This is a genomic window from Acinetobacter sp. WCHA39 (genome assembly GCF_002165385.1).
GTDB lineage: Bacteria > Pseudomonadota > Gammaproteobacteria > Pseudomonadales > Moraxellaceae > Acinetobacter.
Map to the genome: position 1 here is coordinate 1 of NZ_NHRP01000010.1, position 47,000 is coordinate 47,000.

The following is a 47,000-nucleotide window of genomic DNA, read 5'->3' on the forward strand; positions in this document are numbered from 1 at the left end:
TATGACAATTTTATATACTCCATAAACCCTTTAAATTAATTAGGTGGTTTATGTCGCACTTCAAGTTTTACTCTGCCATGATATCTATTTTTAACTTCTGTACTTGATAAAATTTCATCATCCCTTTCATCTATCCATTTATTAATTGATAGCTTTTTAAGGAATGGAAGTTCTCTGCGAATTATATATTGAAAATTTTTAGAGAACTCCAAAAGATCTTCTTTACTGTAATTTAAAGAATTACTATTATTATCCCGTATATATAAAGTGTTACTTTCTCTTTTTATGTAAAAAATACTTCTATTGAATGAAATCTCAAAACTAGCGAACTCATAATTCAATAACTGATCAAACTTTTGATTAATAAAATTATCAATTATTTTTAATATTGTCGATTTACCATAGCCATTTGGTGCCGTTATTATTTTAACATTATTCGATAAATCGCTAAAATCTATACGATAATCAAACTGACCAAATAATTTTTCAATTCTTATATAGTTGAAATCCATAATACCCCCTAGAAATTAAAAAACAAAAATATAACAAAAAATATCACATACAACAATATTCATCTAATTATTTTACTAAGTATAAAGATATTATTTTCTGCACAAAACAGCGTTGAGATTATAAGTGATGATGAAAAAAATACCTGTACTGTGTTTAGCGACTACACTGATCGCATCGTCTTCTCTCTGGGCAGCCGAAAATACAACAGCCACAAATGCAAACACGACAACAGCTGAAAAAACACTTCCTTATGGTGACAATCCTAGTCTCGGTCGAGTATTGCTGTACAAAACAGGTAAAGGGCTACAAAACCTAGGTGATTCAATTCAAGGTGCATCTGAAAATACATCACAAAAAATCAGTGAAAAGTGGAAAACCACCAAAGAATACACTGCTGAACAATCCATCATTGTTCAGGAACAAACCGAAAAAGCCAAACAATATACTGCTAAAAAATGGCAAGACACCAAAGATGCTGTAGTAGGTACAAATAATGGAAATGTGCCAATCGAACGTGCTGAACTGAGCCAACCCTCATCAAATTAATACGATTGAACAAAATTTATAGGAATGAATGAAACAATGACAGTTATGCCTTTTAAAACTATTTTGCTTTGTTTAGTCAGTAGTATTGGCTTTACCGCGTGTTCAACGCTCTCTTCTCAAACCGAGCAGCCTTTACAGCAACTGCAAGTGGTTCAGAACATTGATGCCCTACCCGATACCAAGACCAATGCCGCATCCTTAAATAAATACAAGAATCATTGCATGATCCAGTTTACAGGTTATTTTGATGGTGGGCAGAGTACGGAATCATGGGAATTTAAAGGCAATCAGTTGAGTCGGGCTTTTTCTGAGACCTATCAATATGTGCCGAATCGTTTATTCAATGCCGCCACTGAAAAACCTGTATTAGATCAGAAAACGCGAAAAACCACAGTATTTGACATTCAGAAACCTGAGGTAAAACATAACTTTGACAAGTTAAAAAGCTACTTTAACCAAACCGTTTTGGACCAATGTGGCTAAGTTTGCCATCTCCACAATTTCTATCCAAAGTGTTTTTAAGCTGTAATCTGGTTGTAAAGTTTTGCTGAAATACATACATTTCTGCTTTTTGCCCGTTATGATGCAGTGGCGTTGATGAAGTACCCCAAACGGTACATCGCTTAAGGAAATCGCAATGAAGAAAATGATCAAAACAGCTATCGTGACAACAAGTATTCTCGCTTCTGCCTCTATTTTTGCACAAAATGTTGGGGTCAATGCCAATGGCTCAGCTCAGGTTAATGTCCAGTCTGGTGGCTTGATTAGCGGCGTTGCAGGTGCGGTCAAAAATACTGCTCAGGGCGTAGGTCACGCAGCACATCATGTTGGCCATGCTGCTGTACACACAGGTGTAAATGTGGGTTCACAGGTGGTAGACAAAACCGCGAAAGTGGTTAAAAACACTAAGGATTATGCGGTAGAGAAAGCTGCTGATGGCAAGGAGTTTGCTGCTGAAAAAAGAGCAGAAGCAAAAAAACGTCATCAGCAACATCAGGCTGAGCAAAAGTCGATTGGCCTGAATACCCAAGCCGGGGTTAACGTTGGAAACTCATCCATTCAGGCACAAACGGGCTTGAATGCAGACAGGAAACAGGCTCAGGCAGGTGCAAATGTTGGTGTGAAAGTATTAGGTGTAAATGCGAACGTAAATACCAATGCAAAAGTGGGTACAAACTAATTTTCGAACCCATCGTTAAAAGCCCTTTGCTTAAGCAAAGGGCTTTTGATTATGTGATTTAGTCTATCAATTGTAGTTTGGTCTGCTCATCTGCATGATTTTCAATAAAATGTCCCTGCCCATGATCATCACAACTCAAGGTCAAGTTTTTATAACTGAGTTGATAAAATTCAGGATAGCGTTTAAAAATCAATAAAGACTGATCCAAAGCCAAAGCTTCACCGACTTTAACTAATTTATGAATCCCACGATCATTCATCGTCAAAACATAAGATTCTGCATTTAACTCAAGTTCAACAACGGCATTCATACTGGCTTTCAATGGCAACAGATATTGTTGATTCGCCTGAATTGCTTCAGCGTTATAAGCCTCTAGCTTTAAGCTGACTAAATTAAAAACTAACCATGTATTTTGAATCGTGAGAATGGTCGGCACTGAGCTGTCCATCTGTTGCATAAAATGCGGATGAATACCTAACTTCCGTAAATTTTGCTCAGTACCCTGTTGTAGATTAAATAATTGTTGAACCAATTTTTGCTTAAGAACAGCATCAAAATAACGTTCATCTAATTCAAAATCGTTATTTTGCAAGATTCGTAATAAAGCTTGATGATGGCTGCTCAATAATGCATCTAGTACATGGCGATAGTAGAACTTACTTTGCTTTTTAACCTCTCGAACACGCTTATAAAAATAAGTAATCTCAAAAGGTTGCTCAACAAAATCATTGAGTAATTGCGAACTTGCCAAAACCGAGAGTGCTTCATGTCCTGTAAAAGGCAAATGAATCACATGCATCTTTGGTAATAAGGGCTGTATTTTTAAGAAATGTTCTTTATCTTCTGCATAGTATGGATCATAGACAATGATGTATTCACGAGATGAATCCACTTCATCTGCCTGAATCTGCATATTTTGATGAATAGATGCGTCAAAAAATTCTGCATAACGGCGATCATGAACCACATCAGGGTCTATCGAATATTGTGGTACAAAAGCAACGATTTTATGCATATTCAATAAATTAGAATATTTAATCGCAGCATAACCTCCCATTGATCCACCATAACCCACAATCTGCTCAAACTGTTGTAAGGTCGGCTGAATCTGTCGCTGCATCTCAAGCATGCTGCTTTGAGGAAACCAAGATTTTTGCTTCGGCATAATACCGATGACATTGTATTGATATTTTATGAGTGATTTTTCAGCATTAATTGACATTCCTTTGGCACGACTAATCAAATCGCCAAACGAAACCACTAAAGTGTCACTTGAACCTTTTAAAAAAATAACGCGAATATGTTCATCTTCAAATATTATTTGCTTATCCATGCTCACACTGAAAAATTAATCCTAGGCTTGTCGCAAAAAGCCATCAAATGATGTCTTTGCCAAACCCTATTTGCGGAGTATCTTATTTTATAGAGATAAGACAGATTAAAAAGCGCAAAAAATGACACAATCCTTACATCCTTCCGCTCAAAAAGGCTTTAGTTTAGGGGCTGAACTGTATCAACAAGTTCGCCCCAGTTACCCACCAGAAATCCTCGTTTGGCTGCAAGATCAGCTCAAAGTCGGTGAAAATTCCAGTGTTATTGACCTTGGTTCAGGGACTGGCAAATTCTTACCTTTCCTACTTCAGACACAGGCAAAAGTGATTGCCGTTGAACCTGTGACAGCGATGCGAGAACAACTGGAGCAAAGCTATAGCACAGTCGAATGTCTACAGACTTCAAGCGATCAACTTCTGGTGAAGGATGAATCCATTAACGCCATTATTTGTGCCCAATCTTTTCACTGGTTCTCAAATATCGAAACGCTCAAAGAAATGTATCGGGTATTAATTCCTACGGGGCATCTTGGACTGGTTTGGAATCAACGTGATATTATTGTTGACTGGGTCAAAGCGTTGGCCGATGAAATCGCCCCATTTGAAGCAGATACACCACGTTATCATAGTGAGAAATGGAAACAGGTTTTTGAGCAACAACAGCTCTTTCAATTCAACGGTCTTCAGACCTTTCAACTCAAACATACAGGCACAGTAGAACAAGTGGTGAGCAAACGCTTACTTTCCACAAGTTTTATTGCAGCAATGCCAGAACATCAACAACAGCAACTGAAAGCAAGATTTGAACAAATTGTATTTGATTTTACAGGGCGAACTGCTCAAGATCAGATTGATTTTCCTTATACAACCTTTGCCTACCATTTCCAAAAAATAGCAAAGTAACAATAAATCAGGTGTTTCTATGACCTTTAAATTTAAAACCACGATTGCACTCAGTTGCTTGATCAGCTCTACACTATTACTGAGTGCTTGTAACAAAGATCCTAAAGCACCCTCTCAGCAAGAACAGCAAACTCAAAATTCTAATGATGCCATTGGTCAGCTTAAACAAATCCCGATTAAACAGTTCCCTACAACAGCTGACGATGCTCATGATATTGCGATTTTAGATGACTATGACCGTCGTTTTACCGAAATGAGCGACAGTATGGAAATAGAGCTGGCGAAGATGAAAGAAGCCAATACGCTCACTCCAGCGTTTGAACAGCAACGCCAAACAGATAATGTTCAATCGGCACTGAATATGCTGAAAGAGTTAGAACTTAAAACAGAACAAGGTCGATATATTCAAGGACTTTTATATGAATACTGGGATAATCAAGCCAAAGTACTTGAGCAAAGTACCTTAGCGAGTACCACAGAAAATACTGATACGGCCAAACAAGTTGATCATTTAAATGAATATCTACATGCGCAAAGCCAACTACACCATTGGAAAAGTTCTCAACCAACAGAAACTAAAAAGGCGAGCGAGTGATATAAAAAATTGAGGGTCATACGACCCTCTCTTGTTCAACAAGATTAGATTTTTTGTTTTTCTATCCACTGAATTGAATTAACACGGAATAACTCACAAGCACCATCACCCGTATCCGTAGGTGTTAAAGAAGATCGCCAAACCAAATCTTTATCCCGAATCTCAACCAACTCACCTTTCAACTGCACCAAATCCCCACGCTTCACTTGTTTGATTTGCTGGGCAATTTCAGGATTTGCGGGAATAATATGCATATTAGAAACCATTTGCATGGCTTGATTTGCAGGAACAGGTAGCTTATCTATTTTCCAATTCAAATAGCGGTCATATTGATTTACTGAGATTTTACGTGCGATCTCGGGCTTGGCAAACAAACCCCAACTCACGGCATAATCAATCGGAGAAAATTTTGCTTGTTCGTCATCTTGGTACATTTTAGAACCAAGAATACGGAAGTTGCCATAAAAAGGCTGTAACACCGAAATAGACTGATCCTTTGCGATCGGCGATAAACCATTGGCAATGTTATATTCTATTCCGCTGGTCGATGCATGTGTCTGACCAAGCATAACCACCATGCCTAAACTCATCCATAGACGTTTTTTCATGGCTCATCACCCTCAAAATCTAACTAAATTCTTAGAAAAGCGTATATCTTCATAGTATGCTTAGAAGATGAAAAAAATTACTTTTTTTAGTAACAATCAAACTTACTTTAGTCATATTTTTGTGGCTTTGTTACTGATTTCTCTAATCTGAATCAACGAATGGATCTCTATGATTTATCAATTCTATCAACGTCGAGTTTTCCCACATTTACTCAATCAAGTCATGCAGACTGCAAGTTTGATGGATAAGCGTCGTGAATTATTAGTTCCTATCGAAGGTGAAGTCCTCGAAATAGGTTTTGGTACAGGTTTAAATATTCCTTTCTATGGCAATGTTGACTCACTTTATGCTTTGGAACCCAATCCAGACATTTATCATCTTGCCGTTGAACGAGTTCAGCATGCGCCTTTTTATATTAAGCATGTACAATCCAGCGCAGAGAAACTTCCATTCGCCGATGCAAGTTTAGATCATATTGTTTCCACATGGACTCTCTGTAGTATTCCAAAACTTGATGTCGCCTTAGCAGAAATTTATCGAGTGTTGAAACCTACAGGCACCTTTCATTTAATTGAGCATGTGAAACATCCTGACTCGATCAAATTACAATCCTTACAGACCCTACTCACTCCGCTACAAAAAAGGATTGGAGATGGATGTCATCTCAATCGCGATATTGAACGACACCTTGCACAAGCTAAATTTAAATTTCTTGAAAAAGAATATTTTGATGCAGATGGTATTCCTGCGATTGCACAAAAAATGCTATTGGCTCGCGTGCAGAAGTTATAAATTCAAAGCAATCATTAATTTTCAAAATCAATTCTTAGCGTTTCAAAACGAATACGTCCTTCACGTACTGCTTGAGCAATTGCCTGCTGTCCTTTGCTCAAGCGCGCACCACCACTTTTAATATCAAGTAGAATCACTTCAATATCGTCTGCAGTCCCATCACCATCACGAAAATCGGTATAGCCATCAAAAACCACGTAATCGACAGGATCACCGAGAAATTTTGCATCACTGGGTAAATACTGAAATTCAGGTAAAATCGGTGCAAACTGTTCTGCCATTTTTCCTTTTAACACCGCACGACTGGTATTTACACTACGTTTCTGTGCATCTAGCAAAGCTTGCTTATGTTCTAATTCTAATTCAGCAATATATTTTTCATATTCCGCCTGAATACGACCATTCCGCGTATTGGACAAAATCAGCGTGGTAATCACAACACCAATACAACCACCAATTAACATTGCAAGCCAAACCGACATAAAACTTTCCTTTTTCTGAATCTGCTATTTAACTGCAACATTAAACTTTTGTCATGTGTCACACACTCTACTGAAAAAGATGCTAAGGTATAGTTGAATACAAAACGCTTGTTAAAAAATCTAATTTCATGAAGACAATATTAATTGCAAATCAAAAAGGTGGCTGTGGTAAAACCATGACAGCCATTACGCTTGCCACAGCACTGTCACAAAAGGGCTATAAGGTCGCGTTGGCTGATGCTGATAACCAAAAATCATCATTACAATGGTTAAAACAACGCCCTGAAACTGTTGCTGCCATTCAAAGCCTCGACTGGAGGCATGAGAAATCAATTGGTGATGCACCTAAACATCTCGATTATTTAATCATTGATGCCCCAGGCGCACTGTCAGGTGAGCATGCAGAACAATTGGTCAGCGAAGCCCATGCCATTGTGACCCCTTTACAGCCCTCATTCTTTGATATTGATAGTACGCGTCGGTTCCTAAAACATTTACAAGACATCAAACGCATACGTAAAGGAAAAGTACAAATTCTGTTGATTGCCAATCGCGTGAAAGCGAATAGCTCTAGTTCAAAAGACATTCAAGACTTCTTTAATAAGATTGAACAAGAACCTGTCGCATGGATTTCAGAACGTAGTGCTTATGGCACGTTGGCTATGCAAGGTTTAAGTATTTTTGATAAACCACAGAAAAATTTTGTGAGTATTCAAAGCCAATGGCAACCCGTTCTGAATCAGTTAGTCGATGATCCAAGTGAATGGTTTTAAGCCGCCTTGCTCCATTAGCAGGATGGAACAAGGCATGAGACCATTGATGTAACTGCATTAATAAAACTTATCTTTATTTAGGTTCAATGAAAGGTGCGGGGTTTGGGCTAGGTTGGTCTGTGTCATCACCCTCATCTTTCAGGTTATGTCTCATTTCATCACTATCGAGGTTTTCCATAGCTTTACGGATGGTCTCGTTACCGTGACTGCCATCATTTGACTGGATTGCCTGTTCACGTTCCGCACCTTGCTCCTGTAGTGCATTTTCAGGATTTTTAGGAATATCTTCCCTTTCTATAGCCTGCTGTAATTGATCACTGTCCGTCAGGCCTTCCACTTGCTGATAACTGAGTTTATCACCGTTCAAGAGGGTAGCCACTGCGCTTTCGGCTTGTGTACCATTGCTGTTATTCGGTTGTGAATGATGGTCCTGACCTGTTTTTGCAGAGGTATTGTCCTGATTATTTGAATGTGTCATCGAACTGCTCCTTAAATTCACTTTATGGATGTGTGATGAATTCAATATAACAATACGCTTTGTAACTCTTTGCCAACTCTTGTATTAAACTCGATAGCAAATGTTGCTATGGTAAGTTGCTGTATTGCAGTCTTAAAACTTTCGTAAATGCTGAGATATACATATTGCCGATCACTGGCCACTCCATTGAAAATAATCGGCTGGCTGAAACATGCCAACGGTTTAGCCCCTGATTCCATTTAGAGATTTCAACGTGAAATTACTGAATGAAAATTTTACTGGACGCATTTTTCAGTTAATATGATTTTATTCAACTTTTAGCCCTAGAGACGGAAGCTTGTGCAACAATACGCTCCCACATTACAACGTGTTTTATTGTTTGGACTGTTCTTTGTCTTAATGTATTTGGGATTCAGCATTCTCAAATACTTTATCGTCCCTGTTCTTTGGGCAGCGATTATTGCTTATATGACATGGCCTGTTTATTTATGGGTACAACGTCGCTTTTTCGGTGAAAATCGACCAACGCTAAATGCAACGATCATGATTACGTTGGTCATTTTAGTGATTGGGGTTCCCTTTGTTTGTGCCATTTTCATGCTGCAACTCGAAGGCCGAAATTTATATTTTAATTTACAAAAACAATTATTTTCAGGTCATATTCAAGTCCCCGAGTTTATAAAAACACTTCCGATTGTGGGTAAGGATATCAGTCGTACAGTCAATGAATTAAGTGCCGATCCGAATAGTATTGCGAAGAATGTTGCCGAATGGATACAAGGTCATTTGAGCTATGGCCGTTTTGTACTGAGTGAGATTAGTCGGAATTTAGTTAAACTGACCTTTGCAATCATGACGTTATTCTTTTTCTATCGGGATGGACAGATGATTCTGGCACAGGTCAGCCGCGCTATGGAAATGGTGATTGGCCCACGTGTACACCATTATCTAGAAACCATTTCAGAAACAACACGCGCTGTAGTGTATGGCGTGGGATTAACTGCTGTGGCACAAGCCATTTTAGCAGGTCTCAGTTACTTTGTAGCAGGTGTGCCGAACCCAATGCTACTCACCATGGTAACGTTTATTTTGGCCTTAATTCCATTTGGAACTCCCATCTCCTATTTAGGGGTTGGTTTATGGCTATTTGCTCAAGGCCAAACTGTCGAAGCAATTGGTGTGATTACATGGGGTCTCTTGATTGTAAGTAGTTCAGATAATGTGATTCGACCTTTAGTTATCTCAGGTGCAACTCAAATTCCATTCATTTTAATTATGTTTGGTGTGCTAGGAGGAATCGCAAGTTTTGGTTTAGTGGGCTTATTTATTGGTCCAGTCATCTTAGCTATTTTATTGGCAATCTGGCGTGAATGGCTGCATGAGAATGTTCAGGAGCCAATCGCTGCCATTGAAGCGCCACCTGAAACAAAGTCGTAATCTATTTACACGATTTACCATTTAATCTTACTGACAACTTGCGAGTTATCCCATAGTTTATTTGAATCAAACTAATAAAGCTGATAGATAAGGATAATTTGCAATGATTTCAACGGTACAAAAGTCTTGTGTTCTGACAAGTTTAGTTTTGATGATGAGTGCATGTTCTTCTATTAACTTAGACAGCAATGCATCCAAAATTCAAACACAGCCAACGACAGCAGATCAGAAACAACTCATACAAGTTTACCAAGTCGATGCCAATGGTGTGGGTGCATCCATTGGAACAGTAACATTTAAACAAACAGCAAAAGGTTTATTAATTACCCCCGCGCTTGGAAAACTTTCCCCAGGTGAACATAGTTTCCATATCCATGAAAATGCCTCATGTGAAGCTGCTGAAAAAGAGGGCAAAATGGGAGCCGCCCTCGCTGCGGGCGGGCATCTTAACCCAGAGAAAGTTGCCCATCACGGTACGCCACTGGATGGACATTTAGGTGACCTGCCTGCCCTAACCGTGACTGACAAGGGTTTTGCAACAACGCCTGTGCTTGCCCCACGCCTGAAACTTACCGATATTCAGGGTCGGGCAATCATGATTCACGCAGGTGGCGATAACTATTCAGATTCACCTAAGCCTTTGGGCGGTGGCGGAGATCGGGTTGCCTGTGGTGTGATTAAGTAAAAAGTATTTTAGGCACTGTGGGTATCTAAAAAGATATCCACAGTTTCGTAGATATTTTATGCAGCTACAAATGACTACGCCACTGGTTCAGCATATTATTCACTAATTGATTCCCTCGGCTTTACGTTCTTGCATCACTTGTTTGAGCACAGCTCTTGGTTGCATAAACCAAAAACCGATCAAACTGACACTCGCTAATGCAAAAGCCCATATATGGAAATGCGTATAAAGTACACGCACCAATTCTATAATCACAAAGAAACTCATCATCAATAGCATTGAAACAGCCGCAGCGACTGTCCCTTTGGATACTTCTGAAGACATTAATGCAAAACGATATAAAACTGAAAAACTAATCCCCTCTCCTAAGCTTATTAAGGTCATACCGATCAATAAACACGGCACTAGATAAGTTTGCCAAATCACACCTAAAATTAAAAACAGCGTTCCAATCAACATAATCGGTAAGCCCATCAAAATGGTTTTGCCTAATGGAAAGCGATCAATGATTTTGATCAGGATAATATTCCCTGCAATTAAGCCAAAAAATACAGGAAATTGCGCTAAACCATATTGCACACTACTGAGCTTTAACTCATCGACCAAGATGATGGGTGACAGCGCAATCCACAGCATTAATGGCATCCCAACCAAAGGTAAAGCAATGCTTAACCCTAAGAAACGGCGATTGGTGAATACTTTTTTAAAATCATCAAAAATATAAATAAAAGGTTGTCTCGCTCGACGCTCTGGGGTTGCTGGCATAAATTTATTTAGACCAAACCAACTCAGGAATGAAATGATTGCAATCGCAACAAAACCCCAATGCCAAGAGACATAATCAATCAGAAATGCACCCAGAACAGGCCCAAGTAATGGCGCAAGCAAGGAAATATTGGCCATTAATGCCATCACTTTAATGGCATCACGTTCCTCAAATGTTTCCTGAATTGCAGCATAACCCACTGCCGAAATGACCGTAAGGCCAATTCCCTGTAAGAAACGTAAAGTCAGGAATTGTTGGATATTCTGCGTCAATAAGATCAGCAAACAACAGATGGTAAAGAAAGCCACGCCTGCCAATAATACTTTCTTACGTCCAAGACGGTCTGACAGAGGTCCAAGCAACCAAGCAACACTTGCTCCACCCAATAAATAAAAAGACATGGAAGATGGTGCCCATGTTGCACTAACACCGAATTGTTCTGTAATTGCCAACATTGCTGGCTGAATTAAGTCATTACCAATATAGACTGAAAATTCGAATAGCACTAAAGCTAATGGAAACATGAGCGTTATACGGTTTAACGTCATGCTTTGATTGTTCGTCATCATGTTCTATTCACAAAAATAACCAATTCGCGTGCATCTATTTCCTTGAAAAAAAGAAAATAGATTCCGCACTACGTCATTTTATGGTTCTGATTTAAATTAAATTTTGATTTCCATGCAGTGAGAGCGCATGTAAAAGTGTGAAAACACCGTATTCACAAGGTGTATTAAGAAAACTATTTATTTACGTGAGATTGGTAAAAGTTTACCTATTGGCAAAATGGCCAAGCGTGACTTTAGCACTTTTTAAAAATGCCTGCAATTTAAGCAATAAAAGGAATTGTGTGGATATGTGAATAACCTAAAAGTTATCCACATTTTTGTTTGGTTTTTATTCATCGTCAATTTATCAATGCGATTCAGGAACACAATTCAAACTGGAATTTATTGGTATTGTCCCCTCTCGCACACTGATAGCTTTGTTTTTTATTTACAATCTTCCAGACTTCTTGATCACGCTTTAACTCATATTCGGTACGAATAGCTGCAACAGAATCATCTAATTGGGCTTGTTCAACAGTGATTTCCGCATCTGTTGGGTTTTCAGCACGATTAAACTGCTGATCAATTTTGAGATTAGTTTCATCATGAAATAAATTTGGTTGATCGAGTAAAACCGCATGTATTGCTGTACTTTTTTGTACCGCTGCTTGTTGCTGTGACTGTGCAATCGGCTGATTACATGCGGCTAAAAATAAGCTACACCCTAAAACCATCCAAATTTTATACATTTTGTACCTTTCCTATTTACCACATGCATTTATGCTACTATGCAAAACTGGATTTCAAAGCAACAAAATGTATGTGACTTATGAGAGATTTGTTGTATTTATCAATCATTTGAACATCATCACAAGTCAATAAAAAAACAAATTTTATAACATAAACATCACCACGGATTAGGCATCACCAATGTCAGATTTAGCAAAAAAATTAGCAATTATTTTAGTCGTCAGTAGTACGATTGTCGGCTGTTCGAAAAAAGAAGAAGGTGCTGCAAGCGATGCATCTGTAGCGACAGAAAGTGCGGCGCCCAATAGTGAAACAATTCGAGCAAATGCAGCAAAAAACCCCGAACAGCTGGTAAGCACACAACAAAGTGCTCTCGAACAAAATCGGCAATTAATTAAAAGTGCTGAATTAAAATTTGAAGTGAACGATGTATTAAAAACCACATCTACGCTTGAGCAACAGTTATTGCAATACAATGGCTATATTGAGAATAAGCAAATTGACTATCAAGTGAGTGACCGTTCTCAACATGATCGTATCGATGGAACCGTGGATATTTATGAAAAAATCACGCCCACGGTACAACTGACGGTACGTATTCCAAATGATCAGGTGACAACATTTCTAAATCATTTACTGCCTTTAATGCTGAACTTTAATACACAAAGCTACGAAGCAAAACGTTATGAATTAAAACTCTTAGAAGAGAAACTCAATACAGCGAACCAAAGTAATAGCGCATCTAATGCAGTAAATAATCAATTACAACAGCTCACTGATTTAGAAGTGAAAGATCGCCTAGCGTATAGCACCATTCGTTTAGAATTTTTCCAACAGCCAAAAGTGCGTAAGAGTCATGACCTCAATATTCATCGTATTGCATCACTAGACAGCGATCCATTACTCACCCGAATAGCCGAAGCATTCAAAATTGGACTATCCTATTTTAAAGAAACGCTCATCTGGTTGATCCAATTTTGGGCGTTTTATATAGTGATTATTGCAATTTGGTTAATCCGTAAAGCTTATAAAACACGAAAACAGAACCCATAATTATTGATTTTTAGTCAATAGTATTTTGCTTATTTATACATTTTTACTCATGAATAGATTTTCTAAAATATATCCAAGTTTTAGAAATCTATTTTTGAGTTTAATTCTATGAGCAATATTTTAATTATTAATGGTGCTAAACAATTCGCTCACTCGAATGGTGAATTGAATGACACCCTGACTGACTTTTCCGAATCACATCTAAAAGCTTTAGGTCATACAGTACAAGTGACACGTACCGACAGTGACTATGACATCCAAGCCGAAATTGAAAAATATTTATGGGCAGATGTAGTAATCTATCAAATGCCAGGTTGGTGGATGGGCGCGCCATGGACCATGAAAAAATATATTGATGATATTTTTACGATTGGTCATGGTTCACTCTATGCCAGTGATGGACGTAGCCGTTCTGATGCATCGAAAAAATATGGTTCAGGTGGCTTGCTCCAAGATAAAAAATACATGTTGTCGTTGACATGGAATGCACCAATTGAAGCGTTCACTGATCCAGATCAATTCTTTCACGGCGTTGGCGTTGATGGTGTGTATTTAGCTTTCCATAAAGCCAATCAATTCTTGGGTATGGAATCATTACCTACATTTATCGTGAATGATGTAATCAAAATGCCCGATGTACCAAGCTACATTGAAGCGTACAAAGCCCATTTAGATCAGCTTTTTGCGACTGCCCATTAAGAGAGAAATCCTATGTTGACGATTATTGCAGAAATTCAGACACATGCAGGTGCAGAACATCGCCAAGCAGTTTTAGATGCTTTCCAAAAAATCATTCCAACTGTACTGGCAGAGGATGGTTGTCATGGCTATGCCCCATTGATTGATCACCTGCCAGCGATTGCTATGCAGACGCAAGATGAAAATAGCATTGTGATGTTAGAAAAATGGCAAAGTACTGCTCATCTCGAAGCACATATGCAAACTGCACATATGCAGCAGCATTTTGAAGCGACCAAAGCTCATTTGGCTAATGTCAAAGTGCGTATTTTGGAAAGTGGGATTTAGAACAAAGATTGGTTATTTATCAAATCCTCACAAAATATATGATAGTCGGTAATGTCATCTGCAACCTGCGAGATTTCAAGAAGATGCTGTTTCTGCGATAAATTTTAATTAATGCAAGAAGTGAACAGGTTTTGCAGATGACAATGCCTTTGGTTACTTTGGGCAAAATCAAAGTAACTCCAGCCGAAGGCTAATCTTAAATATGAATGAGAATACTATACGACTCTGTCAAGACAAAAAAATATAAGTAAATGATTTTACTTATAATAATACTGCTTCAAATGCCGACTATACTCCGTTAAATAACTCTCTAAGCCCTCTCGACGATCAGCTTTTTGCATCTCTTTAGTAGCCAACTGTTCAATATTGGTTTCCAGTAAATTCAGAATCGCAGTTTGCTCCATTTCAGGAAGTTGAGCTTTCTCTTTCTGCTGTTTTTTAATTTCTAAATAATCCTCTGCCCAATGACGTAATGGATCATGCTCAGAGACTTGCGCAAATAAATCGGTAATCAGTAATTCAGGCATGACTTCTTGGGTTGCTAACTCTGCCGACATCAAACCACGGATCGAATAAAATACTTTCTTATAGGTAAAATTATCTGCAGTTTGCATCACTTTTATGCCACCTTTCGCAAATGATAAGTAGTGGTGATACAACGCGCTATAATCGATTCGCTCAAGCAATCCATCGCGAAAAGTTTGCCATTCTGGAAAAGCATTAAAATAAACAATATGCGCTCTGACCCATTCCAAAACTGTTGGGTTACTTTTTGCCAGTAATCCAAACATTTTATCGAGATCATAGGACACAAAGTCAAAATCGCCGTCCATGATTTCGATTAGATCACGATACTTTTTATAGTCAAAATATTGATCTTTACTCGGCAAATGGAAGCCACGCACATCATAGTCACTGTCAGGGCTAGCCATACCCCATAGACGACTCCCACTTTCAATATAAAATAGTGGAATATCTTGGCGCTGTTGAAATAGTTTTTCGATTTCATGATGGATGTTCATGTTATTTATTCTGCTTAATAAGAGTTTGGTTAATCACCTTCCATTGATAATTATCATCTTGTTTGACGATATACTTGAATTTATTTGCTGGAAAATTATTTCCTCCATCTTTTCCACCATATTTATCATCAGCATAATTCCATGAAATGATTTCCAAAGTCTTTGGTTGAAGCATTTTCACAGACTCTATAAAGCGAAAGTTTATATTTTCATAAATATCTGTACCTAGAGCATCATCATTTTGTACTAGAAATGGTCTACTTTCAGAAAATCGTGAGACTTCTGAAAGAATCGCTGAATATGTCCCACTACCCCCCTGACACCCTCGATCCCCACCCCATAAGATGAAATAACTAGAGATACCTGAAGATAAATCTCTATCTATTGTAAATACATCTTTCATCGTAGTACGAATTTCTGAATCTTTTTCAAAGGTTGTCATACATGCAGTAACTTCTGAATATTTCTTAATCACATTTAAAACTTGTACTTTTTCCTGATTTTCAGTTAAGGCATAGCTATTCTTCATGGCAATAATATTTAAAATAGAAAATAATAAAATATGAGATATTTTCATTAAAAGTCCTTTTAATATTAAAGTTCGGTTACTTATTAAGTTCTAGGTATAACAAAAAAGCGCATCTTACGATACGCTTTTAACAGAACTTCTTTTATTTAATCAAGTATTAAAGATCAAATAATTTACCTGGATTCATAATCCCATTTGGATCAAATGCCAATTTTAATGCTTTCATATATTCAATTTCTTCAGGCGAACGTGAATATTCTAAATATGGTTTCTTGGTCATCCCTACACCATGCTCGGCAGAGATCGAACCATCATATTTTTTCACAGTATCAAACACGTATTTATTCACTACCTGACACTTCGCAAAAAACTCATCTTTAGTCAGGTTTTCAGGTTTTAAAATATTTAAGTGCAGGTTGCCGTCACCAATATGACCGAACCAGCAGATTTCAAAGTCTGGATAGTTTTGTGAAACGATCGCATCAATTTCTGAGATAAACGCAGGTACATGCGTAATCAACACTGAAATATCATTCTTATAAGGAATATACGGCGCAATTGACTCTGAAATATCTTCACGTAAACGCCATAAGCTTTGAGCTTGCTCTAAGCTTTGGCTCATTACACCATCAATCACCCAACCTTGTTCCATACAATGCTCAAAAATCTGCATTGCTTTGTCCATGATCGGTTCATACGGTGCTTCAAATTCGAGTAATACATAGAATGGGCAAGTTGTTTCAAATGGACGTTGTACATGACCACGATCCAATACTTTTTGCATCGCCATTTCACCAAAGAATTCGAATGCGGTTAAGTCGATTTCTTTTTGGAAAGCATGTAATACAGGCATCACTGCTTCAAAGTCAGGCGTACCCAATACCATGACTTGTAGGTTTTGTGGTTGACGCTCAAGTTTAATTTCAGCTTCAGTGATTAAACCTAATGTACCTTCACCGCCGATAAATAAATGCTGTAAGGCATAGCCTGTCGCATTTTTAATCATGCCTTTGTTTAAACGTAAAATGTCACCTTTGCCCGTCACAACTGTCAAACCAAGTACCCAATTACGCGTCATGCCATATTTAATGACCTTAATACCGCCCGCGTTTGTACCAATGTTTCCACCGATTTGACTTGAACCAGCTGAAGCGAAGTCCACTGGGTAATACATACCTTGTTGTTCAGCATAATTTTGCAGTTGTTCAGTCACAACACCCGCTTGAACGCGAACCATACGATCTGCTGGCAAAAATTCTAAGATTTGATTCATCTTGTCAAAACTAATCACGATTTCGCCATTATTCGCCACCGCACCAGCAGATAAACCTGTACGACCACCTGATGGCGTGATTGCCACTTTAAAACGGTTCGCCAGTTTTACAATCGACTGAACTTGTTCAGTGCTTGATGGAAAAACGATGACTGATGGGTTCGGATCAAAATGTTTAGTATGATCTCGCCCCCAATTTTCTAAACTGTCAGCATCGGTTTTAATACGGTTTTCACCTACAATTGCCGTCAATTGGGTCAATAATTCAGGTGTCAAAGCGACTGAAGCATTCATCGTTTACAGGCCTAGCAAGAAGTAAATATAGGGCTTTTGGATGACAACATAATATCTTTCAAAACCTTACAAACAAAGGTCTGGAAACATCCAAAATATAGAAACGCTAGCGAAAGCATCAAACTTTCAATTGATCAGTTTGATTATCGTATTTCCTTATTTTACATGTAAGCAAGCGAGGGATAAAGCACAGGATGGCAATAGTGTCATAACAAAATGTGTATAAACCCTAAAATTCATTCGAAACTGAAAAAATTCTCAACATTTATGCTGAGCTAATTTTAAACGAAATATCTATATCTCAAAGCTCTATGCTATGATACTGCAACTAAATTTTGGCCTTTGTAGCGGAGCCGTAATGAGCCAACATCTATCACTACCTAAAGACAAAATCCGTTTCCTTTTGTTAGAAGGTGTGCACCAAAATGCCATCGATACATTAAACGCTGCGGGTTATACCAACATCGACTACCACAAAACTGCACTTGAAGGTGAAGCTTTAAAAGAAGCGATCAAAGATGCTCATTTTGTTGGTATTCGTTCGCGTACTCAATTGACTGAAGAAATCTTTGAAGCAGCGAATAAATTGATTGCGGTAGGTTGTTTCTGTATCGGTACCAACCAAGTCGATTTAAAAGCAGCGATGTCTCGTGGTATCCCTGTTTTCAACGCACCATATTCAAATACACGTTCGGTTGCAGAATTGGTTCTTGCTGAAGCAATTTTATTACTTCGTCGTGTACCTGAAAAATCAAAAGATACACATGCAGGCGGTTGGAACAAATCTGCAGTTGGTTCTTTTGAAACGCGTGGCAAGACTCTAGGTATTATTGGCTACGGTTCAATTGGTTCACAACTTTCAGTTTTAGCTGAAAGCTTAGGTATGAAAGTTTGCTATTATGATGCGGTAACTAAATTACCGTTAGGTAATGCACGCCAAGTGGGTTCATTGGATGAGCTTTTAGAAACTGCTGATGTAGTTTCTTTACACGTTCCAGATGTTCCTTCTACACGTAACTTCTTCAAAAAAGAACAGTTCGCAAAAATGAAAGAAGGTTCGATCTTCATTAATGCTGCACGTGGTACATGTGTCATCATTGAAGATTTGGCAGATGCGATTAAATCTGGTCACATCGCTGGTGCAGCGGTCGACGTATTCCCGAAAGAACCAAAAGCAAATGGTGAAGAATTCCAGTCTCCACTTCGTGGCTTAGACAACGTGATTTTAACACCACACGTGGGTGGTTCTACGATGGAAGCACAAGCAAACATCGGTTTAGAAGTTGCTGAAAAATTCGTTGCATATTCAGATAAAGGTATGACACTTTCTGCGGTGAACTTCCCAGAAATTGCATTACCACTTTCTGACGGTCAACACCGTTTACTTCACATCCACAAAAACGTGCCAGGTGTGTTGTCTAAAATCAATACATTATTTGCTGAACAAGGCATCAACATCTCTGGTCAGTCTTTAATGACCAAAGGTGATATTGGTTATCTCGTTATGGATGTTGACGCATCTGCTTCTCAAGAAGCACTTGATACCTTAAGCCAAGTTGAAGGCACAATTCGTGTACGTGTATTGTTCTAAGCTAAATTTAGAATAATCTATAAAAAGCCACAGCAATAGCTGTGGCTTTTTTATTCGCATTTGAATTATTATGTGAATAATATACCAATTGTTCAAATAATAAGTTGCTTCTCTAATGTTAAAAACCCCACTTCATGCCTTATTGTTATTAATGATTGCCATGTTGTGTGTACAAGGAAGCGGTTCTTTAGCCAAAATTCTGTTCCAAAGTTTTCCAGTCCTTACCGTATCAGCCATGCGTCTGTTTTTTGGTGCACTCATTTTAGCGGTAATTTTTAAAATTTGGACCATCAACTTCAAAGTGGTTCGTTGGAAAGCGATTCTCAGCTATGGTTTTGCACTTGCTGGAATGAACGCCCTGTTTTATTTATCACTAGAGCGTTTGCCTTTGGGCTTAGCGGTTGCCTTTGAGTTTATCGGCCCTTTAAGTGTTGCACTATTTCATGCACGACAGCGCTATGATTTTATTTGGGTGGGTTGCGCTATTCTAGGTTTGGTATTGCTATTTCCTCTACAACAAGCACAACAACATCTAGATTTAGTCGGTGTATTTTTCGCTGTGGCTGCAGGTGCATGTTGGGCGCTATACATTATCGCAGGTCAAAAACCATCAGGTATTTCAGGTAATCATACGGTTTGTTTAGGCATGAGTATTGGTATGCTGTGTTTATTACCTTTCGCCATCTTTTCAGGGGCGCTTGATCGTGTCATTGAATTGCCAAATATCTACTATTTTATTGGACTTGCAATCTTAGCAAGTGCATTGCCCTTTACTTTAGAAATGATCGCTTTAAGAAGCCTAACTCCTTTAAGTTTTGGAACACTCATGAGTCTTGAACCTGCCGTAGCTGCATTATCAGGATTTATTTTTCTGGGTGAGACTTTATTGTGGAATCAATGGCTTGCGCTTGGCACGATTATCATCGCATCGATCGGTTGTACATTTACCACTCAACATGCTCGACAGCAAAAAGTGAATAAATAAAATGAAAGCGTTCCATCACGATGTACTGTCTTCATCTTATAATCAAACCACCTATCTTGTAGGTATTTTTTACTTTGCTTTTGTAGATCTTCCATGAAAAATATCCAGTTGGTCGCGGTGCTGTACATGGTTCTTTCCATGGTGTCTTATCAAATCAGCGCTTCATTTGCCAAACAACTTATTGCAACACTTGATCCACTGACCGTCACGATTCTACGACTCTGTTTTGCAACGATTTTGGTTGCGATCATGTTCCGCTCATGGAAAGTATTATCTAAGCTAAAGTATTTAAAATGGCGTGATTTATTACTTTATAGTGCATCCTTAGGTTGTATGAATATTCTGTTTTATACATCTTTAGGCAAACTGCCTCAAGGGATTGCTGTAGGCCTAGAATTCATCGGTCCTTTAGGATTAGCATTACTATCAATCAAACAGCGCAGTGATTATATTTGGGTGGTTTTTGCTATCTTAGGAATCGCATTAATGGTTCCTTGGCACGATGCGAACTCGGAAAATTTTTCCTACTTTGGAGCTGCTTGCGCTTTAAGTGCTGGACTCTTTTGGGCCTTGTATATTTATTTTGGGCATCGCGTAGTACAGCAAAATATTGGGATGCATGCGCTTACTATTGCGATTGGTTTATCTGCCCTGACCTTACTTCCCTTTGGTCTGTGGAGTAATGCACCTGCTCTACTCGACACTCAATATTGGGGTAAAGCTTTAGTCATTGCAATTCTAGCTACAGCTATTCCTTATGCACTCGATCTCATGGCACTAAAACGTTTAAGTAAACTCAGCTATGGTACGCTTTCAAGCCTTGCACCTGCGCTTGCTGCTTTAGCAGGACTCGTGTTACTGCATGAACAAATTAGCCTGATTCAATGGGTGGCATTGGGCTGTATTATGATTGCATCGATTGGAGTGACCTTACGTGGGGAAAAATTTCAAACACAGTAAGAGCACTCCTTTCTGCTCATTTTCGTTATAACGAAAATGAGCTATCTGCATTTTTATATTTCTGATATTCAGTAAGATATTTTTTACCTAGTTTTTCCTTTTCATCATCCTCTAATATTTTTCCAGCCTGTTGGAAAAATTTATGTTCCTCTTCCTTTAAGTGATGATGGACTTTTTCACTTAATTGTTTTGCTGTCGCTAACCAACTCGGATTACTCATATCAGTTTCTTCTAATTTTTCAACCAGTTCATCCATTTCATGATGCTCAGATAAAGCATGGCGGATAATGTCTAAACCCACATCATCAAACATTAGAGGAATATATAAATAACGGTCTTCGGCAACTGAATGCGCATAGAGTTCATTCTTAAGCTGTTTAAATAAATCTTCCCTTTCTTGAGTATGTCCGCTGGTCTGAATTAATCGTTCAGCTAAGTTACGTTGTTGTTCGTGGCTTTCTCTGAGTGCCTCAAATATATTCATTCTTTACCTCTGCGATGGCTAGCATAATCAAGACTTACTTCAATTCTTATCTAGTTGATCTGTTTGGCTGAGCTTTCATATTAAAAAATGATACTTTTTTAAACAGCGATGTTTGCGTAGGTTTTTGTATGGAAAGTTTATTTTTATAGATTAAACTGCAACAAAGATTTGATAAGCCAACCGACAAATTAAAATACTGACCAAAATCAAAAATAAAATACGAATAAAACTACTACCGTATTTCAAAGCCAAACGTACACCCAATAATGAACCTGCAATATTGGCAGCCGCCATCATAAAACCAAGCTGAAAGAAGATATGCCCTGCGGGAATAAAGAAGCTCAGTGCCGCCAGATTCGTCATAAAATTGCCAATCTTGGATAATGCAGAAGCATGTAAAAAATCGACTTGAAGAAAGCGAATAAAAAAGAAGATAAAGAAGCTACCTGTACCAGGACCAAAGATTCCATCATAGAAACCGATCGCTAAACTACCCAATGCGGCAAAAAATAACAATTTTGGTGTGATGTGTTGATCAACATGTACTTGCCCAAATTGCTTTTTCATAAAGGTATAAATCGCAATCACAATCAGCATGACTAAGACAATCGGTCTTAATATATGAGTAGGCACCAATGAAACGCAGGCTGCACCTACATACGCACTGACAAAAGCAAAAATTGCGATCACCCATAATAATGACCACTGCAACTTTACTCGACGTACAAATGAAAGAGCTGCTGAACCCGTTCCAAAAATAGAGGCAAGTTTATTTGTTCCAAATAATGTTGCAGGAGCCGTTTGTGGTAATGCACCCATTAATGCTGGAATCTGAATTAACCCACCACCACCAACTGCCGCATCAATGGTTCCCGCACAGAATGCAAAGAACACCAAACTCAGAATCAGCTCCCATTCCATCAACACTAACTCTATAAATTCAACAAACGTTTTGGCACAAGACGCTTTTTATCTGTAATTTCAGCTAAGCCTAAACAACGCTCACCATCGAATACCAATACTTCAGCAGCAGCTTCGTGCTCAATATTACTTTCTTGACCATTACCAAAATATTTTTCACGCCCTTCGGGTAATTGAACCCGTGGAAAATGCTCAACAGGTGCATAAACAGGCAACAATAATGCATCCCGCTGTTCCTGAGTAAGCCCTTCTAAATATTCGATGGTATAACTTGGATTAATTTCAAAATGACCCGTTTGAGTACGATGTAATTTTGTTAAATGTCCACCGCAGCCCAAAGCTTCACCAATATCTTCACCTAACACTCGGATGTAAGTTCCTTTAGAACACGTCACATCTAAGGTCAAACTGTCTTCGGTAAAACTTAAAAGCTTGAGTTCATAAATAGTGACTGGACGCGCTTCACGCTCAATTTCAATTCCTTGGCGCGCTAACTCATACAAAGGGCGACCTTCTCGTTTCAGTGCCGAATACATCGGTGGCACTTGCTTGATATCACCACGAAACTGTTCTAGAACCTGTTCAATATTAGCTTCAGTTAATGCAGGCACATCTCTTTGTTGAAGAATTTCCCCTTCAACATCACCCGTAGCAGTTGTTTGTCCAAGTTTTACTGTTGTTTGATAACGTTTGGTAGAATCCAATAAATAATGCGAAAACTTGGTTGCCTCCCCTAAGCAAATCGGTAATAAACCTGTTGCAAGCGGATCTAAAGCACCTGTATGTCCTGCTTTCTGTGCATTAAAAAGTCGACGTACTTTTTGCAATGCCGAATTAGAACTTAAACCTAACGGCTTATTTAATAAGAAAACACCACTCAGATGGCGATAAGAACTTTTTTTCATAAATGAAAAGTCAAAGTATAAAACGGTATTTTATCAAAACTATTCATCGGATTTTTAAAAATTAAACGCTCAAAAAAACAACATTTATGATAAATTTATATTCGTTTCCGAAATTAAAAGCAAATGGATTATGCTTAATGAATAAAAATGGAAAAAAAATAGCATTATTATGTAGCTTATTGATCATTTCAGCAGTCACGCTGAGCGTATTGTATTGGTTATATCCAAATCAGTCTCAGCAATCACTTGATTCAACTGATGAATATAGCAACAACAGTAATCCATCACAGCTACATAAGAATCCAAAGAATATCAATCAACTCGATACTTCTTTTAATAGCATCAGCCAAATGGATACTGAGATTGACTGCAATTTACAATTCAATAGCGCTCAGCATTTAATTGTGAATGAACGCACGCGGAATTGTTTTGAGTATTTTATTTCTCAATACGGCGAGCGGAATATTGATGAAATTCGGCATAACTTTCAGCTTTATATCGCTAAAACATTTCAAGCTTCACAACAACAGCAAGTTTTAACCTTATGGTCACGTTATTTAGAATATCGCCAAGAGCTCAGTAAATTACAGACTCAACAACCCACACAGGAAAGCTATCAATATTTCCAGACTGTTTTTAATGCCATGCATGATTTAAAACAACGTTTCTTTTCAAAGCCTGAAATAGAAGGCTTATTTGGCGCTGAGGATATTTATCAGCAATATACGCTCGACCGTATGCAAATTTTAGAAAGTAATGCACTGGATGCTGGAGCAAAAGCGAAACAATTACAACAACGCTTTGAACAACTTCCTCAGGATTGGCAAGACAATCTTAAGGATTTATCCAAACTTGATGATTTGCACTCCTTAACTGCACAAATCAAGGCCAGAAATGGTTCAGCGCAGGAACTTCGGGATATGCGGGTCAATCTGGTTGGAGAGGCAGCCACCCAACGTTTAGAGCAGCTTGATCAACAACGTTCTGACTGGAAGCAACGCGTACAATCCTATCTGGATGAACGTAAAACCATTGTAGATAGCAATATGAGCACTTCAGCCAAAGATCAAGCCATTCAACAGCTCAAACAACAACAGTTCCAGTCTCCACAGGAACAGCAACGTATACAAACATTTGAAACGGTTCATGACCAAGGAGGAACCTTACCTTTTAGCAACTAGGAACACGTAATACAAGACATTGAAATAATGCGATTTAGCAAGGATGCAATGTCAGTTCGCAAGAACATCAAGACCCTGATGAAAACAAAAATCGAGAGAAATATCATGCAAAAACTAATCCGCTGTCTTGCACTATCTATGATAGCAATGAGCGTATCAACAAGCTACGCATCAAACGCAACACAAGTTACAGGTACGGCCTCCTCTACTTATGCAAAAACCAAATATCCGATGGTCTTTGTACATGGTGTCGCAGGTTTTTCACGTGTAGGAAGTGATCCTCTAGGCGTTGATTACTGGCATCAAATCCTACCTGACCTTGCTCGTAATGGTGCAAATGTCTGGGCGACACGACTTTCCCCTTTTAACTCACATGAAATTCGTGGTGAACAACTCGCGCAGCAAGTTGAAGAAATTATTGCGATTACTGGACAACCTAAAGTTAATTTAATCGGTCATAGCCAAGGTGGTCCAACGATCCGTTACGTGGCTGGCATTATGCCGAATAAAGTTGCCTCATTAACCAGTGTAAGCGGAACCCATAAAGGCTCACCTGTCGCTAGTTTAATTATGAATGTAGATGGTACTGTCTTAGGTACAGCTGGCTCTGCCGTCGTGAACTTTTTCTCAGGCGCAATTACATGGGCACAAGGACTTAATCCAAAAAGCTATCCTCACGATGCTTTAGCCGCTGGACGTAGTATTTCAGTAGAAGGTTCAACCAAATTCAATACACGATTCCCAATGGGCGTACCAACTACAACATGTGGCGAAGGTAATTATCAAGAGAAAGGAATATATATGTATTCATTCTCAGGGACTCAAGCAGTCACAAACATTCTTGACCCTCTTGATCCACTATTTGCAGGTACGAGCCTAATTGTCGATATTAAAGGAGATAATGATGGTATGGTAAGCCGTTGTAGCGCTAAGTTTGGACGTACGATCAGAGATAATCTCCCTTGGAATCATGCAGATGAAGTGAATCAGGTTTTAGGTTTGAAATCACTGTTTGCACCTGATCCAATTGATATTTATCGTCAACATGCCAATCGACTAAAATTACAAGGACTATAGAATAGCCATAAAAAAATGCGCCAAAGGCGCATTTTTTTGCTTTACAACAAAGTTAAAATTAACCTTGTTTACGAGCTGGTAACTTTTCACGAATACGTGCAGCTTTACCAGACAACTCGCGTAGGTAGTAAAGTTTAGCACGACGAACGTCACCACGACGTTTCACTTCGATTTTAGCAACGATTGGAGAGTGAGTTTGGAAAACACGCTCAACACCAACACCGCTAGAGATTTTACGAACTGTGAAAGCAGAGTTTAAACCACGGTTTTTCTTCGCGATTACAACACCTTCAAATGCTTGAAGACGCTCACGGTCACCCTCTTTTACTTTAACTTGAACGATAACAGTGTCACCAGGAGCAAAAGCAGGGATATCAGTTTTTAACTGTGCATTTTCAACAGCTTGAACTAAAGGATGTTTACCACTCATTGTGGAATCTCCAATATGTGCGGGAGAGAAGAGGTCTCTTACACCGCTGAGGATAGAGGCTAAAACGCATATCGCTCGTTTAACTTTCCCTTTAAAGCAAAATTACCCTAAAGAGCCTATTTTCAACTTAAACTCAGTTTAAGTAGTAACTCGAAGCAAAGCTTCTCGTCTGTTGCAAACACAAACTTCTAACAGTTTAGTCTTGCGAATTTTTAAGCCATTTTTTTTGCTGTTTAGTCAACTCAACTTTTTCCACCAACTCTGGTCGACGATCTAAAGTTCGTTGATAGCGCTGTAAAAAACGCCATTTCGCAATATTGGCATGATGTCCTGATTTCAGTACCTCAGGCACATCCAACCCTTCGAAATGGTCTGGCTTGGTATATTGTGGACAATCCAGTAAACCATCCACAAAAGAATCTTGGATCGCAGATTGCTCGTCAGACATGACATTCGGCAATCGACGAATAATACTATCAAGCAACACCATCGCTGGCAGTTCACCACCCGATAAAACGTAATCCCCAATTGACCACTCTTGATCAACATAATGCTGGATTAAACGCTCATCAACTCCTTCATAACGCCCACACAATACAATCAAACCATCATAATCAACGAATTGTTGTACTGCCTGTTCATTTAAAGTTTTCCCTTGCGGTGACATATACACCACTGGGGCATGAACACAGCCTGCTTGTGTTGCAAGTTGTTTGGCATGGTTAATTGCTTTTGCCAAAGGCTCAGCCATCATCACCATACCAGGACCACCACCGAAAGGACGTTCATCCACTCGTTTGTAGTTGCCCTCTGCAAAATCTCTTGGATTTATACAAGTGACTTGCACAATATCTTTTTTTGTTGCTCTTCCGCTAATGCCATATGCCGTAATCGCTTCAAACATTTCAGGAAACAATGTGATGACTGCAAAAAACACCGCAGACTCCTTTATTTTCCTGCTGCGCTACTATTCCAAAAAGGATTAGTAGTCTACGCCCCAATTGACGTAAATACGACCAGCTTCAAGATCAACGCGTTGTACCACATCTTTATGCCAAGGAATCATTCGCTCTTCAGCATCAATACTATCAGGTGTCGCTTTCACGACCATGACATCATTAGCACCAGTTTCAAACAGTTCGTAGATTTGACCGAGATTCACTTCTTGTTCTTCATCATCAAGACCTAACACTGTTAGACCTTTAAGATCAGACCAGTAGTACTCGTCTACATTTGCTTTAGGAAGCTGTGATTTGGCAATCCAGATATTTGCACCAACTAAGTTTTCTGCACCTGTGCGATCATTCACGCCTTTTAATGCAACAACCAAGCCTTTGCCATGTGGTTTCCAACGTTTTACATCTATGGTTTGCCAACCTGCCTTGGTCTCAATATACCAAGGAAGGTAGTCAAACATATTGCTCATAGGTTCAGTATTGGAGTAAACCCAGAGCCACCCATTCAATCCATAAGCTGAACGTAACTGTCCAATCTGAATACGATCTTCTGGCACATTCTGTGTCGATGTCATGGGCTACCTACTACGATTACGCAGCAGTTGCAGCTTTTTTAGCTTGAGCAGCTAAAGAAGCAACGCGTTCTGAAGGTTGAGCACCTTGAGAAATCCAGTGTGCAAAACGGTCAGCATCTAAACGAACTTTTTCAGCTTTACCTTGTGCAGTTGGGTTAAAGAAACCAATACGTTCGATGAAACGACCGTCACGTGCGTTACGGCTATCAGTCACAACGATTTGATAGAATGGACGTTTTTTTGCACCACCGCGCGCTAAACGAATAACAACCATGAGAACAACCTTATAATTTTTACGGATTATCCCTGCGCCGACCATCGGCAACACTTCAAACCCCTTTCATAGAGGGCGGTATTTTACGTTATATTTGCTCTGAAAGAAAGACTAAATTTAAAGTTATCCACAGTTTTGAATTTACCAAGAATAATTACCAATAACTAAGGTGATAGGCTACTTTAAGTAAATCATGAAAACTACTAAATAAAAAAGCAAGCTAGTTAAGCTTGCTTTTGGGACTGGAAAGGAATCAATTAACGTCCGTCCCAATTTGAAGTTGGCGAAAGAATACATGCAGATGCCCCTTTTGCCCAAAACCTCTGTCCTTGATCATTTAAACAGATAACGCCATTACCAAATTGATTTGTCCCACTTTTAGGTGTTGCAACTAATAACCAAGTTCTTACGTTTGCATTTGAGGCAGTTAATGGATTGCCATTTACATCTGTAAGTACAATATCATACAACGGCTTACCCAAAGGTATTGTTGATCTACCAAAGATATTAGAAACTGTACGCCCTGCATAATTATAGTTAGCTAACTTATAGTTAGATAAATTTCTTGCAATATCTAACATCTCAGTTTGGGCATTTACCCGCTGCGTGCGAATTTGATAAGCTGTATAAGATGGGTATGCGATAGCAAGTAAAATCGCAATAACAGTCACAACTATTATTAATTCAATTAAAGTAAAAGCGCGTTGGCTTATCATTACCAATCCTCTTTGCCAGTTACAGTAGTTCCACAATCAGCATAGCTAACATTCGCTTTTGTTTTGTTTTTACATTTCATACCACTACTAGTCATTAGAAAATTGTAATTTTTAACATCAGAAGTCTCTGCTTTCATCGCCCAGTTTCTACCACGAACAGTTGGTTTAGGCGGTGAACTCCCATCAACTGCAGTCAATAACTTAGTTGAATCATCTGCATCACGAATCGTAATTGTATATTTGATTGCCATTCCTGTTGCCCCCTGAGGCAATATAACTGATGTCATAGGACCTGTGGCACCATAGATATATGCAGGATCAAAACCACGATAAGTAAAATTTTTTGCTTTATGTCTAGCTAATTGTTCAGCAATTTTCTGCATTTCTTGCTGAACAGCAGATGCATCTGCTCGCCTTACATACTCTTGATAGCTAGGAATAGCAATAACCATAAAAATTGCAATCAAAACTAATACTAGCATCAGTTCGATTAGAGTGAATCCATTCACTCCTCGACTCTTGGAGGAGTCACGCTGAAAGAGCGCGACGTCTCCAATTGATTTCATGTGTTTAATTATTTCACCCATTTTTCATACCACCGAGTAGGGTTAATAATTGCACTGCATCCCCATTCACCAACACCTCTTATTGGTGCTGAAATCGTTTTACCCGCACAAGAAGATCCAGTATTAGTTTTTGGAACTAAGGCAACACCACGAATACCTGTACCAATTACATTAGAATTACACTCGGTGGCATTATCCGGACAATTTAGCGTTGTTGTTTGTAATCCAGAGTTATTCTCCATCCCCCCTGTACCAGTATCTGGAGTTCCATCTGCTTTTAAATATACGCCAAATGGTAAACCATATAGTTGACGATCAGTCTCACCAACTACCCTTGGTAAACAAGGATTCTGTGGAGCAATACCAGTTCCTTGAGGATCGTAAACAGGAATAATAAGATTTCCAGTAATTGCTATTGGCTCTTCAAAGGCTTTCATACCACCAGCAATCCGTCTAAACCCAGTAGTAGTAGTAGACACTTCTGTTCCATCACTTTTACTTGAAAGGGAACGATACCAACCGTCTTTTGTTGCTGTTGCACCAATAAAGACCGCTGGAATATTTCCTGTCAATGTTTGAGGATTCTTTTGTAAATTAGCAAGTGTCTTATTTTGTGTTAATAGTGTTGGCGATCCGCTGATTAAATTACTCTTGATGAAATCACGATCAATAAGACCGTATACATTATTTACCAATCGATCTGTCAATGCTGTTTTAGGCAACATCCCATCACGACCGATCAATGGATAAACATCTAGTGGAGTGCTTCGATTTCCTGAAGCGACACCAACCAAAATAAAGGTTGTAGCACCTTGGTCATGAATTGTTAAAGTTGGTGCTTCATAAAAACGAGGATTTGTGCCATTAGTTAAGGCAGTTCCAGTTGTTGTCGTTGCGAGATTTGCTAAACGAACAACTCGCTTACCTAAATTTGCACTTGACGTACCTGAAGCATTATTAAGATCTGCACGGAAAACTTGACCACCTAAATCACCAAAATATAAATGATCAGCTAAACCATCTGCATCCCGATCAATAACACTAATACGACTAACAATACTGTGTTTCATATCGGCATTTGTCACATCAGCACCAGATGAACTACTTGCCCACCACAAGCGAGCACCAGTTTTAGCATCAATAATGTAAATCGCATTCCCTTTTGCTTCAGTACGATTATCACAAGAAGCATCTGGGTAATCCGTCGGTACATTTACACCGTTTACGTTCGTATAAGATAATACTTTACCAAATTCAAATTTTGGGTTTTCGTAGCATTGATCATATCCACCGCCAACGATCATCACTCGTTTAATCTGATTGTTATATCGAATGTTTGCCAAAACAGGCTTAGACCAAGATTGCCCCATGCGTGAATAATTAGATTGGTCAGCACCAACGCGGAATAGAAATTTCGGTGCTTTAGGATCTAAAACATCTAAACCATAATAGCTACTCCCCCCCATTCGCAAGCCACCGTACACATTCATTTGACGGGCTTTAACTAGACTACTATCTGTAGCAGATGCTGCTTTCTGCGTTGTATAGGCAGCATCAGCAACCCATGCAGCATCTACACCATGTACAGGTGCATTCGTATCATCTTGTCCTTTCACCAAAGCTTTTGATGACAATGTACTTCTTAACAACTCAGCTGGAACAAAAACCATCTGTTCAACACCCGTTTCACCGTCAACAAGATGAAGACCACCATCCATCGTTCCATACAAAACAGATTGGCTTCGTGTACTTGTCAGTTTACCTGCTGAATCTAACGTACCTGAATAAGTTAATTGAATTGGATATGAGTGAATACTTCCACCCATCGCTAAATTCGGAGCATTTGGTGTAATTAATGACGTTGGTAAAGCTGTAGCAGTTTCATCTAAAGGAACACTATACCCAAGATAATTCAAAAGTTTTTGCTTGATAAAGAGTGGAAAATCTTTTAAACCAAGTTGAGTAGAAAATTTACCCAAAACATATGAATCAACATTTGTAGTAGGTACGATTCCTTCAGGAATTCGCAATAAACTTGCACCGTTACTTGCTCCTGTTAATGTACTACCACCAGTTACAGCAACATCTGTAAATAAAGTTCTTAAAGCATTTGGAGTCGCAGTTAATGCATATTCTTTTGGCTTTTTATTCAAATCCTGATTTTGACCTAGAATAGGCATAGGTACACGAGAGTATGCTCCACCTAAATTAACAATCCCGCCATCATCATAACTCGTATTCTGATAGACACTCGCATTGTTCCAATTATCTTTTGTATTTGTATTAAAACCGCCATCAGTTTTATAGACAAGTGTAGTTCCATTCACTGAAGTAAATGCGCCTGTATTTGTACCGGTTAAAGCAACTTTATACTTTTTAAGATTACCAGCCCAAATCACTTTATTACTTTGCGGGTTAGGTTCTAGCGCACGTAAATAACCATAAGGTTGTAAACCCGATGGATCCAAATCATCGATTGGAACTGAAATTGCGCCTGTCGTTAATGGCTCCAATGGTGCCGAACCTAAGTTATTAATAAACGCAATAACACTGTCTGTCACTCCGCTTGAACTTTGGGTTGGGAAAAAACCACCATTACCATAACCAGGACTAGAAACTGCATAAGTTCCTTGACCAGGTGAACAAGCATCATTACCAGTACGATCAGCTTGTGTCCGAGAACTGATTTTGCAGGCATTTCTAGCATCTGCTGCACCGCTAGTTGCTGTTAAGTTATTCATGACTGAACCAAAACCAACAAAAGCTGTCTGAATAGATACACCTGCTGGGTTTTTTGTACTGTCATATAACTTCTTAGCGAATTCCCCCATACAATCCCAAGCTGAGTCACTACCTGTATTGCTTAGTCCTCCACTACAACTAAAACCAGCCCCACTACTACCTAATGCTTTTGACATTACTTGCGTAGCTTCTGCTGTGCTAGAACTGTTCGCAGCACCATCTGACAAGAAGTAGACCCCTTGACCATCACAAGAAACTCGATCAGCGCTATCAGGCAATGGGGATTTATATGCCACATCAATATCAGCCGCCGTTCGATCCATTACAATATCTGGATTCGACGTTGTATCTCTACTTTTTGACTTCGGAACCCCACTATTCGCATCCGCATTGATTTGATAAAGTTGAGATTCATTCACCCTAAAAATAATCGTTTGATCGGTATCACGATTTGGATTTGAAATAGAACTTGGGCTTGTTGAATCATAATCCGCACTCCACGGTTGATTAACCCATTCAGGATTCGAACTACTTGTTGTTCGTGTCGTATTACTTGGATCTTGATATGAGGTATTGGTGGATGTTCCCCAATTTGCACAGCTTTGTGTATTTGTATTTCCAAATGTCGTTGCATTTAGGCTTTGGCATGTTGAAAATTGATACGTATATGTATAACGATAGTATGTTTTACCACTTACCGTTACAGCGACTCGGCTATAACGCCTAATTAATCTTTGCTTTTCTACAGCAATATCACGATAGACTCGGTTTTCAGTATATGTCGATGTCCCCATCAAATAAGCTGCGGCTTCTGCAAACGCATGGGCAGATGGCGTACCATTACTTGCAACAAGACCTGCAACCGCAGTTTTTAATGCCACACGTTGGGTAGAGCCAACAGCTCCAAGCGCCTTAGCAGGTACTAAAATTTCACCTGATGAACCATCTCCGGTTGTAGTCCCTGAGTTATAGGCTGAAAAATGTCCCAAACCTACGCGTACATTATTTAATGTTGGATTATTACTGTCTAAAAAAGCAAACATACCATCTTTGAGACGGCTCAAACGATCATAACAACGATAACCTGTAATTGATGCACCTGTCGCACCTAAAGGTTGTGCCTCACAGCCTGAAGCGGTATCTTTGACCTTTGCGTTGGTTGTACTTGCAGATATTGAACAATAATAACGCGTATAAGATGGTGTTGTTGAACTCGTAGACGAAGTTACACTACAACTACTACTTGTTAGACCATAATCGTCATACAAACTATACCCAGAACTAAGGGTATAACCCATCGAACCAGAAGTATCCAACATCATGACAATGGTTTTTTTACCTGCAGTGGGTACGGCATAAATTTGCATATCGGTAGCTTGCGCAACTGAAGAAGCAACCAACATCGTTCCAGTAAATGCCCAAGCAAATGACACACCATATTGAATATGATGAGTTTGATTTTGAGAATTCAACCTATTTTTTAATTTTTTCATCATCATTCTCCATTTTCATTATGGGGTTGGTACTGGAGCACTTATTTGCTGCTCACGTTCACGTAGAACTAATTCTTGTACTTGCGTATTTACAGGAATACCGTACCCAGATAAACACTCGGCCATCGTTTTTTTACCTGCAACTGCCTCATCAAGATTGTCATTGATATATCCTACGGATGTCGCTGATCCAATACAGTCTTCCTGCACTACAGACAAATCCTGTGTTGAGTAACTTGGAAGGATTGATGTAATTGTGATGCGTACACGTGAATCAGAAGCCTTACTATTTTTTACAAGTGAGTTTTCACTCAAATCAGAGTTACGATCTAAATAAGCTCCTATACCCGCATTTGCGGCATCTGTTGGTATACGAACAGCAACTTGTGTTACCACTGCTGACCGAGCACTTCCAAAATCCTTTTCTAAATCACAAAAACCACTACGATTAGACTGAGTAGAATCAATTGTTGCTTTGGTATTAGCAGGATCAGTCTGTGCTGGAGGAACCAATACGGTTGCATCTAAAGCAGCTCCCATTTGTTGCGCCGATGTAGGTCTGTAGCAAAAAATAAATTCTTTACCTGGCGCACTTTTATGTTCCAAAATTGCTGCTCCGATGACGACATCCGCTTTTTTTAATGCTTCATAAGTTGAAACATTTATAAATTGGTTTGTAGGTGCATCACCCGTTTGTACTAATAACTGACCAATTTGGCTATTAGTTGCGATATTTAGAGAAGTAATTGCCGTACGGATTGCCAGAATCCCTAGAATCGTAATCAGTAACAATAAAATTAAAACTACAATTAAAGTAGCTCCTCTTTGTCCTCGGCGATAAGCTATTTTCATATTCTTTCCCCTAAAGCATTTCGAAGCGCTACCGTTGTAGTGTATACACGACGGGCATATTTTGTATTTTTATCTTTCAATTCAACACTTTGATTCAAAATATCTATTTTTTTAGTGAGATCAATCGATGCATTTTTTGTATCATCCAAAGATCGAACTAACACAGCAAATTTAACTGAAACGATTCTTGGGGGAATCGTAGCAGGAGTTGCAGCTCTAGCATTTGCAGCAAGTTGACGATATTGATTAATTGTATAGTAAGCTAGATTTCCTGTTGGAGTGCGCGCACCTAACTGAACTGTAAAGTGATCAACACGAGGAATAATCATTTCACCTGCATCACCAAAGCCAGTTAGATTTGTTGGAGTAGAAACAGCCGCTGTGCCGACAGGTGTAGGGGTATTGGCATCGCAAGCTAAACCAAAATCAGTACCAGATGTTGCGGTTGCGGGATCTCGTCGGATAAAGTAACGTTGAATGACATAATCACGAGCTTGAACTACCCCCCCCTCACAGTTAACCATATCATTCGGAGCTACAAATTGAATCGTTAACTGATCACTTTGCACATCCACATTTGATAATCCTTGCCATTGGTTTTGGGTAGTGCTCACAGCTTCATTTAGACCCACACTATGACTCAACAGACCTTGAGCAATAAAAGGTGCTGCTGCAGGAATCGGAAGATTAGTGTTGGTTAAGACCCCATTATTAGCTGTTAGAACAATTCCCCCCCAAGGTGTTTGCTCATTCAATTCTGGGTTATTAATATTTTCATAATTTGCTAAACGAATATCACGGACAATATAATCTAAACCAAAAATACCACTATTCTGCAACTCATCATTCGCTTGTTGCATACGCGTTGATAAAATACTACCTGTAAACAATTGCACTGCGGCTGCAGAAACCAATAGGCCCAAAACTAATGCAACCATCAATTCTATTAAGGTAAAACCTTTTTGATATTGATTGGAGATTTTATACTTTTGACGAAGACTAGTCATTTAATATGCCTCCATCATTAAACATTTAGAATTACTTACATATACACCAGTTGCAGACATACATTGACTAATATCAGCAGTTGTACCACTTACACTCAACACCGTATCCCCCCAAGCAGCAAAAAGACATTGTCTCTGAACTGGTGCCCCAGCTGTACCTGGGCAAGCAGTCATTGTAATATTCATCCCTAATTCAAATGCAGTTTTTGCAGCAAAATAGGCATCATATGTCGCCACTTGCGCTGGCGTACAAACTGTCACAGGGTTAAAACATGTGGTTGTAGGAGCTGTAGGTAAAGCTGTTATATTCGTATAATTACGTACGGCCGCTGGGTAGTTCGCTTGTCCAGCAGAATTTACTCGAATACCCTCAGCAAGACTTCGTAAAACCAAAACCCCTTGGGAACGAGTTAAAGCTTCACTCGATGCATCTATGGCTCTAAATTGCAAGATACTGTATCCCAACACACCTACAGCAAGTAATAACAAAGCAACCAAAACCTCCACAAGACCAACACCCTGTTGATTTTTTATATTTATCATACACATACACCCGTATTTTTTGCCTGTGTCACGCTACCTAAACGAGTTATTGTTATCGTTCGCTTATTTGCAGAAGCGCAAAGCCTAAACGTTTTGACAGCAGCTACACTACCCGTAGCATTAAACAAAATAAAAGAATCACTCGTCGATTCAACAGCTACTTTTGAATCAATATCAACTGAAAAAACACGATTATTTAAAATATCCTGCTTTTGGGTTGTAGTTAAAGCTGGACTAGTAGCCGTATAAGCTGGTATTGCAGCTTGTGCACATTTATCTTTATTAAAATCTGGATCAGAAGCCAACTTATTTGGGCAAACTGCAACAGTTGATCTTAAGACTGTCGCCTGAGATCTAGCTTGACTCAATGTAGCCATAAAATCACGCGAAGATGCATCAAGTTTTTGTCGCGTCAACATATCTCCAAAAGAAGGCATAGCGATCGTAACAATAATAGATATTATTGACAGTGTTACAATCAACTCTATCAAAGTGAATCCTCGATTGTTCCCCATCGCTTTACACCTAGTTATCCAAATTCCCTTACTCTATATTAAATCTTATTTTTACAGAACCAATACAAAGCAGATAAACTCCATAAAAAAACGGATAGGCTGTACCCTATCCGTTTCTAGTTCACATTTTTGTATAGGAATTAGGCTTGTATCACCTGAATACGCAACTCTTTAGGTAAGCTAAACGTAATATTTTCTTCTCGTCCATCCAACTCTTTAGGAGGGGTTGCACCCCAATCTTGTAACCGTTGAATCACTTGTTTGATTAGTATCTCTGGTGCAGATGCACCTGCAGTCACACCGATTTTACTTTCGTGCTTAAACCATTCTTTTTCAAGCTGATCAGCATTATCCACGAGATAAGCAGATTTACCCATCCGCTCGGCTAGCTCACGTAAGCGATTTGAATTCGATGAATTCGGAGAACCTACTACCAACACTACATCACATTGTTCCGCCAAATCACGTACGGCATCTTGACGATTTTGAGTGGCATAACAAATGTCATCTTTCCTCGGACCTTGGATATTAGGAAATTTTGTTCTTAAGGCATCGATGACCTTAGCCGTATCATCAATCGAAAGCGTCGTTTGAGTGACAAATGCAACTTTATGAGGATGCTCAACCACCAAAGCTTCAACATCTTCTTCATCTTCAACCAAATAAATCTTTCCACCACCAGATTTATCATATTGCCCCATTGTGCCTTCAACTTCAGGATGCCCCTCATGCCCAATTAAGATTGCTTCCGTTCCTTCTCTGGCATATTTCGTGACCTCAATATGTACTTTAGTCACTAAAGGACAAGTTGCGTCAAATACTTTTAGACCTCGACGATCTGCTTCTTGTTGTACCGCTTTTGAAACACCATGAGCACTAAAGATCACAATAGAATCATCAGGAACCTGATCAAGCTCATCTACAAAAACAGCACCACGCTGACGTAGATCATCAACCACAAACTTGTTATGCACCACTTCATGACGGACATAAATTGGCGGATTAAAACATTCTAGTGCACGATTGACGATTGCTATCGCACGGTCAACACCAGCACAGAAACCTCGCGGATTGGCCAATACAATTTCCATAACATCCTCTCTTATCACCTGAATATTTATGCCAAACTATTTCGTTTAATGGCACGCTACACTACAATAGCCAAGATATTTTATCATATCAGGAAAAATATCATGTCGGGTCTATTGTTTGTCGTTTCTGCGGCATCAGGAACAGGCAAAACATCTCTCGTTAAAGCCCTACTCGATCGAGTCAGCAATTTACACGTTTCTGTCTCTCATACTACACGTGGTCAACGCCCTGGTGAACTTGATGGTGTTCACTATCATTTTACTGATACTGAAACTTTTTTAGCTCAAGTAGAACAAGGTGGTTTTATTGAGTATGCAGAAGTATTTGGTAATTACTACGGTACATCTCAAGCCAAAGTCAAAGAACAATTACAACAAGGTCATGATGTGTTACTCGAAATTGACTGGCAGGGTGCCGATCAAGTTCGTCGACTTTTTCCTGAATCAAAACAGATTTTTATCTTACCGCCAACTCAATATGATTTAAGACAACGATTATCTAATCGCGGAACAGATTCAGTTGAAGTAATTGAACATCGTTTAAGTTGTGCTGTAGAAGATATGCGTCATTTCGCAAATTTCGATTACATCATCATCAATGATGATTTCAATAAAGCTGTTCATGATTTAGAAGCAATTATTACAGCAAATCGTTTAGTCACCTTACAGCAAAGTGCTCGTCACCAGCAATTAATTGAAAAGTTAATCACCCTTAATCGCGAATAACTTGAGTCTTATTTAAAAGCCTTTTATACTATTTAGTCTTTTCAAATGTAATGTTCAAACGAGACAACTTATGGCACGTGTAACCGTTGAAGATTGTTTAGACCACGTAGATAACCGTTTTGAGTTAGTACTGGTAGCGAGTAAACGTGCACGCCAATTAGCACGTCAAGGTATGGAACCAACTGTAGAATGGGATAATGATAAACCAACAGTCGTTTCATTACGCGAAATTGCGGCAGGTCATGTCACTAAAGAAATTTTAAAACAACGCGATCAAGATTATCAGACTTCAAATCTTGATATGGTGTTGTCTACAAACTCATTAAATTTAGAAGGCTTCTCTTTCTAAATTTGATTTGCTTTGTCTAAAAGCCCATTGTGAATACACTGGGCTTTTTTGTTTGTTGAAAATTTCAGTGCTATATTGGTAAAAACAATATATTTCATTGAAAAAATTTACGAGTTTTTCTAATGAACAAATTGACAAGTTTCACAATATGCTTTTCATTAGAAGCTAGTCTTATTTATTCCTGAATTCATGTTATAAAAGGTGTTTTATGCCAGGCGAAGAGGTCAGCCAAGCCAAGCAACAACTCAAGGTCATTATTGAAGCCTATCTCAAAGATAGTGATATTCAGAGTGTACTTGCTGCCTGCGATTTTGCTGATTTAGCACATAGTGGTATTACGCGAAAAAGCGGTGAACCCTATGTTCTTCATCCTATTGCTGTGAGTTGCATTCTGGCGCATATGCGTTTAGATGCAGAGACGCTTATGGCAGCTTTATTACACGATGTCATTGAAGATACCGAATTTAGCAAAGATGAGATTGGTGAAAAATTTGGATCTGTCGTTGCCGAACTTGTTGATGGTGTGACCAAACTCAGCCACTCTAGTGATAAGGAATATAATAAGGCGGCATCATTCCGCAAAATTCTACAAGCCACCTTACAAGATCCACGTGTCATTATTATTAAACTCGCAGATCGCTATCATAATATGACAACTTTAGGCGCATTACGTCCAGATAAACGAGCACGTATCGCGCAAGAAACCTTTGATATTTTCGTACCTATGGCACGTTTAGTCGGTATGAATGAAATGGCCGATAACCTAGAACACTTATGTTATCAAAATCTTGATTTGGACATGTTTAATGATGTGCAAGCCGCATTATTAGAAACCAAACCCAAACGTTGTGAATACCAAGCAGTATGGGAGCAAAAATTATCAGATTTGCTTAAAAAATATAATCTACAAGGTCGTATTAAAAAGAAAAATAATAATATTGAATTACTACGTCATTTCGTAAAAAGTGAAATTGATTTAAATGAGCTCAGTCATAGCCATGCCTTTGAAATTATTTTAAATAGCATTGCAGACTGTGATCGTCTCGTTGAAGCATTAAAAGATAATTTCCAAGTTTTACAATATAACGATTATATTCGCCGCCCATTACCGGGTGGTAATCAATCATTAATGATTAAGCTAAAAGGTGAAAAAACAACATTATCTTTGACGATCCAAACCGAATTAATGCGTAAAGCTGCTCGTTTTGGTGTAGTACTCGGGGAGAATGCACCTCAAGCATGCCGTTCGGCAATTCAAGCTTCGATGCAGAACCTAAATACGCTCATAGACAGTGATTGTGCAAAAACCACTTTTAGTGACTTACTTGATTATTTACATCAGGAAAAAATTTGGGTCTATACGCCACACGGCCAATTACATGAACTTCCTCAAGGCGCGACTGTCGTCGACTTCGCCTACTCAGCCAGCCTGTTTTTAGGCAATCATGCCGTTGGCTCAAAAGTGGATGGTGAAATTCGTCCTCTTTCAACCCCATTGCATAGCGGACAAGTAGTTGAAATTATCACAGACGTATTAGCAACACCGAATCCAGATTGGCTCAGTTTTATTAATACTCAAAAAGCACGCCGTGCATTACAGAATTTGTTAAGAGAACAAGACATTGATGAGCAACGTCTTGTCGGTCAACAAGCACTTAATCGCGCTTTAAAACTATTTCATCGCTCTATAGATGACCTTTCAGCAGAAGACTGGATTAGTGTACTTGAGTGGCGACATTTAGCTAATAAAGATACGCTATTTGAACAAATCGCAGTTGGGGATTTATTACCTCAATTGGTTGCAAATCATTTATTTGCTCAAGATTACCATTCTCAGCATCATGAAACTTCTGATCGCTTGATTTTAGGAACTGAGGGTGTTGATGTAAAATATGCACACTGTTGCAATCCTGTGCTTGGCGATCCAATTCAGGGACATTTATCTCGACGTGGTTTAATCGTACACCGTTCACGCTGCCGTAATTTACTGCATGAACAGCACCTCCATCCTGAAAACATTATGCCCTTACACTGGCAATCAGAAGAAATTGATGATGTTCGCTTTAGTGCTTTCTTATGTATTCATATGACGATGAGTGACGAACAAATTTCTGACCTGATTTATCAATGCCGAAAGGCCAAAACAGGCGTAGAAATGGTCTATTCACAAGACCAGAAAACCTATGTGAATATAGTCGTGAGCAATCGAAATCAAATTGCCCAAATTATTCGTGATTTACGCATGCATTTTGGCTTCCCACGGATTGAACGATTAAATATGCCAATCGCCCAACCAGAGGTTGCCAAAGTCAGTTAATCGTTTAATAGACGATGTTCACCCAGACCTAAAATTAAAAGATTCCTTATTCTTAAAGCGAATGAATCATTTGCAAACAATTGCGACTAAGCAGTATTCGACCGTTTCGGAGCCAAACTTTTGTGTTAAAGTCACATTGTTTAAGATAGAAACAATGACATAGGAGAGCTTAATGTCACGTCAAGTTATTCATACTGAACACGCCCCTGCTGCTATCGGAACATATTCTCAAGCAATTCTTGTTGGCAATACGCTCTATCTTTCAGGTCAAATTGGCTTAGACCCATACAGTATGGAACTTGTAGAAGGTATTGAGGCTCAGATTCGTCGTGTATTCGACAATCTAAAAGCAGTATGTGCAGCCGCAGGTGGCAGCTTAGCAGATATCGCTAAATTGAATATCTTCCTTACAGATCTTTCTCACTTCCAATTGGTGAATCAAATTATGGGCGAATATTTTGCCCAGCCCTATCCAGCTCGTGCAGCTTTGGGTGTCGCAAGCCTACCTAAAGGTGCATTAGTCGAAATGGATGGTATTGTTATTATTCCAATACAGAATTAAATGCGATATTTATCAAATAGATAAAATAAAGAAAGAATACTACCGATCAGGTGGTATTTTTTTATTCAAATTCTCAATAAGAATATATTCACTCTAAGAATGAAATTCATTGACAAACGATAACAATTATCAATAATATCAATTATCGCATTAATATTTGTGGATCACTCCCATGTATGTCTGTTTATGCCGTGGAATCACAGATCAAGATATCAAAGACGCTGTTGCAAACGGCGCTGAAAGTTATCGTGAAATTCGTGATTTACTCGACTTGGGCACTTGCTGTGGTCGTTGTGCACCCGAAGCCCGTTCTATTATTAGTGATGAGCTCGCAGAAATAGCTGCTCGCATTTCAGTTGCCGCATAATCTAAATTAATCCAATATCTCAACAATCTCATTTAACGATTTGTTTACGACTACACTGCTTCTTGTCGAACTTTAACCATTCCTCAGATAAGCGGTTTTTTTATTTCAGTTATTCACTCTAGTACGAATCCAAAATGCTTTTCGTATTTTGATTGTGATTTTCATTTGCCGTTCTATAAACCACTCGTCAGATTATTATTTGTTGATTAAAATCATATAAATTGCCTTAAAAACTAGGGCATCATGGTGTTATGGAGTAAGTGCAATGAAAGGCAATCGAGACGTGATTAATCAACTGAATCAGGTGCTTTATCACCATTTAACTGCAATTAACCAATATTTTTTACACTCTCGTATGTTTAATGACTGGGGAATTGAAAAACTTGGCTCCGCTGAATATAAAGAATCAATTCGTCAAATGAAGCATGCGGATAAAGTCATTGAACGGATCTTATTCTTAGAAGGCCTACCTAATTTACAGCATCTAGGTAAATTGTATATTGGGCAACATACCATCGAAGTCCTCAATTGTGACATTCGTAAAGTAAAAGAAAACATTGAAGCGATTAAACAAGCTGTTGAACTTGCTGAAGCACAACAAGACTACGTTACACGTGATTTAGTTCAGGAAATTTTAGAGAAAGAAGAAGAGTATTGGGATTGGCTCGATACACAACTTGATTTAGTTGAAAATGTTGGCATCGAAAACTATATCCAAAGCCAAATTTAAAGCATGTCATCTACTTTATCCCTTAAAAGATAAAGTAGATGAATTTTACAACTTTATTTATTATTTAATTCCATAATTTCTGCCAAACTTATTTTTTGCTTATACAATTGTTGTAAAACAAATAATTGTTGCTCCGCTTCATCAAGCTTATGATTATAAACAAGTAATTGTGCATATTTTTTTAAATTATAAGGTGTGGCCTTATTTTCAACCATTTCGCCAATTACGCTTAGATCTGAATCAGACATCAATGTCTGAGGCTTTAAAGCAATCCAATCTAATCTTTGCTGAAATTGAGTAAGTATCAATATTTTAGAACTACCGAATATCTCTTCTGAAACTGTTTTTTGCTTAAAAACCAATTTACTATTCTCTTGGAACAGTTTGTAATCTCGCCAAATCAAAAGTAAGACAATCAGAGAAACGAGCCATACACAACGAATAATATTTCGATGTAAGCTAACACCGTTTAAATTTGGCGTTTGAGCTTGAATTAACCCCAACAAAAAACCCATTGGCAATAAAAAGTAAGCATAGCGCTGCGGAAACTCCAACATCGCATGCATCAAAATTGCACTCACCATCAATATTGCCACAATCGAAATTGTATCTTTTGCATTTTTACTTAACCAAAATAACCAAATCGCAAAGTACGCAATAATTAAAAAGCCTAATGGCAAACCATTCCAAACCAAAAGATCTAACACGATATTATGCGCGCTATTAAACCAAACTTGTACGGTATTAAAATGAATACTTTCCACAACCGCGACACTTGTTTGATTCCAGCCATAACCAAACCACGGACGCTCACCTATGGCATGTATAATTTGCATCCACATCCCAAGACGCTCATGCCCTGAACCTGCACGTTGTGCTAGTGATGCTGTATGGGTTACCGCCTCTCCAACACTTGTCGTCATGACTTGTGCGATAATAGGCAATAAATAGCCCGCAATTAAAAAATAAGTAGCAGCCCAACCAAATAACTTAATAAAATTAAGCCTTGGTTTATTCTTATATTGCTTAATCACCCAATAGATACAAATAAAAATACAGACTAGCAAGGAAGTCCGTGATTGTGTTAAGCAAATCGCAAATAAGATAGATAAGCTTGATGGAATAAGCAGCCATAAAGATGCTTTATGCTTTTCATATAAGAACAATGCACCCATTAAACCTATAATCAAAAATGTAGCTAAATTATTGGGTTGACCAAAATTGGCATATGGGCGGTTGCCTTTGAGCTGAATAACCCAATTAAAGTTTGACTCTAGATTCAACCATTGAACAATCGCAATCAAGCTACTTATAAAAGCAACACTTAACACCACATAACTCAACCCTTGCATGGAGCGTTCACGATTTTGAGATGTAGAGGACAGGTTATACCCACCTATCATCATCAACCAAAACATAAAAACATATGAAAAACTTAGCAATGCCACACTAAAATCTGGAACGACTCCAAATAGCCATTGAAATACAGGAATCAAAAGCAAAGGCAACATCATAAGTTGTGGTTTAGGAATTTTAATATTTTGTTTGAGCAGAACACCCAGTAACGCCAAAGCAGCTCCGAAGCTTGCTAGCTCACTGGAAAATGTCACCCAGGGATAGGTATGAAATGGTGACAGCCAAGCAAAACTAATCAGCAAAGCTGCAACTACACTACAAAGAATTTGCATATCGACATAAAAAAATGAGCTTCGATAGATTATACATCGAAGCTCATTTAAACAAATTTTCAAAATCGAATAAATTTAATTTAATTTCCAAGGTCGTAAATCTACAATTTCAATTACCTCGGCAGTTTCTTTATGAATTAACACAGTCATATCTACTGCATTTGCTTTTAATGGAACAAAAGCATTTGCTTTTGGATATTTATTTAATATCTTTTTTACAGAATCAGGATCATTATATTTCGATAATAATACCAAATCTTGCGCTCGTTTCTGAATTTGTACTTTAGCTTTATCAATCGCTACATAACGTTCTGGTCGTTGGGAAATATCAACCCCACCCAATACCTCATCAAACATATCTGCATTACGTTGTTTTTGATCTTTCGAAAACTCAATTGCTGCAAACTGTGGTGTTAACCAAGATGTTTGTTGATATTTTTTTTGAGCATGGTCAATATTTTTTGTATAAAGCTCATTATTCCTAACAAGATCAAATCGATCAACACTATACACAATCCATACTGGACGCCCTTGTGCAATATTATAAATTCCATAACCCAGTGCAGCGATTTGGATCAAAATAATAACTACTAAATCAAATACTAAAGTCTTTTTTCCTTCTTTATAAACCAACCAAGTAAAAAAGGGACCTAAAACAATATCTATTGCGAGCATCATTAAAAAAATATGCGTGACTCCAGTCGCTTTATTCAAAGGCAACGGGTACCAAAAAACAAAAATAAGTACGACGACGCACAATGCAACACACAATGAAAAAAATAAGTGCGTTATAACAAATTTTGTCTTTGCTGATTGCATTTTTTAATTAAATTCCTTCTAAAATCACCTACATGCTGCTGGAACATATTTTGGCTGAATTGTACCTAACGTTGCTCCTGGCATGCCTTGCATTATAGCAGATTGTTGTGTTTGCGATGAACAAGCCCAGTCAACTGATCCGCTGCGACCTGCAGTCAAAGCAGCCAATAAAGTTAGTGCATTACCATTGGTTGCCCGAATATAAGGGCTCAGCATCAACGTATTTTCTGTTGCAGCAATACCAACTTGAGTCGGGTTAAATGTTATTTCAATTTCACCTGTCACTTCATCAACTTGTATGCTATTCACATATTTACTATTTGCCCCAGTACCTACAGCTTGTGCATTCCAAGCTTGCGCTACACGCTGTAAATCTGCTGCCGAAATAATCGCTTCAATCGATATTGCCTGTTTTGCTTGATCAGCCAAACCAATCCCCTCAACGACACGAGTACGAACCGTATAATCCTGATACGCAGGCATTGCTATTGCAGCCAAAATACCCACAATTGCAACAACGATCATCAACTCAATCAGTGTGAATCCCTTTTGCATACTCCACCCCATAATCCCATTTATTATTATTTTACAATCAAAAAGCGTACCATAAATTAAAATTTTATTTTACAGCAACTTATATTTATCAAAAAAAAAGAAGGTAACCTAAAACGTCACTTTATTCGTATTTTTATTACATCTAATCATTTATTTTGAATAAAAAAAAGCAGCCCTAAGGCTGCATTTTTTAGGAATGTATTAACGGCAAGCTGCTGGAGCGTATTTAGCACGTACACCTGCTCCAGCTAAAGCAACTACAGTGATACCACTTGCTGTAGCTGTTGCATTTGTTTCAGAAGCACAACCCCAGTCAATTGTACCGGTACGACCAGCAGCAATTGCAGCAGCTAATGATTCACCAGCACCTGCAGCACCACTACGTACCCATGGCGTTAAAGTAATCGTTCTTTCTGCGGCAGCCAAACCAACTTGTTGATCGTTATATACGATAGTAATCAAACCAGTACCACCGTCCATAAGAACAGAGTTTACATATTTAGAGTTCGCACCAGTACCAGCAGCTTGGGCATTCCAAGTATTTGCAGTACGAGTAAGATCCGCCGCAGATGCAGAACCGTCAGTTTGAATCGCTGATTTTGCAGATTCAGCAAGACCCAAACCTTCAGTGATACGTGTACGCACTGTATAGTCTTGGTAAGCAGGAAGTGCAATTGCAGCCAAAATACCAATGATCGCTACAACGATCATCAATTCGATAAGAGTAAAACCCTTTTGCATTACTTTCATAACATTTCTCCAATGTATAAATTTTTACAAGCTTTGTTCAGCTAGTTTATGTTTAACATGTTATATGCCGATCCTTGGCTTATACGATTCTAACTTAAAACATATATCTTTAAAAGAATACAATTAATACAACTTTATTGTATTAATTAACGGCAAGCTGCTGGAGCGTATTTAGCACGTACACCTGCTCCAGCTAAAGCAACTACAGTGATACCACTTGCTGTAGCTGTTGCATTTGTTTCAGAAGCACAACCCCAGTCAATTGTACCGGTACGACCAGCAGCAATTGCAGCAGCTAATGATTCACCAGCACCTGCAGCACCACTACGTACCCATGGCGTTAAAGTAATCGTTCTTTCTCCGGCAGCCAAACCAACTTGTTGATCGTTATATACGATAGTAATTAAACCAGTACCAGCATTCATTTGAACAGAGTTCACATATTTAGAGTTAGCACCTGTACCTGCTGCCTGAGCATTCCATGTATTTGCAGTACGAGTAAGATCCGCCGCAGATGCAGAACCGTCAGTTTGAATCGCTGATTTTGCAGATTCAGCAAGACCCAAACCTTCAGTGATACGTGTACGCACTGTATAGTCTTGGTAAGCAGGAAGTGCAATTGCAGCCAAAATACCAATGATCGCTACAACGATCATCAATTCGATAAGAGTAAAACCCTTTTGCATTG

53 protein-coding genes are annotated in these 47,000 nt (G+C 38.7%); 23 read left to right on the forward strand and 30 right to left on the reverse strand.

Annotated features, from left to right (window positions below; all coding sequences use genetic code 11):
• Positions 1-35: 35 nt before the first annotated feature.
• Positions 36-512 carry a hypothetical protein gene (locus CDG56_RS06645; RefSeq protein ID WP_087547340.1) on the reverse strand — a complete coding sequence of 159 codons (477 nt, stop codon included), beginning with the start codon at positions 510-512 and terminating at the stop codon, positions 36-38.
• Positions 513-642: 130 nt separating this feature from the next.
• Between CDG56_RS06645 and CDG56_RS06650 the strand changes: the two genes are divergently transcribed.
• From CDG56_RS06650 to CDG56_RS06660, 3 genes are all read left to right on the forward strand, one after another.
• The gene (locus CDG56_RS06650) at positions 643-1,059 is read left to right on the forward strand and encodes a hypothetical protein (protein ID WP_087547403.1); all 417 of its coding nucleotides are present in this window, start codon (positions 643-645) and stop codon (positions 1,057-1,059) included.
• A 36-nt stretch (positions 1,060-1,095) separates the two neighbouring features.
• Positions 1,096-1,542, forward strand: a complete 447-nt coding sequence (locus CDG56_RS06655; RefSeq protein WP_087536033.1) for a hypothetical protein — start codon at positions 1,096-1,098, stop codon at positions 1,540-1,542.
• A gap of 154 nt (positions 1,543-1,696) precedes the next feature.
• Positions 1,697-2,239: a hypothetical protein gene (locus tag CDG56_RS06660; protein ID WP_087547341.1), complete on the forward strand. Its 543-nt coding sequence runs from the start codon at positions 1,697-1,699 to the stop codon at positions 2,237-2,239.
• A 58-nt stretch (positions 2,240-2,297) separates the two neighbouring features.
• On the opposite strand, the gene CDG56_RS06665 is transcribed toward CDG56_RS06660, so the two are convergent.
• Entirely contained in the window at positions 2,298-3,572 is a 1,275-nt protein-coding gene (locus tag CDG56_RS06665) for a hypothetical protein (protein WP_087547342.1), read from the reverse strand.
• 121 nt (positions 3,573-3,693) lie between these two features.
• Here CDG56_RS06665 and CDG56_RS06670 point away from each other — a divergent pair, with 121 nt between their 5' ends.
• Both CDG56_RS06670 and CDG56_RS06675 read left to right on the forward strand, forming a co-directional pair.
• On the forward strand, positions 3,694-4,473 hold the full coding sequence (locus CDG56_RS06670; RefSeq protein WP_087547343.1) for a class I SAM-dependent methyltransferase: 780 nt from the start codon (positions 3,694-3,696) through the stop codon (positions 4,471-4,473).
• Between the two features lie 19 nt (positions 4,474-4,492).
• Positions 4,493-5,068 carry a hypothetical protein gene (locus tag CDG56_RS06675; protein WP_005156411.1) on the forward strand — a complete coding sequence of 192 codons (576 nt, stop codon included), beginning with the start codon at positions 4,493-4,495 and terminating at the stop codon, positions 5,066-5,068.
• 44 nt (positions 5,069-5,112) lie between these two features.
• Here the strand turns inward: CDG56_RS06675 and CDG56_RS06680 are convergent, their stop codons facing one another.
• Entirely contained in the window at positions 5,113-5,676 is a 564-nt protein-coding gene (locus tag CDG56_RS06680; RefSeq protein WP_087544161.1) for a hypothetical protein, read from the reverse strand.
• Positions 5,677-5,845: 169 nt separating this feature from the next.
• Between CDG56_RS06680 and CDG56_RS06685 the strand changes: the two genes are divergently transcribed.
• Positions 5,846-6,469, forward strand: a complete 624-nt coding sequence (locus CDG56_RS06685) for a class I SAM-dependent methyltransferase (protein WP_087547344.1) — start codon at positions 5,846-5,848, stop codon at positions 6,467-6,469.
• 14 nt (positions 6,470-6,483) lie between these two features.
• On the opposite strand, the gene CDG56_RS06690 is transcribed toward CDG56_RS06685, so the two are convergent.
• Positions 6,484-6,951 (reverse strand): Holliday junction resolvase-like protein, encoded by a 468-nt coding sequence (locus CDG56_RS06690; protein ID WP_005156416.1) that lies wholly within the window; start codon positions 6,949-6,951, stop codon positions 6,484-6,486.
• Between the two features lie 128 nt (positions 6,952-7,079).
• Here CDG56_RS06690 and CDG56_RS06695 point away from each other — a divergent pair, with 128 nt between their 5' ends.
• Positions 7,080-7,724, forward strand: a complete 645-nt coding sequence (locus CDG56_RS06695) for a ParA family protein (protein ID WP_005156418.1) — start codon at positions 7,080-7,082, stop codon at positions 7,722-7,724.
• Positions 7,725-7,797: 73 nt separating this feature from the next.
• On the opposite strand, the gene CDG56_RS06700 is transcribed toward CDG56_RS06695, so the two are convergent.
• A complete protein-coding gene (locus tag CDG56_RS06700) occupies positions 7,798-8,202 on the reverse strand; it encodes a hypothetical protein (protein ID WP_087547345.1) in 405 nt (134 codons plus the stop codon).
• A gap of 339 nt (positions 8,203-8,541) precedes the next feature.
• On the opposite strand from CDG56_RS06700, the gene CDG56_RS06710 reads away from it, so the two are divergent.
• Complete coding sequence (locus CDG56_RS06710; protein ID WP_005156434.1) at positions 8,542-9,639, forward strand: AI-2E family transporter; 1,098 nt, start codon at positions 8,542-8,544, stop codon at positions 9,637-9,639.
• A 103-nt stretch (positions 9,640-9,742) separates the two neighbouring features.
• Complete coding sequence (sodC, locus tag CDG56_RS06715) at positions 9,743-10,324, forward strand: superoxide dismutase family protein (RefSeq protein ID WP_087547347.1); 582 nt, start codon at positions 9,743-9,745, stop codon at positions 10,322-10,324.
• Between the two features lie 102 nt (positions 10,325-10,426).
• On the opposite strand, the gene CDG56_RS06720 is transcribed toward sodC, so the two are convergent.
• Together CDG56_RS06720 and CDG56_RS06725 are read right to left on the reverse strand one after the other, a co-directional pair.
• Entirely contained in the window at positions 10,427-11,656 is a 1,230-nt protein-coding gene (locus CDG56_RS06720) for an MFS transporter (RefSeq protein WP_171295119.1), read from the reverse strand.
• A gap of 359 nt (positions 11,657-12,015) precedes the next feature.
• Complete coding sequence (locus tag CDG56_RS06725; protein WP_004660233.1) at positions 12,016-12,387, reverse strand: hypothetical protein; 372 nt, start codon at positions 12,385-12,387, stop codon at positions 12,016-12,018.
• 181 nt (positions 12,388-12,568) lie between these two features.
• Between CDG56_RS06725 and CDG56_RS06730 the strand changes: the two genes are divergently transcribed.
• From CDG56_RS06730 to CDG56_RS06740, 3 genes are all read left to right on the forward strand, one after another.
• The gene (locus tag CDG56_RS06730) at positions 12,569-13,441 is read left to right on the forward strand and encodes a DUF4349 domain-containing protein (RefSeq protein ID WP_087547348.1); all 873 of its coding nucleotides are present in this window, start codon (positions 12,569-12,571) and stop codon (positions 13,439-13,441) included.
• Between the two features lie 108 nt (positions 13,442-13,549).
• Positions 13,550-14,140 carry an NAD(P)H-dependent oxidoreductase gene (locus CDG56_RS06735; protein WP_087547349.1) on the forward strand — a complete coding sequence of 197 codons (591 nt, stop codon included), beginning with the start codon at positions 13,550-13,552 and terminating at the stop codon, positions 14,138-14,140.
• A 12-nt stretch (positions 14,141-14,152) separates the two neighbouring features.
• Complete coding sequence (locus CDG56_RS06740; RefSeq protein ID WP_087547350.1) at positions 14,153-14,467, forward strand: putative quinol monooxygenase; 315 nt, start codon at positions 14,153-14,155, stop codon at positions 14,465-14,467.
• A 257-nt stretch (positions 14,468-14,724) separates the two neighbouring features.
• On the opposite strand, the gene CDG56_RS06745 is transcribed toward CDG56_RS06740, so the two are convergent.
• From CDG56_RS06745 to CDG56_RS06755, 3 genes are all read right to left on the reverse strand, one after another.
• Positions 14,725-15,489, reverse strand: coding sequence for a DNA polymerase beta superfamily protein (locus CDG56_RS06745; protein WP_087547351.1), 765 nt, complete (start codon positions 15,487-15,489; stop codon positions 14,725-14,727).
• Between the two features lies 1 nt (position 15,490).
• On the reverse strand, positions 15,491-16,066 hold the full coding sequence (locus CDG56_RS06750; RefSeq protein WP_087547352.1) for a hypothetical protein: 576 nt from the start codon (positions 16,064-16,066) through the stop codon (positions 15,491-15,493).
• Positions 16,067-16,175: 109 nt separating this feature from the next.
• Complete coding sequence (locus CDG56_RS06755; protein WP_087547353.1) at positions 16,176-17,585, reverse strand: FAD-binding oxidoreductase; 1,410 nt, start codon at positions 17,583-17,585, stop codon at positions 16,176-16,178.
• A 358-nt stretch (positions 17,586-17,943) separates the two neighbouring features.
• On the opposite strand from CDG56_RS06755, the gene serA reads away from it, so the two are divergent.
• The 3 genes from serA (at position 17,944) to CDG56_RS06770 (ending at position 21,121) form a co-directional block, all read left to right on the forward strand.
• Positions 17,944-19,176: a phosphoglycerate dehydrogenase gene (serA, locus tag CDG56_RS06760; RefSeq protein WP_004660223.1), complete on the forward strand. Its 1,233-nt coding sequence runs from the start codon at positions 17,944-17,946 to the stop codon at positions 19,174-19,176.
• A gap of 115 nt (positions 19,177-19,291) precedes the next feature.
• Positions 19,292-20,161, forward strand: a complete 870-nt coding sequence (locus CDG56_RS06765) for an EamA family transporter (protein WP_087536016.1) — start codon at positions 19,292-19,294, stop codon at positions 20,159-20,161.
• Positions 20,162-20,254: 93 nt separating this feature from the next.
• On the forward strand, positions 20,255-21,121 hold the full coding sequence (locus CDG56_RS06770) for an EamA family transporter (RefSeq protein ID WP_087547354.1): 867 nt from the start codon (positions 20,255-20,257) through the stop codon (positions 21,119-21,121).
• Positions 21,122-21,146: 25 nt separating this feature from the next.
• On the opposite strand, the gene CDG56_RS06775 is transcribed toward CDG56_RS06770, so the two are convergent.
• From CDG56_RS06775 to truB, 3 genes are all read right to left on the reverse strand, one after another.
• Positions 21,147-21,605, reverse strand: coding sequence for a hemerythrin domain-containing protein (locus CDG56_RS06775; protein ID WP_087547355.1), 459 nt, complete (start codon positions 21,603-21,605; stop codon positions 21,147-21,149).
• Between the two features lie 150 nt (positions 21,606-21,755).
• A complete protein-coding gene (locus CDG56_RS06780) occupies positions 21,756-22,526 on the reverse strand; it encodes a sulfite exporter TauE/SafE family protein (RefSeq protein WP_087547356.1) in 771 nt (256 codons plus the stop codon).
• 11 nt (positions 22,527-22,537) lie between these two features.
• Positions 22,538-23,431: a tRNA pseudouridine(55) synthase TruB gene (gene truB, locus CDG56_RS06785; protein ID WP_004660218.1), complete on the reverse strand. Its 894-nt coding sequence runs from the start codon at positions 23,429-23,431 to the stop codon at positions 22,538-22,540.
• A 137-nt stretch (positions 23,432-23,568) separates the two neighbouring features.
• On the opposite strand from truB, the gene CDG56_RS06790 reads away from it, so the two are divergent.
• Together CDG56_RS06790 and CDG56_RS06795 are read left to right on the forward strand one after the other, a co-directional pair.
• Complete coding sequence (locus CDG56_RS06790) at positions 23,569-24,612, forward strand: lipase secretion chaperone (RefSeq protein WP_087547357.1); 1,044 nt, start codon at positions 23,569-23,571, stop codon at positions 24,610-24,612.
• 105 nt (positions 24,613-24,717) lie between these two features.
• Complete coding sequence (locus CDG56_RS06795) at positions 24,718-25,689, forward strand: esterase/lipase family protein (protein ID WP_087547405.1); 972 nt, start codon at positions 24,718-24,720, stop codon at positions 25,687-25,689.
• Positions 25,690-25,747: 58 nt separating this feature from the next.
• On the opposite strand, the gene rplS is transcribed toward CDG56_RS06795, so the two are convergent.
• From rplS to ispH, 12 genes are all read right to left on the reverse strand, one after another.
• On the reverse strand, positions 25,748-26,119 hold the full coding sequence (gene rplS / locus CDG56_RS06800; RefSeq protein WP_004660214.1) for a 50S ribosomal protein L19: 372 nt from the start codon (positions 26,117-26,119) through the stop codon (positions 25,748-25,750).
• 196 nt (positions 26,120-26,315) lie between these two features.
• On the reverse strand, positions 26,316-27,056 hold the full coding sequence (gene trmD / locus CDG56_RS06805; protein ID WP_087547358.1) for a tRNA (guanosine(37)-N1)-methyltransferase TrmD: 741 nt from the start codon (positions 27,054-27,056) through the stop codon (positions 26,316-26,318).
• Between the two features lie 45 nt (positions 27,057-27,101).
• Positions 27,102-27,650 carry a ribosome maturation factor RimM gene (gene rimM, locus CDG56_RS06810; RefSeq protein WP_087547359.1) on the reverse strand — a complete coding sequence of 183 codons (549 nt, stop codon included), beginning with the start codon at positions 27,648-27,650 and terminating at the stop codon, positions 27,102-27,104.
• A gap of 16 nt (positions 27,651-27,666) precedes the next feature.
• Positions 27,667-27,924, reverse strand: a complete 258-nt coding sequence (gene rpsP, locus CDG56_RS06815; protein ID WP_087547406.1) for a 30S ribosomal protein S16 — start codon at positions 27,922-27,924, stop codon at positions 27,667-27,669.
• A gap of 257 nt (positions 27,925-28,181) precedes the next feature.
• Positions 28,182-28,640: a type IV pilin protein gene (locus CDG56_RS06820; RefSeq protein ID WP_087547360.1), complete on the reverse strand. Its 459-nt coding sequence runs from the start codon at positions 28,638-28,640 to the stop codon at positions 28,182-28,184.
• Positions 28,640-29,227, reverse strand: a complete 588-nt coding sequence (locus tag CDG56_RS06825) for a type IV pilin protein (protein WP_171295116.1) — start codon at positions 29,225-29,227, stop codon at positions 28,640-28,642. The genes CDG56_RS06820 and CDG56_RS06825 overlap by 1 nt, the downstream gene beginning before the upstream one ends.
• Entirely contained in the window at positions 29,215-33,441 is a 4,227-nt protein-coding gene (locus CDG56_RS06830) for a PilC/PilY family type IV pilus protein (protein WP_087547361.1), read from the reverse strand. Before CDG56_RS06830 ends, CDG56_RS06825 begins: the two co-directional genes overlap by 13 nt.
• Positions 33,442-33,459: 18 nt before the next feature.
• Positions 33,460-34,293: a PilX N-terminal domain-containing pilus assembly protein gene (locus tag CDG56_RS06835; RefSeq protein ID WP_004660197.1), complete on the reverse strand. Its 834-nt coding sequence runs from the start codon at positions 34,291-34,293 to the stop codon at positions 33,460-33,462.
• Entirely contained in the window at positions 34,290-35,300 is a 1,011-nt protein-coding gene (locus CDG56_RS06840) for a PilW family protein (protein WP_087547362.1), read from the reverse strand. The genes CDG56_RS06835 and CDG56_RS06840 overlap by 4 nt, the downstream gene beginning before the upstream one ends.
• Positions 35,301-35,843: a type IV pilus modification protein PilV gene (gene pilV / locus CDG56_RS06845; RefSeq protein ID WP_087547363.1), complete on the reverse strand. Its 543-nt coding sequence runs from the start codon at positions 35,841-35,843 to the stop codon at positions 35,301-35,303. It lies immediately after the preceding gene.
• Entirely contained in the window at positions 35,840-36,358 is a 519-nt protein-coding gene (locus CDG56_RS06850) for a GspH/FimT family pseudopilin (RefSeq protein WP_087547364.1), read from the reverse strand. The genes pilV and CDG56_RS06850 overlap by 4 nt, the downstream gene beginning before the upstream one ends.
• 140 nt (positions 36,359-36,498) lie before the next feature.
• Positions 36,499-37,449, reverse strand: a complete 951-nt coding sequence (gene ispH / locus CDG56_RS06855; RefSeq protein WP_087547365.1) for a 4-hydroxy-3-methylbut-2-enyl diphosphate reductase — start codon at positions 37,447-37,449, stop codon at positions 36,499-36,501.
• Positions 37,450-37,551: 102 nt separating this feature from the next.
• On the opposite strand from ispH, the gene gmk reads away from it, so the two are divergent.
• From gmk to bfr, 6 genes are all read left to right on the forward strand, one after another.
• Complete coding sequence (gmk, locus tag CDG56_RS06860) at positions 37,552-38,175, forward strand: guanylate kinase (protein ID WP_004660188.1); 624 nt, start codon at positions 37,552-37,554, stop codon at positions 38,173-38,175.
• 70 nt (positions 38,176-38,245) lie between these two features.
• Positions 38,246-38,524: a DNA-directed RNA polymerase subunit omega gene (gene rpoZ / locus CDG56_RS06865; protein ID WP_004660187.1), complete on the forward strand. Its 279-nt coding sequence runs from the start codon at positions 38,246-38,248 to the stop codon at positions 38,522-38,524.
• 208 nt (positions 38,525-38,732) lie between these two features.
• On the forward strand, positions 38,733-40,841 hold the full coding sequence (locus tag CDG56_RS06870) for a RelA/SpoT family protein (RefSeq protein WP_087544211.1): 2,109 nt from the start codon (positions 38,733-38,735) through the stop codon (positions 40,839-40,841).
• Between the two features lie 172 nt (positions 40,842-41,013).
• Positions 41,014-41,403, forward strand: a complete 390-nt coding sequence (locus tag CDG56_RS06875) for a RidA family protein (RefSeq protein ID WP_087547366.1) — start codon at positions 41,014-41,016, stop codon at positions 41,401-41,403.
• A 172-nt stretch (positions 41,404-41,575) separates the two neighbouring features.
• Complete coding sequence (locus CDG56_RS06880; RefSeq protein ID WP_004660183.1) at positions 41,576-41,770, forward strand: bacterioferritin-associated ferredoxin; 195 nt, start codon at positions 41,576-41,578, stop codon at positions 41,768-41,770.
• 265 nt (positions 41,771-42,035) lie between these two features.
• Positions 42,036-42,500, forward strand: a complete 465-nt coding sequence (bfr, locus tag CDG56_RS06885; protein ID WP_005156520.1) for a heteropolymeric bacterioferritin subunit Bfr — start codon at positions 42,036-42,038, stop codon at positions 42,498-42,500.
• A gap of 53 nt (positions 42,501-42,553) precedes the next feature.
• Here the strand turns inward: bfr and CDG56_RS06890 are convergent, their stop codons facing one another.
• The 5 genes from CDG56_RS06890 to CDG56_RS06910 form a co-directional block, all read right to left on the reverse strand.
• Complete coding sequence (locus CDG56_RS06890; RefSeq protein WP_087547367.1) at positions 42,554-44,188, reverse strand: PglL family O-oligosaccharyltransferase; 1,635 nt, start codon at positions 44,186-44,188, stop codon at positions 42,554-42,556.
• Positions 44,189-44,263: 75 nt separating this feature from the next.
• Complete coding sequence (gene tfpZ / locus CDG56_RS06895; protein WP_087547368.1) at positions 44,264-45,007, reverse strand: TfpX/TfpZ family type IV pilin accessory protein; 744 nt, start codon at positions 45,005-45,007, stop codon at positions 44,264-44,266.
• A gap of 24 nt (positions 45,008-45,031) precedes the next feature.
• Positions 45,032-45,562 (reverse strand): pilin, encoded by a 531-nt coding sequence (locus tag CDG56_RS06900; RefSeq protein ID WP_087547369.1) that lies wholly within the window; start codon positions 45,560-45,562, stop codon positions 45,032-45,034.
• Positions 45,563-45,763: 201 nt separating this feature from the next.
• Positions 45,764-46,303, reverse strand: coding sequence for a pilin (locus CDG56_RS06905; RefSeq protein WP_413772782.1), 540 nt, complete (start codon positions 46,301-46,303; stop codon positions 45,764-45,766).
• A gap of 155 nt (positions 46,304-46,458) precedes the next feature.
• Complete coding sequence (locus CDG56_RS06910) at positions 46,459-46,998, reverse strand: pilin (protein ID WP_087547371.1); 540 nt, start codon at positions 46,996-46,998, stop codon at positions 46,459-46,461.
• Between the last annotated feature and the right edge of the window lie 2 nt (positions 46,999-47,000).

Coding starts and splice junctions, on each gene's coding strand:
- CDG56_RS06645 (WP_087547340.1), bottom strand. CDS start 512: ATGGATTTCAACTATATAAGAATTGAAAAATTATTTGGTCAGTTTGAT.
- CDG56_RS06650 (WP_087547403.1), top strand. CDS start 643: ATGAAAAAAATACCTGTACTGTGTTTAGCGACTACACTGATCGCATCG.
- CDG56_RS06655 (WP_087536033.1), top strand. CDS start 1,096: ATGACAGTTATGCCTTTTAAAACTATTTTGCTTTGTTTAGTCAGTAGT.
- CDG56_RS06660 (WP_087547341.1), top strand. CDS start 1,697: ATGAAGAAAATGATCAAAACAGCTATCGTGACAACAAGTATTCTCGCT.
- CDG56_RS06665 (WP_087547342.1), bottom strand. CDS start 3,572: ATGGATAAGCAAATAATATTTGAAGATGAACATATTCGCGTTATTTTT.
- CDG56_RS06670 (WP_087547343.1), top strand. CDS start 3,694: ATGACACAATCCTTACATCCTTCCGCTCAAAAAGGCTTTAGTTTAGGG.
- CDG56_RS06675 (WP_005156411.1), top strand. CDS start 4,493: ATGACCTTTAAATTTAAAACCACGATTGCACTCAGTTGCTTGATCAGC.
- CDG56_RS06680 (WP_087544161.1), bottom strand. CDS start 5,676: ATGAAAAAACGTCTATGGATGAGTTTAGGCATGGTGGTTATGCTTGGT.
- CDG56_RS06685 (WP_087547344.1), top strand. CDS start 5,846: ATGATTTATCAATTCTATCAACGTCGAGTTTTCCCACATTTACTCAAT.
- CDG56_RS06690 (WP_005156416.1), bottom strand. CDS start 6,951: ATGTCGGTTTGGCTTGCAATGTTAATTGGTGGTTGTATTGGTGTTGTG.
- CDG56_RS06695 (WP_005156418.1), top strand. CDS start 7,080: ATGAAGACAATATTAATTGCAAATCAAAAAGGTGGCTGTGGTAAAACC.
- CDG56_RS06700 (WP_087547345.1), bottom strand. CDS start 8,202: ATGACACATTCAAATAATCAGGACAATACCTCTGCAAAAACAGGTCAG.
- sodC (WP_087547347.1), top strand. CDS start 9,743: ATGATTTCAACGGTACAAAAGTCTTGTGTTCTGACAAGTTTAGTTTTG.
- CDG56_RS06720 (WP_171295119.1), bottom strand. CDS start 11,656: ATGACGAACAATCAAAGCATGACGTTAAACCGTATAACGCTCATGTTT.
- CDG56_RS06725 (WP_004660233.1), bottom strand. CDS start 12,387: ATGTATAAAATTTGGATGGTTTTAGGGTGTAGCTTATTTTTAGCCGCA.
- CDG56_RS06730 (WP_087547348.1), top strand. CDS start 12,569: ATGTCAGATTTAGCAAAAAAATTAGCAATTATTTTAGTCGTCAGTAGT.
- CDG56_RS06735 (WP_087547349.1), top strand. CDS start 13,550: ATGAGCAATATTTTAATTATTAATGGTGCTAAACAATTCGCTCACTCG.
- CDG56_RS06740 (WP_087547350.1), top strand. CDS start 14,153: ATGTTGACGATTATTGCAGAAATTCAGACACATGCAGGTGCAGAACAT.
- CDG56_RS06745 (WP_087547351.1), bottom strand. CDS start 15,489: ATGAACATCCATCATGAAATCGAAAAACTATTTCAACAGCGCCAAGAT.
- CDG56_RS06750 (WP_087547352.1), bottom strand. CDS start 16,066: ATGAAAATATCTCATATTTTATTATTTTCTATTTTAAATATTATTGCC.
- CDG56_RS06755 (WP_087547353.1), bottom strand. CDS start 17,585: ATGAATGCTTCAGTCGCTTTGACACCTGAATTATTGACCCAATTGACG.
- serA (WP_004660223.1), top strand. CDS start 17,944: ATGAGCCAACATCTATCACTACCTAAAGACAAAATCCGTTTCCTTTTG.
- CDG56_RS06765 (WP_087536016.1), top strand. CDS start 19,292: ATGTTAAAAACCCCACTTCATGCCTTATTGTTATTAATGATTGCCATG.
- CDG56_RS06770 (WP_087547354.1), top strand. CDS start 20,255: ATGAAAAATATCCAGTTGGTCGCGGTGCTGTACATGGTTCTTTCCATG.
- CDG56_RS06775 (WP_087547355.1), bottom strand. CDS start 21,605: ATGAATATATTTGAGGCACTCAGAGAAAGCCACGAACAACAACGTAAC.
- CDG56_RS06780 (WP_087547356.1), bottom strand. CDS start 22,526: ATGGAATGGGAGCTGATTCTGAGTTTGGTGTTCTTTGCATTCTGTGCG.
- truB (WP_004660218.1), bottom strand. CDS start 23,431: ATGAAAAAAAGTTCTTATCGCCATCTGAGTGGTGTTTTCTTATTAAAT.
- CDG56_RS06790 (WP_087547357.1), top strand. CDS start 23,569: ATGAATAAAAATGGAAAAAAAATAGCATTATTATGTAGCTTATTGATC.
- CDG56_RS06795 (WP_087547405.1), top strand. CDS start 24,718: ATGCAAAAACTAATCCGCTGTCTTGCACTATCTATGATAGCAATGAGC.
- rplS (WP_004660214.1), bottom strand. CDS start 26,119: ATGAGTGGTAAACATCCTTTAGTTCAAGCTGTTGAAAATGCACAGTTA.
- rimM (WP_087547359.1), bottom strand. CDS start 27,650: ATGACATCGACACAGAATGTGCCAGAAGATCGTATTCAGATTGGACAG.
- rpsP (WP_087547406.1), bottom strand. CDS start 27,924: ATGGTTGTTATTCGTTTAGCGCGCGGTGGTGCAAAAAAACGTCCATTC.
- CDG56_RS06820 (WP_087547360.1), bottom strand. CDS start 28,640: ATGATAAGCCAACGCGCTTTTACTTTAATTGAATTAATAATAGTTGTG.
- CDG56_RS06825 (WP_171295116.1), bottom strand. CDS start 29,227: ATGGGTGAAATAATTAAACACATGAAATCAATTGGAGACGTCGCGCTC.
- CDG56_RS06830 (WP_087547361.1), bottom strand. CDS start 33,441: ATGAAAAAATTAAAAAATAGGTTGAATTCTCAAAATCAAACTCATCAT.
- CDG56_RS06835 (WP_004660197.1), bottom strand. CDS start 34,293: ATGAAAATAGCTTATCGCCGAGGACAAAGAGGAGCTACTTTAATTGTA.
- CDG56_RS06840 (WP_087547362.1), bottom strand. CDS start 35,300: ATGACTAGTCTTCGTCAAAAGTATAAAATCTCCAATCAATATCAAAAA.
- pilV (WP_087547363.1), bottom strand. CDS start 35,843: ATGATAAATATAAAAAATCAACAGGGTGTTGGTCTTGTGGAGGTTTTG.
- CDG56_RS06850 (WP_087547364.1), bottom strand. CDS start 36,358: ATGGGGAACAATCGAGGATTCACTTTGATAGAGTTGATTGTAACACTG.
- ispH (WP_087547365.1), bottom strand. CDS start 37,449: ATGGAAATTGTATTGGCCAATCCGCGAGGTTTCTGTGCTGGTGTTGAC.
- gmk (WP_004660188.1), top strand. CDS start 37,552: ATGTCGGGTCTATTGTTTGTCGTTTCTGCGGCATCAGGAACAGGCAAA.
- rpoZ (WP_004660187.1), top strand. CDS start 38,246: ATGGCACGTGTAACCGTTGAAGATTGTTTAGACCACGTAGATAACCGT.
- CDG56_RS06870 (WP_087544211.1), top strand. CDS start 38,733: ATGCCAGGCGAAGAGGTCAGCCAAGCCAAGCAACAACTCAAGGTCATT.
- CDG56_RS06875 (WP_087547366.1), top strand. CDS start 41,014: ATGTCACGTCAAGTTATTCATACTGAACACGCCCCTGCTGCTATCGGA.
- CDG56_RS06880 (WP_004660183.1), top strand. CDS start 41,576: ATGTATGTCTGTTTATGCCGTGGAATCACAGATCAAGATATCAAAGAC.
- bfr (WP_005156520.1), top strand. CDS start 42,036: ATGAAAGGCAATCGAGACGTGATTAATCAACTGAATCAGGTGCTTTAT.
- CDG56_RS06890 (WP_087547367.1), bottom strand. CDS start 44,188: ATGCAAATTCTTTGTAGTGTAGTTGCAGCTTTGCTGATTAGTTTTGCT.
- tfpZ (WP_087547368.1), bottom strand. CDS start 45,007: ATGCAATCAGCAAAGACAAAATTTGTTATAACGCACTTATTTTTTTCA.
- CDG56_RS06900 (WP_087547369.1), bottom strand. CDS start 45,562: ATGCAAAAGGGATTCACACTGATTGAGTTGATGATCGTTGTTGCAATT.
- CDG56_RS06905 (WP_413772782.1), bottom strand. CDS start 46,303: ATGCAAAAGGGTTTTACTCTTATCGAATTGATGATCGTTGTAGCGATC.
- CDG56_RS06910 (WP_087547371.1), bottom strand. CDS start 46,998: ATGCAAAAGGGTTTTACTCTTATCGAATTGATGATCGTTGTAGCGATC.